Genomic DNA, 51,688 nt, shown 5'->3' on the forward strand with positions numbered 1-51,688 from the left:
ACGGGGGTGGCTCTTTCTGTTTCCCCAACAGTTTTTCTGCGCGCAACGTCGGGCGTATTGATCACCAGGAATCACCGCAGTGTCGTCCCCGTTCCGCGCCGTCGGTACGGCCCGCAGGTTGCCGTCCGGCACCCGGAGTCGGGGATGAGACGATGGGGCGGTCGATCGCGACGAGGAGAGCACACAGATGAACAGCGAGAATCGTGCCGGGAGCACACCCGACGGCCGTGGCCGCTCGGGTGGGGCGGACCGAGGTCGACCCGACGGCAACTCCAGCTCGGCGCGTGGCTCGCACGGTGGCGGAGCGTCGCGTGGCGGACCGTCCGGCGGCAGCGGCCGGCAGGGTTCCGGAGGGTCGTCGCAGCGCGGCGAACGGTCGACCGGTTCGTACGGCTCCGGTGGCGATCGGGGATACCGACCGACGTCCGGTGGGCGTCCGTCCGGTGACGACCGGGGGTTCCGGCCCTCGTCCGCCGGACGCGCCGGGGACGCGCGCGCAGGGGATCGGTCCGCACCCGGCAGCGACCGGGCGCCCTACGGCAGCAGATCTGGCGGTGACCGGGCCGGGTACGGGCGCAGCGAGCGTCCGTCCTCCGGTGACCGCTCCGGCGCAGGCGACCGCGGCCGCGGTGCTGAGCGACCGTCCGGTGACCGTCAAGGAGGCGACCGCGGCGGTGCCTATGGCGCAGGTCGCTCGTCCGACCGCCCCTCGTACGGCGATCGCAGCGGTGGCCGCGACCAGGGTCGTGGCTCCGACCGTCCCTCTTCCGGTGACCGGTCCGGTGGCGGTCGCTCCTCGTACGGGAGCCGTCCTTCCGGCGAGCGTTCGTCGTCCGGTGGGCGGCCTGCGGGTGATCGGCCGTCCTACGGCAGCCGGCGCGGTGGCGACCGTCCCTCCTCCGGCGGCCGTCCGGCCGGTGACCGCCCCGCGTACGGCGACCGTGGCAGCGCGGGCGAGCGTGGACGCGGTGACCGACCCTCCTACGGAAGCTCCACGAGCGGGGAGCGGTCCTCGTACGGGAACCGCGGCTCCGGGCCTGGCGAGCGTCCGTCGTACGGCGGCCGCGGCTCCGGTGATCGTCCGTCGTACGGCGATCGGTCCGGCGGCGGCGATCGCAGCGCATCGGGCGGCACTCGCCCTTCGTACGGGGATCGCGCTCCCGGTGGTCGTCCGTCCTACGGCGACCGTTCCGGTGGCGGTCGTCCGTCGTACGGTGACCGTTCCGGCAGCGCCCGCCCTGAGTCCGGGGGGCGTCCTTCCGGCGACCGTCCCTCCTACGGCGAGCGCTCCGGCGGCGGTGACCGCGGACGCGGTGACCGCCCCTCGTACGGTGAGCGGTCCGGCGGTGAGCGGGCCGGGTACGGTGACCGCCCTGCTTACGGCGGTGGGGACCGAGGTGCGCGTCCGTCGTACGGTGACCGTCCCTCCGGGAGCGGTGACCGCAGTCGTGGCGCCGATCGTCCGTCGTACGGTGACCGTCCTTCCGGGAGCGGTGACCGTAGCCGTGGTACCGACCGGCCCTCGTACGGCGACCGTGCAGATGGCGGCCGCCCGGCGGGCGGCGACCGTCCGAGCCAGGCGGGGCGTTCGGGCAGTGACCGGCGTCCGTCGACCGACCGGTCGTCGTCGGGCGGTCAGCGTCCTCCGAGCGGTGACCGGGTCCCGCGGACCTCGGACGCGCGAGGCACCTCCTCCCGTCCGGCAGCCGGTGGCAACCGCGCCGATCGCCCTGCGACCGGCGATCGTCGGCCACCCTCCGGCGGGTCCGGTCGGGACGACCGGTCCGGTTCGGGCCGCGGCCACGCGGCGGGCGCAGACCGTCGGGAGAGTGACGACCGTCGGCTGACCCGTCCTCCGCAGGAGGAGCGCGTCGTCGCGCCCGAGATCCCGGAGGAGGTCGTGTTCAGCGACCTCGACCGGTCGGTCCGGGGACGCCTGCGGACCTTGAGCAAGGACAACGCGGACGGTGTCGGCCGCCACCTCGTGATGGTGGGCCGGCTCCTCGACGTCCAGCCCGAGCTCGCGTACGAGCACGCCCAGGCGGCGGTCCGGCGGGCGGGGCGCGTCGACGTCGTGCGGGAGGCAGCCGGTCTTGCGGCGTACCGCACCGGACGGTATTCCGAGGCGCTGCGCGAGCTGCGCACCGTGCGACGCCTCAACGGCTCGTCCGAGCACCTGGCGATCATGGCCGACTGCGAACGCGGTCTCGGCCGACCCGAGCGGGCGCTGGCACTGGCTCAGGAGCCGGAGGCCGAGACGCTCGACGCCGAGGCGAAGATCGAGCTCGCGATGGTCGTCAGCGGCGCGCGCCTGGACCTCGGTCAGGCCGAGGCTGCCGTGGCGGCTCTGTCGACCCCCGCCGTGCGGGCAGGGACCGGGCTCGCCTCGATCCGGGTGGCTCAGGCACGTGCGGTTGCTCTGGAGGCAGCCGGACGGTCCGCCGAGGCGGTCGCCGAGCTCGCGCCGTACACGCAGGACCAGCTCGACGAGGCGGCCGGTGACGTCGAGGTGGAGGACGAGGTCGTCTCGTTCGACCTGAGCGAGTTCGACGCCGACGGCGAGTACGACGAGGAGGCACCCGACGACGCCGAGCCCGATGACGCGGGGTCCGGTGACGACGTCCTTGACGACGTCGCCCCTGCGGACGGCGGTGCCGGCGACGGTGCGGACGGCTCGACGCCCGACGTGGTGGACGACGTCACGCCAGACGCGGCGCGCGACCAGGCCGAGACGGGTGCGGATGAGGCGGAGGGCGGTCGGTGACGGGCGGACTCGTCGGCTCGCAGACGCCGCTCGCTGACCGGTTCGACCTGGCGCTCGTCGACCTGGACGGGGTGGCCTACCGCGGGCACGAGCCGATCGACGGCGCGGCCGAGGGACTGACCGCGGCCCGCGCGCGGGGCATGCGGTTGGTGTTCGTCACCAACAACGCGTCCCGTGAGCCGGAGTCCGTCGCGGACCAGCTCACGGAGCTGGGCATCGCGGCGGAGCCGTCGGAGGTCATGACGGCCGCGCAGGCGGCGGCGCAGCTGCTGCTCACGCGCCTGCCGCGCGGGTCGAAGGTGCTCGTCGTCGGTGGGGCCGGTCTGGTCACGGCGGTGCGGGCAGCGGGGTACGTGGTCGTGGAGTCGGCGGACGACGACCCCGCGGCGGTCGCGCAGGGGTTCGCGCCCGAGGTGGGCTGGCCGCAGCTGGCGGAGGCCGCGTACGCGGTGGGCCGCGGCGCGTGGCACGTGGCGTCGAACCTCGACCTGAGCCTGCCGACGGCGCGCGGGTTCGCACCCGGGAACGGCTCGCTCGTCGGTGCGGTGCGGGCGGCGACGGGCGTGACGCCGGACAGCGCGGGCAAGCCGGAGCCGACCATGTACGACATGGCGGTGGCACGGGTCGGGGCGCGCGAGACGCTCGTCATCGGGGACCGCCTCGACACGGACCTCGCGGGTGCCCGGGCGGGCGGCTACATCGGGTTGCACGTGCTGACGGGTGTGAGCTCCGCCCGCGACGACGTCCTGGCCGTGCCGGGGGAGCGCCCGCACCTGATCGGCGCCGACCTGCGCTCGTTGCTGGTCGCGCACCCGGAGCCGCAGCAGTCCGCGGAGGGCTGGTGGACGGTTCGCGGCGCGTCGGCCCGCGTCCTCGACGGCAGGCTCGAGCTCGGTCGGGGCGCGACGTCGTCGGTCGAGGACGAGGTCGACGTCGTGCGGGCCGCGTGCGCGGCGGCCTGGGCTGCGGTCGACGGCGGTGCCGAGCTCGACCCGTCCTCCGTCCCTGAGCTGGCGACGGCGCTCGCCCACGGCTGACCCCGGCGTCCGGAGGGGCCGCGCTGTGTGTGGCGACAGGGCGATGTGGGCTGCGCCAGGTAGCGTGGGCGCGTCCCGTGGCGCGTCAGTGCCCATCGGGTCCGTCGGTCGGCACTGCGCGGACCGTGCGGGCACACGACCACGTCGGGAGGCGGCGCAGTGAGCGAGACAGACATCACCTCGACGTCGGACGACGCCGTCGACCAGGCGCTGTCGGCGCTGGTGGGGCTCGAGGACCAGCCGCTGCGTGACCACGTCGCGGTCTTCGACGCGGTCCACGGCGCCCTCCAGGACCGCCTCGCGGACGTGGAGGGCTGACCGGCGGTGACCACACGCCTCGACACGGAGCTCGTGCGTCGCGGTCTGGCCCGGTCGCGTCGGCACGCCGGTGAGCTGATCGCCGCCGGCCGGGTGACCGTCGACGGGTCGGCCGTGGACCGCAGCGCCGTCCAGGTCACCGAGGAGCGGCAGGTCGCCGTCCGGGCCGACGACGCCGACCCCGGGTACGCCTCGCGCGCCGGGCACAAGCTGGCCGGCGCCCTGGACGCGCTCGGTGCGGACGGGCCTGTCGTGGCAGGGAGGCAGTGCCTCGACGCGGGCGCGAGCACCGGCGGCTTCACGGACGTGCTGCTGCGGCGGGGTGCCAGCCGGGTGGTCGCCGTCGACGTCGGGCACGACCAGCTCGTCGACGCGCTCCGCCACGACCCGCGGGTCGACGTCCGGGAAGGCGTGAACGTCCGGACGCTGACCGAGGGTGACATCACCCCGGCGCCGGACCTCGTCGTCGCCGACCTCTCGTTCATCTCGCTGACGCTCGTGCTCCCGGCGCTCGTCGCGGTGGCACGACCTGACGCCGACCTGCTGCTGATGGTGAAGCCCCAGTTCGAGGTCGGGCGCGAGCGGCTCGGGTCCGGCGGGGTCGTCCGCCTGCCTGCGCTGTGGGTGGACGCGGTGGTCGGCGTCGCGCGCGCCGCGGCCGAGCTCGGCCTCGCGGTGCGCGGTGTGGTCCGCAGCCCCCTGCCCGGACCGAGCGGGAACGTCGAGTTCTTCCTGTGGCTGGTCCGGTCGGACGATGCCGGCGAGGTGCAGGTGCCCGCCGATCGCATCCGCGACGCCGTGCTGGCGGACGGAGAGGTGGCCCCGTGAGTCGTCGTGCCCTGGTCGTCACGCACAGGGGCCGCGAGGAGGCCGTGGCGGCCACCCACGAGGCCGTCCGGGAGCTGGAACGAGCCGGCGTCGAGGCGGTCCTGGCCGCGGAGGACGCCGACGCGGCTGACCTGCCGACGTTCGAGCTCGCCATCGTGCTCGGCGGCGACGGGACGATCCTGCGAGCGGCCGAGCTCACGCGCGGGACCTCCGTGCCGCTGCTCGGGGTGAACCTCGGGCACGTCGGGTTCCTCGCCGAGAGCGAGCGGGAGGACGTCGGCGAGGCCGTCCGTCGCCTGACCTCGGGCGAGTTCGACATCGAGGAGCGCGGCACCCTGGACGTGCGGGTCACGCGCCCGGACGGGAGCACCGGAACCGGGTGGGCGTTGAACGAGGCCGCCTTGGAGAAGGTCGACCGGTCGCGCATGCTCGAGGTGCTCCTGGAGGTCGACGGCCACCCGCTGTCGTCCTTCGGCTGCGACGGGGTCGTCGCGGCGACCGCGACCGGCTCGACCGCGCACGCCTTCTCCGCCGGTGGTCCCGTGGTGTGGCCGGACGTGGACGGCATGATCCTCGTCCCGATCTCCGCGCACGCGCTGTTCGCCCGTCCGCTCGTCGTCGGCCCGCGCAGCCGGCTCGCCATCGAGGTGCTCGAGCGCTCACCTGCCGCGGGCCTGGTCACGCTCGACGGGCGCCGACGCCTCGAGGTGCCCCCGGGGTCACGGGTGGAGGTCACGCGCAGCGACATCCCGGTGCGGCTCGCCCGGCTGACACCCGCGCCGTTCACGACCCGGCTGGTGAACAAGTTCGGGCTGCCGGTCGACGGGTGGCGTGGCCGCCCGAGCGCACCGCGGCCGGCCGCACGACAGGTGCCTCCGGAGGTGACGGCGTGATCGAGGAGATCCGCATCGACAACCTGGGCGTCATCGGCCGGGCGCACGTCGAGCTGGGTTCGGGACTGACGGTCCTGACCGGTGAGACGGGCGCCGGCAAGACGATGGTGCTCACCGCGCTCAACCTGCTGCTCGGCGGCAAGGCCGACCCCGCGACCGTGCGGGTCGGTTCGGCGTCGGCGGCGGTCGAGGGGCGCGTCGTGCTGGACGCCGGTGGCACCGCGCTCGAGCGTGCCACCGAGGCCGGCGCGGAGCTCGACGACGACGGGAGCCTGGTCCTGCTGCGCACCGTCGGTGCCGGCAGCGACGGTGTCGCCGGTCGTTCCCGTGCGTACGTGGGCGGACGGTCGGTGCCGCAGGGGTTGCTCGCCGAGCTCGCCGACGAGCTGGTCACCGTGCACGGCCAGGCCGACCAGGCACGGCTGCGGTCGCCGGCCGTGCAGCGGGAGGCGCTCGACGAGTTCGTCGGGGCTGCGCACCACGAGCTCCTCGCGCGGTACCGCGCTGCCTGGGCGGAACGTGCACGCGTGGACGCGGAGCTCACGGAGCTCGTCGACCAGGCACGGGACCGCGCGCGCGAGGCCGAGCTCCTGCGGCTGGGGCTCGCCGAGGTGGAGCGGGTCGACCCGCAGCCTGCCGAGGACGTCACGCTCGCCGAGGAGGTCGACCGGCTCTCGCACGCCGAGGACCTGCGGACGGCGGCGGCCGGGGCGCACGCGGCGCTCGTGGGTGAGGACGGGGCCGACGAGGGCGCCGCGGCGGTCGGCACGATCGAGCTCGCGCGACGGCTGCTCGAGCACGAGGGCGCGCACGATCCCGCGCTGGCCGCGCTGGCCACGCGGATCGCCGAGGCCGGGTACCTGCTCGCGGACGTCTCCACGGACCTGGCCGCGTACCTGGAGGACCTCCAGGCGGACCCCCTGCGTCTCGACGCCGCACAGCGGCGCCGAGCCGACCTGGCGACGCTCACGCGCAGCTACGGCAGCACGGTGACCGAGGTGCTGGCCTGGGCGGACACCGCCGGCCGTCGCCTGCTCGACCTCGACGGCGGGGACGAACGCATCGCGGAGCTGCGCGACGCACGCGCTCGGCTCGACGACGAGCTGGGCACGCTGGCGGACGGACTGACAGCAGGTCGGCGCGGCGGTGCCGAGCGGCTCTCCGCCGTCGTCTCCGAGGAGCTCTCGGGCCTCGCGATGGGCGGCGCCGAGCTGCGGGTCACCGTCGATCCGGCGGACGAGCCCGGACCGCACGGCGCCGACCGGGTCGAGATGCTCCTCGTCCCGCACGCCGGGGCACCTGCACGACCGCTGGGCAAGGGCGCCTCCGGTGGCGAGCTGTCCCGCGTGATGCTGGCGATCGAGGTCGCGCTCGCGACGGCGCCGGGGGCCACGCGGCCGGGCACGTTCGTCTTCGACGAGGTCGACGCAGGCGTGGGCGGCCGGGCGGCGATCGAGGTCGGCCGGAGGTTGTCGGCGCTCGCGCAGGGCAGCCAGGTGCTCGTCGTGACGCACCTCGCGCAGGTCGCGGCGTTCGCCGACCACCACCTCGTGGTCACCAAGTCGACGGCCGACGGGGTCGACGTCGTGACCGAGTCGGACGTGCGTTTGGTCACGCGCGACGAGCGTGTGCGCGAGCTGGCCCGCATGCTGTCCGGTCAGGAGGACTCCGACGCCGCGCGGACGCACGCCGCAGAACTGCTCGAGCTCTCGTCCGTGGGACGATGAGCGGCGATGAGAGCCTCCCTGCGCAAGCGCACCGCCATGCCCGAAGCCGGCGTCTCCGCCGGCCCGGCACGTGTCGACCCCCGGACCAAGGCACTGACCAAGCGCCTGCGACCGGGTGACGTCGCGGTCATCGACCACCTCGACCTCGACCGCGTCTCCGCCGAGGCGCTCGTGGCGTGCCAGCCGTCGGTCGTGCTCAACGCGGCGCGGTCGACGTCGGGCCGGTACCCCAACCTCGGCCCGGAGATCCTCGTCGAGGCGGGCATCCCGCTGATCGACGACCTCGGTGCGGACGTCATGGCCATCACCGAGGGGCACCGGCTCCGGATCGTCGACGCGGCTGTGTACGACGGGGACACGCTCGTCGCCGAGGGGGTCCTGCAGACCGAGGCGAGCGTGGCGGCGGCGATGGAGGAGGCCCGCGCGGGCCTCTCCGTGCAGCTCGAGTCGTTCGCGGCGAACACCATGGACTACCTGCGGCGCGAGCGGGACCTGCTCCTCGACGGGATCGGGGTGCCGGACATCTCGACCGAGATCGACGGTCGGCACGTCCTGATCGTCGTCCGGGGCTACCACTACAAGGAAGACCTCGTCACGCTGCGCCCGTACATCCGTGAGTACCGTCCGGTGCTCATCGGGGTCGACGGGGGAGCGGACGCGATCCTCGACGCCGGGTGGAAGCCCGACCTCATCGTCGGCGACATGGACTCCGTGTCCGACCGCGCGCTGATGTGCGGCGCGGAGGTCGTCGTGCACGCCTACCGCGACGGCCGCGCGCCCGGGCTCGCCCGCGTCGAGCAGCTCGACGTCAAGCACGTCGTGTTCCCGGCGACCGGCACGAGCGAGGACGTCGCGATGCTCCTCGCCGACGACAAGGGCGCCGAGCTCATCGTCGCGGTCGGCACGCACGCCACGCTCGTGGAGTTCCTCGACAAGGGCCGCTCCGGCATGGCGAGCACGTTCCTCACGCGTCTGCGGGTCGGCAGCAAGCTGGTCGACGCGAAGGGTGTGTCGCGGCTGTACCGGAACCGGATCTCGAACCTCCAGCTCACGCTCCTGGTCCTCGCCGGACTCCTCGCCCTCGGCGTGGCGCTCGCGTCGACCGCAGCGGGCCAGACCCTGATCGGCCTGTCGGGCGCCCGGATCGACGACATCACGTCGTGGATCGGCGGGTTGTTCGGATGACGCCTGCCGCCGCTGCCTGCACCTTGCACCTGGTCCCGGTCCCCGCCGGTGACGTACTCGACGGAGACCTCGCACAGTGATCGACTTCCGGTACCACATCGTCTCGCTCATCTCGGTCTTCCTCGCGCTCGCCGTCGGCATCGCGCTCGGCGCGGGACCGCTCAAGGAGACCATCGGGGACACGCTCACCGGTCAGGTCGAGCAGCTGCGCGGGGAGAAGGACGCCCTGCGGGCGGAGCTCGACACGACGACCGGCGCGCTCCAGGACGCCGAGACGTATATCGACGCCGCGGGTCCGCAGCTGCTCGACGGCTCGCTGGCCGACCGCCGCGTGGCCGTGATCGCGCTCGGTGAGGTCGACGAGACGGTCCGGACCGCGATCGACGAGCGGCTCGCGCAGTCCGGTGCGAGCGTCACCGCGCACGTGACCCTGACGGAGACGTGGGCGGACCCGGACGCGCGGACCTTCCGGCAGGCCCTGGTCGGTCAGCTGCTCACGTACCTCGACCCGGTCCCGGCCGACGACGCCGGCGTGGAGGGGGAGCTCGCCTCCGCCCTCGTGCAGGCGCTCGTCACGTCGGACCCGAGCAACCCCGACGTGCTGTCCGACGACGCCTCGGTGCTGCTGCAGCTCCTGTCGTCGAGCGAGAGCGACAGCCCGCTCGTGACGGTAGCCGACCAGGTCACCGTGCCGGCCGACGCGATCGTCGTCCTCGGTGTGCCGATCGAGCCGGTCGTCGAGGGTGCGACGCCCACCGCGGTGCCTGCCGAGTCCGTCGCCGCACAGCTCGCCGTGCTGAGCGCCGCGCAGGAGCTCTCGTCGGGTGCCGTGCTGGCCGACGGGCCTCGCGGGGAGGGCAGCCTGACCGACGCCGTGCTCGCCGACCAGGAGCTCGCGGCGTCCGTCACGACCGTCTCGGGCACCGCCGTGGTCACCGGGCAGGTCAACGTGCCGCTCGCGCTGGCGGCCCGGATCGCGGGGACCAACGGCCACTACGGCTTCGGCGAGGACGAGACCCCGCTGCCCGCTGCCGTCGAGCTCCCGCCGGTCGACCGGACGCCGCGGGTCCCGGAGGGCACGGGAGCGACCGCCGGGACCGAGGGATGACGGTCGGCGTCCCGCGACGCCTCCTGACGGGTGTCGTCGCGAGCGCGGTGACCGGGGTCGTGCGCGGCATCCTCGACGCCCAGGCGCCGGGCGGCCAGGCGCGCTGGACCCGCACGAACCACCGCGGCGAGCCGATCAGCCTGCTCGAAGGTCCCGCCGTCTCCGCAGGGCTGCTCGCGGGCGGCCTGGTCGGTGCGCCGTCGACGCGCGGAGCCGTGGCGCTGACGGTCGCGACCGCGTCCGGTGCCGCGTTCGGTCTGGTGGACGACCTGGGGGAGGACACCTCGTCGCGGCGCAAGGGGCTGCGCGGTCACCTCGGTGCCCTGGCGCGCGGCGAGCTCACCACGGGCGGCCTGAAGGTGCTCGGCATCGGCGCGGGCGCGCTCGTCGCGGCCGCCGTGGCGACACCCGTGCACCGGGACGACGGCTCGCGTCGGTCGACGGTGGGCTGGCTCGCCGACGTCGCCGCGTCGGGGGCGCTCGTCGCGTCGAGCGCCAACCTCCTGAACCTCCTCGACCTGCGGCCCGGCCGCGCCCTCAAGGCGGCGACGCTCGTCGCCGCTCCGCTCGGCCTCGGTCCGGGCGACGGTGCCGGCGCGGGCGCCGCCGTGCTCGGTGTGGTGGGCGCCGCGATGGAGCAGGACCTCGCCGAGGCCGACATGCTCGGCGACGGTGGCGCCAACGCGCTCGGTGCGACGCTCGGCACGGCAGTCGTGCTCAGCGCTCCTCGACCCGTCCGGCTGGCTGCGCTCGCCGTCGTCGTGGCGCTGACCGTGGCGAGCGAGAAGATCAGCTTCACGCGTGTGATCGAGCGCACCCCGGTCCTGCGCGAGATCGACGGCTGGGGGCGGCGGCCCGTCGACCCGCCTGCGGGCCGGTCCGCGTGAGCCCCGCGGCGCGTCGCCTGCTCGCCGGGCTCGGCGGCGCCGCGGTCATGATCGCGGCCGTCACCGTCCTGAGCCGCGTCCTCGGGTTCGCCCGGTACCTCGTCCAGGCGCACGCGTTCGGCGAGGGGAGCATCGGCGGGGTCTACAACGCCGCGAACACGCTGCCCAACGTCCTCTTCGAGGTCGCCGCCGGCGGGGCGCTCGCGGGGGCGCTCATCCCGGTGCTGGCGTTGCCGGTGTCTCGTGCGCTCCGCACGGACGTCGACGCGATCACGTCGGCGACGTTCGGCTGGACGCTGCTGGTCCTGGTCCCGCTCGGTGGCGCCCTCGCGGCGTCCAGCGGGCTCATCGCGTCCCTGTGGCCGAAGCTCGACGACGCCGAGCGTGGGCTCCTGCAGTACTTCATCGTCGTCTTCGCCGTGCAGGTGCCGATGTACGGCATCGCGGTGCTGCTGTACGCGGTGCTCCAGGCGCACAAGCGGTTCTTCTGGCCGGCGTTCGCCCCGGTCCTCTCGTCGCTGGTCGTGATCGCCACCTACCTGGTCTACGCGGCGCTCGCCGACGGACAGGTCGACGACCCTGCCGCCGTCGCTGACAGCGCGCTCGCCGTCCTCGCGTGGGGGACCACGCTGGGCGTCGCCGCGATGTGCTTCCCGATGTTCGTGCCGGTCCACCGCCTCGGTGTGCGGATCCGGCCGACGCTGCGGTTCCCGCCGGAGGTGGGCAGGCGGCTGGCCGTCCTGGCGTTCGCGGGGGTCGGCTCGCTCGTCGCGCAGCAGCTGTCCGTGCTCGTGGCGCTCCTGGTGGCGAACGACCGCGGCAGCGCCGGGACGTGGTCGGTCTACCTCTGGGCGCAGCAGGTCTACCTCCTGCCGTACGCGGTGCTCGTCGTCCCGCTGGCCACCTCCACGTTCCCCCGGCTCGCGCAGCGGGCCGCGTCCGGGGAGCACGACTCCTTCGCGCGCATGGCGTCCGGCACCCTGCGGGCCGTCCTCGCGGCCGCGGCACTCGGGGCTGCCGTCCTGGTCGCGGTCGCACCGGCGGTGACCGACATCTTCGTCTGGATCACCGGTGGTGGGCCCGCCATGGAGGCGATGACCACCACGATCACGTGGATGGCCCCCGGCCTGCTCGGGTTCGCGCTGATGTTCCACGCGTCGCGGGCGCTGTACGCGCTGGAGCGCGGACGGTCGGCGATCGCCGCCAACGTCGTGGGCTGGGGCACCGTCGTCGTCGCGACGCCCGTGCTCGCGGCGATCCAGGCGCCCGCGGGAGAGGACCCGGCGGCGACCCTGCTCGCCCTCGCGCAGGCGGGGTCGCTCGGCATGCTCCTCGGCGGGCTCGTCGCGGTGGTCCTGCTGCGGCGTGCCGCCGGGCGTCCTGCGACCGCCGGGCTCGCCCGCGCCGCGGTCGTGCTCGTCGTCGGTGCCGGCGTCGGCGCGCTCGCCGGCCGGTGGGTCGTGGACGCCGTGGCGGAGCTGGCGGGCCACGGCCCGGTCACGGCGATCGGCGCGGCGGCCGGTGGCGCCGTCATCGCGGCCTTCGTCGTCGCCGGTGCGGTGCTCGCCGGTGACCGCGCCACGCTGCGGGACTTCCGCACCATCGAGGCGCAGCCCCGACCCGCGGAACCGTCGCCCGTCACGGACCCCGCGAACCCCGGAGCGCCGCTGTCCTGACGGTGACGTGTCCGGACTCACCCCGTCCGGCACTCCGGCAACGGGCGTTCGTCGGGTAGGTTGGAATCCCGTGACAGAGCGCGCGCATCGACTCTCCGGGCGGTCGGAATCCACGACCCGGCACATCTTCGTCACCGGGGGTGTCGCCTCCTCCCTCGGCAAGGGTCTGACGGCGAGCAGCCTCGGCCGACTCCTTCGCTCCCGTGGCCTCCGCGTCACGATGCAGAAGCTCGACCCGTACCTGAACGTGGACCCGGGCACCATGAACCCGTTCCAGCACGGCGAGGTCTTCGTCACCGAGGACGGCGCCGAGACCGACCTGGACGTCGGCCACTACGAGCGGTTCCTCGACGTGAACCTCGTGGGCTCGGCGAACGTGACGACCGGCCAGGTCTACTCGCAGGTCATCGCCAAGGAGCGCCGTGGCGAGTACCTCGGGGACACCGTGCAGGTGATCCCGCACATCACCGACGAGATCAAGACCCGCATGCGCCAGCAGGCGGACGAGGACATCGACGTCATCATCACCGAGATCGGCGGCACGGTCGGTGACATCGAGTCGCTGCCGTTCCTCGAGGCCGCCCGCCAGGTGCGCCACGACCTCGGCCGCGACAACGTGTTCTTCCTGCACGTCTCGCTCGTGCCGTACATCGGGCCGTCGGGCGAGCTGAAGACGAAGCCGACGCAGCACTCCGTCGCCGCCCTGCGCAGCATCGGCATCCAGCCGGACGCGATCGTCCTGCGGGCCGACCGCGAGGTGCCCGAGGCGACGAAGCGCAAGATCGCCCTGATGTGCGACGTCGACGTCGAAGGCGTGGTCACCGCCAAGGACGCGCCGAGCATCTACGACATCCCGCGCGTGCTGCACTCCGAGGGCCTGGACGCGTACGTCGTGCAGCGCCTCAGCCTCCCCTTCCGGGACGTCGTGTGGAAGGGCTGGGACGAGCTGCTGCACCGCGTGCACCAGCCCGCCCACCGCGTCGAGGTGGCCCTCGTCGGCAAGTACATCGACCTGCCCGACGCGTACCTGTCCGTGACCGAGGCCCTGCGGGCCGGCGGGTTCCACCACGACACCAAGGTCGTCATCCGCTGGGTCACCTCCGACGACTGCCAGACGCCCGAGGGCGCCCGGCTCGCGCTCGAGGGGGTCGACGCCGTGCTGGTGCCCGGTGGCTTCGGTGTCCGCGGCATCGAGGGCAAGCTCGGCGCGCTCCGCTGGGCCCGCGAGAACCTCGTCCCGACGCTCGGCATCTGCCTCGGCCTGCAGTGCATGGTCATCGAGTTCTCGCGCACGATGCTCGGACTCGACGGTGCCTCGTCGTCCGAGTTCGACGCCGACCCCGCGCACCCCGTCATCGCGACGATGGCGGAGCAGCTCGCGATCGTGGGTGGCGACGGCGACCTGGGCGGCACGATGCGTCTGGGCGCCTACGAGGCGGTCCTGACGCCCGGGTCCGTCGTCGCCGAGGCGTACGGCTCGACCCGGGTCTCCGAGCGCCACCGGCACCGCTACGAGGTGAACAACGCCTACCGCGACAAGCTCGAGGAGGCCGGCCTGGTCATCTCCGGCGTCTCGCCCGACACCTCGCTGGTCGAGTTCGTCGAGCTGCCGCGCGACGTGCACCCGTACTACGTGTCGACGCAGGCGCACCCGGAGTTCAAGTCGCGTCCGACGAGGGCGCACCCGCTGTTCGCCGGGCTCATCGAGGCGGCTCTGGCGCAGCGCGGCGACGAGTCCTGATGCTCGCTGACGTCGAGGCGCCGCGTCCTGTCGTGTCGCACGACGTGATCCACGCGGGGAAGATCTTCGACCTCGTGGGCGATGTCGTGGACCTCGGCGACTCCCAGGTGCTCCGTGAGTACGTGGCGCACCCGGGTGCCGTCGCGGTCGTCGCGCTCGACGACGACGACCGCGTGCTGCTGCTCTCGCAGTACCGGCACCCGGTGCGCTCCGTCCTGTGGGAGCCACCCGCCGGTCTGCGTGACGTGCCGGACGAGGAGCTGGTCCTGGCGGCCGCCCGTGAGCTCGCGGAGGAGGCCGACCTGGTCGCCGGCGCCTGGTGGCGGCTCGTCGACTTCTACACGTCTCCCGGCGGCTCGGACGAGCGGATCCGCGTCTTCCTGGCGCGCGACCTGCAGCCCGTCGCGCACGCCGACCGCTTCACGCGGACGGACGAGGAAGCGACCATGGTCCCGGTGTGGGTGCCCCTCGACGACGCCGTGGACGCGGCGCTGTCGGGCCGTCTGCACAGCCCGACCGCAGTCACCGGCGTGCTGGCCGCCGCAGCCGCCCGCGCCCGCGGCTGGTCGACGCTGCAGCCCGTCTGACGGTGCCGCCCTCTCCTGCGGAGAGGGCGGCAGCGGTCGTCAACGGCTCGTCGAGCGGCGGTACTGGTAGTTCGCCAGCGGGACGAACACGACGATGAAGATCGCCGACCAGATCAGCGTGTAGAGCACGGGGTTCTGCAGCGGCCAGGCGTCCGGCGTGGGGACCCCCTCCGGGATGTTGCCGAACAGCTCGCGCGAGGCCTGGGTCACGGCCGACACCGGGTTCCACTCCGCGAACGTCTGCAGGGGAGCGGGCAGCGTCTCCAGCGGGACGAAGGTGTTCGCCACGAACGTGAGCGGGAAGATCACGATGAACGTGGCGTTGTTGAACACCTCGACGCTGGGCACCAGCATGCCGAGCCACGCCATGATCCAGGAGATGGCGTAGGCGAAGACCAGGAGCAGCAGGTAGCCGAGCGCCGCCTCGGCCGGCGAGCTGTGGATGGCCCACCCGACCAGCAGGCCGGTCAGCGACATCACGATGAGCACGAGGACGTTGTTGGCGACGTCGGAGATCGTGCGGCCCGACAGGACGGCCGACGGGGCCATGGGCAGCGACCGGAACCGGTCGATGATCCCCTTCTTGATGTCCTCCGCCAGCCCGGCGCCCGTGATCGTCGCGCCGAAGATGGCCGTCTGGGCGAAGATCCCCGCCATGAGGAACTCGCGGTACGCGTCCGGGTCGGTGCCGCCGGGAACGGCGATCGCACCGCCGAACACGTAGGCGAACAGCAGGACGAACATGATCGGCGAGAGCGTGGTGAAGACCAGCAGGTCGGGGACGCGCTTGATCTTGATGATGTTGCGCTTGGCGACGACGTAGGCGTCTGCGAAGACGGTGGGCGCGGCCATCAGGCACCTCCCGTGGAGGACTCGTCGGCGGCCGCGTGCCGGCCGGCGGGGGCGGGTGCCGGCGGAGGAGGGTCCGGTGGCCGCCCGTTCTGCTGCTGGGCCTCCTCCTCGCTGACGTGCCCGGTCAGCGACAGGAACACGTCGTCGAGCGTGGGCCGGCGCAGCCCGACGTCATCGATGCCGATCTGCGCGTCGTCCAGCACCCGCAGCGCCTCGGTGAGCACCTGCGCGCCGCCGGTGATCGGCATGAGCAGCGTCCGCCGCCCCTCGTCGAGCGCGGCCTTTCCGACGCCGAGCGGCTCGAGCAGGTCCCGGGCTCGCAGGAGCGTCGCGGGATCGCGCACCGTGAGCTCGAGCCGTTCGCCGCCCACCTGCGTCTTCAGCTGGTCGGCGGAGCCCTGCGCGATGATCTTGCCGTGGTCGATGACGACGATGTCGTCGGCCAGCAGGTCGGCCTCCTCGAGGTACTGCGTCGTCAGCAGCAGCGTCGTCCCGCCCGCGACCAGTCCCTGGATGACCTCCCACATCTCCGTGCGCCCGCGGGGGTCCAGGCCGGTCGTGGGCTCGTCGAGGAAGATGATCGGCGGGTCCGCCACCAGCGCGCCGGCGAGGTCGAGCCGGCGGCGCATCCCGCCCGAGTACGTCTTGGACGGGCGGTCCGCCGCGTCCTCGAGCCGGAACGACGCGAGCAGCTCCCGCGCGCGCTCCCGGGAGCGCTTCGCTCCCAGGTGGTACAGCCGGCCGATCATGTCGAGGTTCTCGAAGCCGGTCAGGTACTCGTCGACCGCGGCGTACTGCCCCGACAGCCCGATGCGGCGCCGGACGTCCCTCGGTCTGCCCAGGACGTCCACGCCCGCGACGGTCGCGGAGCCCTCGTCGGGTCTCAGGAGCGTGGTGAGGATGCGGACGATGGTGGTCTTGCCCGCCCCGTTGGGTCCGAGCAGGCCCAACACCGACCCCGTGGGTACGGCGAGATCGACCCCGTCGAGGGCCGTGACAGTCTTGTATCGCTTGACGAGTCCCTGTGCGGTGATCGCGTCTGCCATGGGTCGAGGCTAGGAGAGACCTCTGACACCCGACCAGGGAAAACCGGACGAAGTCGGTGACAGGCTCTCGCGCGTGCGCAGGCTCCCGACGAAGAACGTGACCGTGGACGCGAGGACGGCGGCGCCCAGCATGTGCAGGTTGACCAGGCCGATCGGCAGTCCGGTGAACAGCTGCACGTAGCCGATGGCGCCCTGGGCGAGCGTCACGGCGAGCAGCACGAGCCCGGTGGTCCAGGGCGTGCCCGCCACGCCGCGCCGGTGCAGCAGGACCAGCACGACGACGAGCACCGCGACGAACGCCCACACGGACGCGGCGTGCACCTTCGACATCTCCCACGGGTCGACGGCGAACCGGTAGCCGACCTCCTCGTCGCCCGAGTGGGGTCCGGCGCCCGTGACGACGACCCCGAGCACGAGCACCGCGACGGTGAGCACACCGAGGACGCGGACGAGGTTCTGCGTCGTGCGGTCGACCAGCGGCACGGGCGGACCGTCGCCCTCGCCCGTGCGCACGAGCAGCCACGTCGAGAACGCGACGAGGGCCATCGAGATGAGCAGGTGGCCGCCGACGATCGCGGGGTGCAGGTCGACCAGGACGGTGATCCCGCCGATCACCGCCTGGATCAGCACGCCCACCACGGGCACGAGCCCCAGGCGACGGTACGACCAGGGGCGGCGGCGGTCGAGGACCACGAGCACCGCGACGACCGTGGCGACGGCGACGAGCAGGCCGCTGACGGTGCGGTTGCCGAACTCGATGAACGGGTGGATCGACGTGGCGTCGTGGAACCGTGGGGTGAACTCGCCCGGCTCGCACTCGGGCCACGTCGAGCAGCCCAGACCGGAGCCCGTGAGCCGCACGGCGCCGCCGGTCACGATGATGAGGACCTGGCCGACGAGGTTGGCGACGACGGCCGTCCAGGTCCACCGGTCACGGAACCGGTCCAGGGCCGACGGGCGGGCGTCGAGGGCGGGGGTCGAGCTCACGTCGACCAGCCTACGGTCCGGTCCGTCGGCGGCCGACCGGTCTGCCCGCGAGGCTCGTCACAGCGGGACGTCGAGGGCCCCGGTCGCCGCGAGCACGGTGAGCCCGAGCCCGAGCGGGACGGCGGACGCGCTCGGGTCGAACACGAGGGGGAGCCACGCGACCTGCCGGCGCACCCGGCGGATCTGGCGCTCGTCATCTCCCGCGGACGCTCGGCGAGCGCGGCCGCGGGATCGGCCCGACCGGCCGCCGTCCACGCGCGTCGATGCGGGGCGCGGAGACGGGCACGCCACCGATCCGCAGGTCGTTCGCGGCAGCGGCGGACGACGCCTCGATCTGAACGTGACGCCTGCGCAGCGTCCCTCGGCCCACGGTTGCGGTCAGTGCCAGCGGAACAGCCGGCTCGCACCCCACCCGAGCGCGGCGGCCCACGCGACGAGGACCACGACGGACCAGGCGGGCAGGACGCCGTGCAGGAGGGTCTCGCGCATCGCCTCGCCGAGCGCGCCCGACGGCAGCAGCAGCGCGACGTGGGCCATAGGTCCGGGCAGCTGCTCCGCGGGGACGACGACGCCGCCCGCGACCGCCAGGACCAGCAACAGCAGGTTCGCGACGGCGAGCACCGCCTCCGCGCGGAGCGTCCCCGCGACGAGCAGCGCGAGCGAGGTGAACGCGGCGGTGCCGAGGAGGACGGCGACCAGGGCCAGCGGGATTCCCGCGGGGTCCGGGCGCCATCCGAGCACCAGTGCGGTCAGGCCGATCACGGTCACCTGGACGACCTCCACGACGAGGACGCCGAGCACCTTGCCCGCGAGCAGCCCGCCCCGGCCCAGCGGGGTCGTCGAGAGCAGCCGCAGGACGCCGTTGCGGCGGTCGAACGACGACGCGATCGCCTGCGACGTGAACGACGTGGTCATCACCGCCAGCGCGAGGATGCCGGGTGTGAGGAAGTCGATCCGGCTGGCTCCGCCGGTGTCGAGGTCGATCCCGGTGGCCTTCGTGAGCCCGACCAGGACCAGGACCGGCACGATGATCGTCACCAGGAGCTGCTCGCCGTTGCGCAGGATGGCGCGCGCCTCGAACGACGTCTGGGCGGCCACGCGCCGGCGCGTGGTGGCGGGGGCGCTCATCGCAGGTTCCGTCCGGTCAGGTCGAGGAAGACGTCCTCGAGGGTGCGGCGTCCGACGGTCAGCCGCGTGGCCAGCGCGCCGTTCGTCGCCAGCCAGGCGGTCACGGCGGCGACGGCGTGCGGGTCGACGGCGCCCGTGACGGTGTAGGAGCCGTCGCGAGGCTCGCTGACGACGAAGCCCGCGCCGAGCGCCTCGTGCAGGTCCAGCCCCGGGGCGGTCTCGAGCCGCAGGGTCCGGTCCTCGGCCGACGAGACGAGCGCCGGGACGGAGCCCTGGGCGATGACCCTGCCGTGGTCGACGACGACGACCTGGTCGGCGAGGTCCTCCGCCTCGTCCATCAGGTGCGTGGTGAGCACGACGGCGACGCCCTCGTCGCGCAGCTCGCGGACCAGGTCCCAGACCGCGTGCCGGGTCTGCGGGTCCATCCCGGCGCTGGGCTCGTCGAGGAACACGACCTCGGGCCGGCCCACGACCGCCGCCGCGAGCGCGAGCCGCTGCCGCTGACCGCCGGAGAGCCGGCGGACGGTCGTGCGGGCGAACGACCCGAGCCCGAGGCGCTCCGTCAGCTCGCCCAGGTCGCGCGGGTCGGCGTACATCCTGGCGACGTGCGCGAGCATCTCGTGCGCCCGGACGCCCGTCGGCAGCCCGCCGTCCTGGAGCATGACGCCGACGCGGGGACGCAGGTCGCGGGCTTGTGTGACGGGGTCGAGGCCGAGCACGCGCACGGTGCCGCCGTCGGGCTCCCGCAGACCCTCGCAGCACTCGATGGTCGTGGTCTTGCCCGCGCCGTTCGGGCCGAGCACCGCGGTCACCTGGCCGTGGTGGGCGACGAGGTCGAGCCCGTCGACGACGGCTCGGCCGCTGTAGCGCTTGACGAGCCCGGAGATCTCGAGCGCGGGGGAGGCGGGCACGAGAGGGAAGTCTAGAGCGCCCGGGCAGCCGCTCCGGTGCGAGGGCGAAGGGTCGCCTTGCTTGCGGGGATGGATATTGGCAACAAGGATGTTGCCAATATCGCGGCCCCTCTCGTGCGCGGCCGCTGAGACCTGACGACGACCCGACGGAGGTGTGCATGAACGCGACGCTGCCTGTCGACCGCACCCTCTCGGACACCGCCGCGCCCGACTCCGACGCCGGGACGCGCCAGCGCGTGCTGCAGATCGTCGCGGCCGCCGGCCCGGTGTCCGCCGCCGAGCTCGCCGCGCAGCTCGACCTCGCACCTGCCGGGATCCGTCGCCACCTCGGGGTGCTCGAGGCCACGGAGCAGATCGCCGTGCACGACGGGACCAGCGCGCCGAAGGGCCGAGGGCGTCCCGCCCGTCGGTACGTCGTGACGAGCCGCGGTCAGGCCGCGCTGTCCCACCGCTACTCGGAGCTGGCCAGCCAGGCACTGCGCTTCCTCGCCGAGACCGCCGGCCCGCAGGCCGTGCAGGGCTTCGCGGAGCAGCGCGTCCGTGACCTGGAGGAGCGGCACTCCGCCGCGGTCGCCGCCGCGGGGGACGACGTCGCCGAGCGCGTGCGGGTCCTGGCGGACGGGCTCACCGCCGACGGGTACGCCGCCTCCGCGCGGCCGGTGCCCGGCGGCATGGCCATGCAGCTGTGCCAGGGCCACTGCCCGGTGCAGGACGTCGCGCACGAGTTCCCGCAGCTGTGCGAGGCCGAGGCGCGGGCGTTCTCGCGGCTCCTCGGCGTGCACGTGCAACGCCTCGCGACGTTGGCCGGTGGCGGCCACGTCTGCACCACGAGCATCCCGCTCGCCACCGCACAGACCATCTCGACCCACGCTCACCACCCCGTGCTCTCCGTGGAAGGACATTCAGCATGAGTGCACAGACCGACAGCACTGCGGCCGCTTCGCCGCAGATGACCCAGGACGAGGCCATCGCCTCCATCGGGAACTACAACTACGGCTGGCACGACGCCGACACCGCCGGGTCCGTCGCGACCCGTGGGCTGTCGGAGGCCAAGGTCCGGGAGATCTCCGCGCTCAAGAACGAGCCCGAGTGGATGCTCAAGACGCGCCTGAAGTCGCTGCGCCTGTTCGACAAGAAGCCCATGCCCTGGTGGGGGTCCGACCTGTCGGGCATCGACTTCGACAACATCAAGTACTTCGTGCGGTCCACGGAGAAGCAGGCCACCAGCTGGGAGGACCTGCCCGAGGACATCAAGAGCACGTACGACCGCCTGGGCATCCCGGAGGCCGAGAAGCAGCGCCTCGTCGCCGGCGTCGCCGCGCAGTACGAGTCCGAGGTCGTCTACCACCAGATCCAGGAGTCGCTCGAGGAGCAGGGCGTCATCTTCCTCGACACCGACACCGCGCTGCGCGAGCACCCGGAGATCTTCGAGCAGTACTTCGGCTCGGTCATCCCGCCCGGGGACAACAAGTTCGCGTCGCTCAACACGGCCGTCTGGTCGGGCGGCTCGTTCGTGTACGTCCCGCCGGGCGTGCACGTCGAGATCCCGCTGCAGGCCTACTTCCGGATCAACACCGAGAACATGGGCCAGTTCGAGCGGACGCTGATCATCGCCGACGAGGGCTCGTACGTGCACTACGTCGAGGGTTGTACAGCGCCGGTGTACTCGAGCGACTCGCTGCACTCCGCGGTCGTCGAGATCATCGTCAAGAAGAACGCGCGCGTCCGATACACGACCATCCAGAACTGGTCGAATAACGTGTACAACCTCGTCACCAAGCGGGCGACCGCGGCCGAGGGCGCCACGATGGAGTGGGTCGACGGCAACATCGGCTCCAAGGTCACGATGAAGTACCCGGCCATCTACCTGCTGGGCGAGCACGCGCGCGGCGAGACGCTGTCCATCGCGTTCGCCGGGGCGGGCCAGCACCAGGACGCCGGCGCCAAGATGGTGCACGCCGCGCCGCACACCTCGAGCTCGATCGTCTCGAAGTCGGTCGCCCGCGGTGGCGGTCGCACGTCCTACCGCGGCTTGGTGCAGGTGCTCGAGGGCGCCCACCACTCCGCGTCCAACGTGCTGTGCGACGCCCTCCTGGTCGACCAGATCTCCCGCTCCGACACGTACCCGTACGTGGACGTCCGTGAGGACGACGTGTCGATGGGCCACGAGGCGACCGTGTCGCGCGTGAGCGAGGACCAGCTGTTCTACCTGATGTCCCGAGGCATGGCCGAGACCGAGGCCATGGCGATGATCGTGCGCGGGTTCGTCGAGCCCATCGCGCGTGAGCTGCCCATGGAGTACGCCCTCGAGCTGAACCGCCTCATCGAGCTGCAGATGGAAGGGGCCGTCGGCTGATGACGACCACCACAGACCTGTCGACCGACCACAGCTTGGCCACGGCCGACGGGAGTCACAGCCACGGGGTCGGACCGCTCCCCGAGGCGTCCCGGGCGTCGCGTCCCACGTCCTTCGACGTGGCCGACTTCCCGGTGCCGCACGGTCGCGAGGAGGAGTGGCGCTTCGCGCCGGTCGCCCGCCTCGCGCCGCTGTTCGCCGCGGACACCGACGGCGTGCTGAGCGGCCACGGCGTGCTCACGACCGTCGTCGAGGCGCCCGAGGTCCAGGTCGAGATCGTCGACCGCGACGACGCGCGGCTCGGCCAGGCCGGCAAGCCCGGCGACCGGACCGCCGCCGTGGCGTGGGCCTCGTTCCCGCGCGCCACGGTCGTCACGATCCCGAAGGAGGCCGTCGTCTCCGAGGTGACGTCGATCCGCATCGAGGGCGTCGAGGGTGCGGGCACGCACGAGGCCTCGCTCGACCCGAGCGCGACGCACCTGCTCGTGCACGCCGAGGCGCTGTCGCAGGCCGTCGTGGTCATCGACCACCTCGGTCACGCCGCGCTCACCGAGACCGTCGAGATCGTCGCCGACGAGGGTGCGCACCTCACCGTCGTCACGGTCCACGACTGGGCCGAGGGCTCCGTGCACGCCTCCTCGCACCGCCTGCGCATCGGCCGCGACGCGACCGTCAAGCACATCGCGGTCACGCTCGGCGGCGACGTCGTCCGGATCACGCCCGACGCCGAGTTCGTCGGCGAGGGTGCGACCGTGAAGATGCTCGGGCTGTACTTCGCGGACGCGGGCCAGCACCAGGAGCAGCGCCTCTTCGTCGACCACGCGGTGCCCAACTGCATCTCGCGCGTCACGTACAAGGGCGCCCTGCAGGGCGAGGGTGCGCACACGGTGTGGGTCGGTGACGTGCTCATCCGCGCGGCCGCCGAGGGCACCGACACGTACGAGCTCAACCGCAACCTGGTCCTGTCGGACGGGGCCCGCGCCGACTCGGTGCCGAACCTCGAGATCGAGACGGGTCTCATCGAGGGCGCCGGCCACGCCAGCGCGACCGGCCGGTTCGACGACGAGCAGCTCTTCTACCTGCGCGCGCGCGGCATCCCGGAGTCCGACGCCCGTCGGCTCGTGGTGCGCGGCTTCTTCGCGGAGCTCATCCACGAGATCGGCGTGCCGGACATCGAGGAGCGCCTCATCGTGGCCATCGAGCGTGAGCTCGAGAAGTCGATGAGCGTGCTGGACGCCCTGTCGGAGGGCGCACACGTCGAGGGTGCCGAGGTGTCCGTCACCACGGAGCGCGCATGACCGCCCAGCTGGCCTGCTACGACGAGGACGTGCCCGTCGAGGGCACGCTCCGCGTCGAGCTCGAGGCCGAGCACGGCACGGTCGAGGTCGCGCTGGTGCGCGACTCCGCCGGTGAGCTGCACGCCATCAGCGACATCTGCTCGCACGGCGCCGTCTCGCTGTCGGACGGCGAGGTGGAGGACTGCACGATCGAGTGCTGGCTCCACGGCTCGCGGTTCGACCTGCGCACCGGCAAGCCCACCGGGCCGCCCGCCGTCCAGCCCGTCCCCGTCTACCCCGTGACCGTCGACGGCCAGCGCGTGCTGGTCGACGTCGACGCCCCGCTCTGAAGTCTGGAAGGAACAGCATGTCCACCCTGGAGATCCGCGACCTGCACGTCAGCGTCGAGACGAAGGAGGGCGCCAAGCCCATCCTGCGTGGCGTCGACCTGACCGTCGCCAGCGGCGAGACCCACGCCATCATGGGCCCGAACGGCTCCGGCAAGTCCACGCTGGCGTACTCGCTGGCCGGCCACCCGAAGTACCAGATCACCTCGGGCACGGTCACGCTCGACGGGGCGGACGTCCTCGCGATGTCCGTCGACGAGCGTGCCCGCGCCGGGCTGTTCCTCGCCATGCAGTACCCGGTCGAGGTCCCCGGCGTCAGCGTCTCGAACTTCCTGCGCACCGCGAAGACGGCGATCGACGGCACGGCCCCGCCGCTGCGCTCGTGGGTCAAGGACGTCCGCACCGCCATGGACAACCTGCGCATGGACCCGACGTTCGCCGAGCGCTCGGTCAACGAGGGCTTCTCCGGTGGTGAGAAGAAGCGCCACGAGATCCTCCAGATGGAGCTGCTCAAGCCGGCATTCGCGATCCTCGACGAGACGGACTCCGGCCTGGACGTCGACGCCCTGCGCGTCGTGTCCGAGGGCGTGAACCGCGTCAAGGCCGGTGGCGACGTGGGCGTCCTGCTCATCACGCACTACACGCGGATCCTGCGCTACATCACGCCGGACTTCGTGCACGTCTTCGTCGACGGCAAGATCGCCGAGGAGGGCGGGCCCGAGCTGGCCGAGCGCCTCGAGAACGAGGGCTACGACCGCTTCCTGACGAGCACCCCGGTCCTCTGAGGCGCACGGTGACCAGCACCCTCGACGACGCAGCCCGGACGCTCGACGCGTCCGAGCTCGCGGCCGTGCGCGCGGACTTCCCGCTGCTGTCGCGGACCCTGCGCGGCGGGCGGCCGCTGGTGTACCTCGACTCGGGGGCCACCTCGCAGAAGCCCGAGGTCGTCCTGGACGCCGAGCAGGACTTCTACGCGCAGCGGAACGCCGCCGTGCACCGGGGGGCGCACCAGCTCGCCGAGGAGGCCACCGAGGCGTTCGAGGACGCCCGGGACCGGGTCGCGTCGTTCGTCGGGGTGTCGCCGGGGTCGCTGGTCTGGACGTCGAACGCGACGGCCGGGATCAACCTCGTCGCGTACGCGATGTCGAACGCGTCGCTGGGTCGTGGGGGAGCGGCCGCGCGGCCGCTGGCCCTCGGGCCCGGGGACGAGATCGTGGTCACGGAGGTCGAGCACCACGCGAACCTCGTGCCGTGGCAGGAGCTCGCCGTCCGCACGGGGGCGACCCTGCGGTGGCTCGGGGTGGACGACGACGGGCGCATCCGCGTCGACGAGCTCGACACCGTGGTGACCGACCGCACCAAGGTGCTGGCGTTCACGCACGCGTCCAACGTCACGGGGGCGATCACGCCGGTCGCCGCGTTCGTGGAGCGGGCCCGCGCAGTGGGTGCTCTGACGGTGCTGGACGCCTGCCAGTCGGTCCCGCACCTGCCGGTGGACCTGACGGCCCTGGGCGTCGACTTCGCGGCGTTCTCGGGCCACAAGATGCTCGGACCCACCGGCGTCGGCGCGCTCTACGGGCGGCGCGAGCTGCTCGAGGCCATGCCGCCGGTGACCACCGGGGGGTCGATGGTCGAGGTCGTCACCATGGAGTCGACGACGTACGCACCCCCGCCGCAGCGCTTCGAGGCCGGCACGCAGATGGTGTCCCAGGCCGTCGGGATGGGCGCCGCCGCGTCGTACCTGCACGAGCTCGGCATGGACGCCGTCGCCGCGCACGAGGCGCACCTGGCAGGGCTGCTGCTCGACGCGGTCGCGTCCGTGCCCGGGGTGCGGGTCATCGGCCCGACGGACACGCGCGACCGCCTGGCGACCGTCTCGTTCGTCGTCGACGGGGTGCACGCGCACGACGTCGGCCAGGTGCTCGACGACGCCGGCGTGGCCGTGCGGGTGGGCCACCACTGCGCGCAGCCCCTGCACCGCCGGTTCGGCGTGGCGTCGACCACGCGCGCGAGCGCCGCGGTCTACACGACCGACGAGGAGATCGGGGTCTTCCGGGAAGCACTGACGGGGGTCCGCGCGTTCTTCGGTCTGGAGGTGTCATGAGCACGGGATCGATGGAGCAGCTGTACCAGCAGGTCATCCTCGACCACGCGAAGTTCCCGCACGGCAAGGGACTGGGCGTGGCCGGCGACCTGCACCTGCACACGGGCGAGTCGCACCAGGTCAACCCGACCTGCGGTGACGAGGTGACCCTGCAGGTGGACGTTGACAACACTGCCGAGGGCGGTGTGATCATCCGGGACGTGCGCTGGGACGGTCAGGGCTGCAGCATCTCGCAGGCCTCCGTCTCCGTGCTGCACGACCTGGTGGTCGGCAACGACCTCGCCACGGTCGACGAGATCGGCGGCACGTTCCGCGCGCTCATGCAGACGCGCGGCGCGGGCCTCGACGACGACGCCGAGGAGACCCTCGGCGACGCGACCGCCTTCACGGGCGTCGCCAAGTACCCTGCGCGGATCAAGTGCGCCCTGCTCGGCTGGGCGGCGCTGACCGACGCACTCATCAAGACCGGCGCACGGGAGAGCTCATGAGCACGGACACACCTGCACCGACCACGGTGGCCGACGTCGAGGAGGCCCTCCGCGACGTCATCGACCCTGAGCTCGGCATCAACGTCGTCGACCTCGGCCTGATCTACGGCGTGGTCATCGACCAGACGAACACCGCGGTCATCGACATGACGCTCACGTCGGCGGCCTGCCCGCTGACCGACGTCATCGAGGACCAGTCGGCCTCTGCCCTCGACGGCATCGTCGACGGCTTCCGCATCAACTGGGTGTGGATGCCGCCGTGGGGCCCGGAGAAGATCACGCCCGACGGTCGCGAGCAGATGCGGGCCCTCGGCTTCAACATCTGAGAGAGCCCGTCCGAAGGTCGTGGTCAGCACGCTGACCACGACCTTCGACGTTCTCTGCGGCACCACCCGCACGGACAGGACCGCGGGACGACCTCGGCTCTCGCCCGCCGGGCGTGAGCCGCGGTCAGAGCTGGTCGGTGGCGAACGTGTCGCAGGCCTCGAGAGTGCGCTGCTCGTACCCCGTCGTGAACCAGCGCTGGCGCTGCTCGCTCGATCCGTGCGTCCACGAGTCCGGGTTCACGCCACCGCCGGACTGCTCCTGGATGTTGTCGTCGCCGACCGCGGCGGCGGCGGCGAGGGCGTTCTGGAGCTGTGCGGGGGTGATGGGGTCCAGGTAGGCGACGCCGGTGTCCGGGTCGACGGTCGTGGCGGCGGTGCCCGCCCACATCCCCGCGTAGCAGTCGGCCTGCAGCTCGACCCGGACGGAGTCGGACTCCGCGCCCGTGCCCTGGCGGTTCGCCTCGTCCATCACGCCGGTGATGTTCTGGATGTGGTGGCCGTACTCGTGGGCGATGACGTACTGCTCGGCCAGGGGACCGTCTTCGGCGCCCAGCTGGGTCAGCTGGTCGAAGAACGTGAGGTCGAGGTAGATCGTGGTGTCCGGCGGGCAGTAGAAGGGTCCGGTGGCGCTCGTCGCGTTCCCGCAGGCGGTCGAGACGGTGTCGGTGAAGGCGAAGACTCCCGGCTCGCTGAACTGGCCGCCCGCGGCGGGGATCGCCGCGCCCCAGTACGTGTCGAGGGAGTCGATGGTCCCGCTCAGCCGGCACTCGCGGTCCGTGTTGGCCTGTTCGGCCGTGCACTCGCCGACGGTGCCCTCGACCTGCGGTTCGCCCCCGCCGGCGCCGGTGACGCCCGAGAGGTCGGCCCCGGTGAACAGGTAGATCACCAGGACCAGAAGTCCGACCGCGCCACCGCCGGCCACGGCCTTGCCGCCGCCGCCCTTGCGGACGCGGCCGCCGCCGAAGCTGCCACCCTCCTGGAATGTCACGCGGGAACGGTAGCCGCGCAACGGCGTGTGCGCGCGTCGAACGTCAGTTTTCGCCCAGGCCCCGGGCGGCGAGGGCATCGCCGGTGGCGCGCGCGTGCGCGACCATGCGGACGGCGGCGGGCACGAGGACCGCGCGCGGCTCGCGGTCGAGGCCGCGGGCGCGGGCGGCGTCGCGGGTCTCCAGCGACATCCGCGCCAGGACGGGGACGGTGCGCAGGAACAGGCCGACCGACAGGGCGAACGTCTCGGGGGACAGCCCGACGTGCCGCAGCGGCCGGGCGAGCCGCGCCAGGACGTCCAGCAGGGTGTCCGCGCGCGTCGTGGCCGTGACGACGGCGCCGAGCAGGACGAGGGCGACGAGGTCGACGGACACCTCGACGGCGGTCGCCCAGCCGCGCGCCCACCACTGGTAGGCGCCGATCAGGGCGGCGGTGACCAGAGCAGGGACGAGGCCGCGGGTGGTGCGGTGCCACGGGATCCGCGCGACGACCTGCGCCAGCAGGGCCACGGTCAGGAACCCGAGCGCGGAGGCCGGTCCGCGGACGGCGACCACCGCGATCGCGAACGCCGCGAGGAACGCGAGCTTGAGGCCCGCGGGTGCGCGGTGGACCACGGTCGTGCCCGGGTGGTAGAGGCCGAGCGGACCCGCCCACGGCGGTCGGATCGGCCCGCTCACGCGCCCACCTGCATCAGGGCGCGGTAGTGGGTGACCGCCTCCGCGGGGTCACCGTCGAAGACGACCGACCCGTCGTCGACGACGAGCACACGGTCGGCCTGCAGGGCGGCGTCGAGGTCGTGCGTCACGACCACGACCTGCTGGGGGAGGTCCGCCAGGAGCGCGTCGACGACGCCGCGCCACCGCAGGTCGAGCAGGGTCGTCGGCTCGTCGCACACGAGGACCGCGGGCTCGGTGGCCAGCACCGACGCCAGCGCGAGGAGCTGCCGCTGACCACCGGACAGGGCGTGCACGGGGACCTCCGCGCGGTCCGCGAGCCCGAACCGGGCGAGCGCGGCACGTGCGGCGGCGTCGCGCTCCTCGGCCGGCATCGACAGACGGCGCAGGGACAGGGCGACGTCCTCGACGGGCGTCGGCATGACGAGCTGGGCGTCGGGGTCGGTGAACATGAACCCCACCTTCCGGCGCACCGCGGCCCCGTCCCGCGCCGTGTCCAGCCCGTCCACGCGGACGGTGCCGGAGGACGGCAGGACGAGGCCGTTGAGCAGCCGGGCGAGCGTCGACTTGCCGGATCCGTTGGCACCGACGATCGCGACCCGGTGCTCGACGAGCTCGAGGGTCACCGGCCCGAGCAGCCGGACGACGCGGTCGGCACCGCCGGCCGGGTCGGGGCTGTAGGCGGTGACGAGGACGTCGTCGAGCGCGATCATCGGCGCAGGCTCAGCGACGCGAGCGCAGCATGTCGGGGAACGCCTTGAAGATCGCGACCGCGACGGCGGCGGCGGCGAGGTTCTTCAGCACGTCGCCGGGCCAGTACACGACGTCGATGGCGAACGCCTCGGGCAGGGAGATGCCGAGGCGGACCATGAGCCCGACGATGCCGGCCGGGTGGATCGTCAGGAAGCTGGCGCCCAGCCCGGCCACGACCAGCAGCGGGTAGCGCCAGGCCGAGACGGAGCGGACCGCCCAGTCGCCGAGACGCGCAGCGAACCGTGACTCCTGCAGCCGGGGAGCCGTGCGCAGCGCGATCCCGCCGAAGACCCCGGCGAGCGCAGCACCGAAGGGGAACGCGAGCAGGTACCCCACGGAGGCACCGGCCAGCACCGCGACCCCGCCGACGCCACCGGAGAAGATGGGCAGCCCGGCCAGGCCGAGGACCACGTAGAGCAGGGCGGCCAGGCCACCACGGCGCCAGCCGAGGACGAGGCCGGCCAGGATCACGGCGAACGTCTGCAGGGTGATCGGCACGCCCGACGGCGTCGGGATCCCGGGCAGGATCGCGCACACCGCGATGAACGCGGCGAACGTCGAGATCAGGGCGACGTCGGTGCTGACCGAGGTCCGTGCGATCGGTGCAGGAAGTGCGACGACAGGTGCTGCGGCGGTCTCGTTCTCCGGTGCGCTGGTCATGGCTACCCCTTGATCGTCGTGGCGAGTGTGTCGCGAGGACAGGGTGCTCCGTCGGACCCGTGCGACCGGACGCCACGCTAGCCGGAAGTAGACTTGCTGGCGTTTGTGCCCCTGGCCAACGCCAGCGCGGCGAACTCGGAGGAAACCGTCAAGTGATCACTGCCCAGGCTGTCGAGCTGCGCATCGGCGCACGCGTGCTGCTCGAGGAGTCGTCGTTCCGCATCGCGGGCGGCGACCGGATCGGTCTGGTCGGTCGCAACGGCGCCGGCAAGACCACTCTCACCAAGACGCTGGCGGGGGAGACGCAGCCCACCGGCGGCCAGATCGTGCGCTCCGGTGACGTCGGCTACCTGCCGCAGGACCCCCGCACGGGGGACCTCACACAGCTCGCGATGGACCGCGTGCTGTCGGCGCGCGGCCTCGACGAGGTCGTGCGTGCCATGCGCACCACGGAGGCGGCGATGGCCAGCGAGGACGACGCCGTCCGCGAGAAGGCGATGGACCGGTACTCCCGGCTCGACGCGCGCTTCAACGCCGCAGGCGGGTACGCCGCCGAGAGCGAGGCGCACCGCATCGCGTCGAACCTCGGCCTCGACGAGCGGGTGCTCGCCCAGACCATCGGGACGCTGTCGGGCGGCCAGCGTCGCCGGGTCGAGCTCGCGCGCATCCTGTTCTCGGGCGTCGAGACCCTCCTCCTCGACGAGCCCACCAACCACCTCGACGCCGACTCGATCATGTGGCTGCGCGACTACCTGAAGTCGTACTCGGGCGGCCTGATCGTGATCTCGCACGACGCCGACCTGCTGCGTGCCGTCGTGAACAAGGTCTTCCACCTGGACGCCAACCGGTCGCAGCTCGACCAGTACGCCCTCGGCTGGGACGCGTACCTGCAGCAGCGCGAGACCGACGAGAAGCGTCGCCGGCGCGAGCGGGCCAACGCCGAGAAGAAGGCCTCCGCCCTCATGGCGCAGGCCGACAAGATGCGTGCCAAGGCCACCAAGACGGTCGCCGCGCAGAACATGGCACGTCGCGCCGAGCGTCTGCTGTCCGGGCTCGAGGACGTCCGCGCGTCCGACAAGGTCGCCCGCCTGCGGTTCCCGGAACCGGCCGCCTGCGGCAAGACCCCGCTCACCGCCGCCGGGCTCTCCAAGACCTACGGGTCGCAGGAGGTCTTCACGGACGTCGACCTGGCGATCGACCGGGGGAGCAAGGTCGTGGTGCTCGGCCTCAACGGGGCCGGCAAGACGACGCTGCTGCGCATCCTCGGCGGCATCGAGAAGTCCGACACGGGCGAGGTCCGCCCCGGTCACGGCCTGAAGCTCGGCTACTACGCGCAGGAGCACGAGACGCTCGACATGGACCGCACGGTCGTCGAGAACCTCAAGTCGTCGGCCCCGGACCTCACCGAGACCCAGGTGCGCTCCGTCCTCGGCTCGTTCCTGTTCTCCGGCGACGACGCCGACAAGCCCGCCCGCGTGCTGTCCGGCGGGGAGAAGACCCGGCTCGCGCTCGCCTCGCTCGTCGTCTCCAGCGCCAACGTGCTGCTGCTCGACGAGCCGACGAACAACCTCGACCCGGCGTCGCGCGAGGAGATCCTCGCGGCCCTGCGCGGCTACGCCGGGGCCGTCGTCCTGGTCTCGCACGACGAGGGTGCCGTCGCAGCGCTCGACCCTGAGCGGGTGCTGCTGCTGCCCGACGGCGACGAGGACCTGTGGAGCCCGGCGTACCTGGACCTGATCGCGCTGGCCTAACGGCTGTCCTGCTCGCCCAGCTGCGCGTCGATCAGCGCGTCCTCGGCGTCCTCGTCGCGCCCTCCGCGCCGGCGCGGGACGTCGGGAGCGGGCGCGCGTCGGGGCCGCGGGGTGTCCCGGGTGGGCCACAGCTCGACCCCGCCGGACGTCACGGGTGCCACGGCCGGCGGGGGTGGTCCCTCCGCGTCCAGGGCAGCGCGCTCGTCCTGCAGCTCGCGCCGCGCACCGAGGCAGAACGCGACGAGCCCGCCGAGCGCGAAGGTCCACCACTGGAACGCGTACGACAGGTGCGACCCGGGGTCGGTGCTCGGCGCGGCGAGCGTGCCGGGGACCGGGGCAACCGACGGGTCCTCCGCGGTCATCGCGACATAGGCCTGGAACGTCTCGCCCTCGACGCCACCGGCCGCGAGGACCTGCTCGGCGGAGATCGCCTGGACCTGCCCGGCCGGGGCGTCGCGGCCCGAGGCCGGCTCGTCGTGACGCAGGCGCGCGGTGAGCGTGACCGTGCCCTCCGGCGCGGGCGGCGGAACGACGTCGACGCTCCCGTCCGACCCCGGCGGGACCCAGCCGCGGTCGACGACCAGCACCGTGCCGGCCTGCGTCGGCTCCGCGGCGCTCCCGGCGGACGCGTCCGCCACGACGAACGGCACGAGCACGTGGTAGGCCGGGGTGCCGTCGACGGGCCGGTTGCGCAGCAGGACAGTGCCCTCGGTCTCGTACCGCCCGACGACGGTGACCCGCTGCCACACGTCGTCGTCCGTGAGCGGTGCGTCGGTGGACGGCAGGACCGTGTCGAGCGGGACCGGGTCGGCGGCCCAGTTGGTCTCCACCACGGCGATCGCGCCGTCGCGCCACACGTGCCTGTCCCACTGCCAGCGGCCGAGGAACGTGCAGACGACCGCGAGGACGACCCCGACCAGGACCAGGACCGTGGCGCGGCGAGCTGCCGCGCTCATGACCGGGGGGCGGACTCGAGATCCGCTGCAGGGACCACGCTCTGGAGGAACCCGCGCACGTCGAGGAACTGGCTCAGGTGCTCACGGTGCTCGTCGCACGCCAGCCACACCTTGCGGCGGTCCGGGGTGTGCAGCTTCGGGTTGTTCCACAGCAGTCCCCACGTCGCCTCCGCACGGCAGCCCCGGCTGCTGCAGACCAGCTCGTCGACGGCGTCCGGGACCGGGCCGAACAGGCTCACTCGCGGTCGCCCGAGCCGTCGGGGGAGGAGCCGATGCCGCCGGCACTGCCGCTGCCGGGACCGATCTCGCGCGGCGTCATGAACGTCCCGTCCGGCTCGCGGCGCTCGCGGCCGGCGTTGGCGAACAGGACGGCGGAGTACGGCAGCACGACCGCCGCGACGATGAGCAGCAGCGACGCCCACATGGGGATCCGGCCCCAGGACAGCACCGCACCCGCGAAGCAGACGATGCGGACGCCCATCTGCACGAGGTAGCGCTTCTGCCGGCGAGCCAGGTCGTCGGCGAGCGGCTCGGGTGCGCTGGTGATGCTGTGGACCTCCTCCGAGGGGAGGTCCGGACGCCGGCGGATGCTGCTCACCACGTGATTCTAGTCCGCCTCGGCTGTGGTGGCGCTGAGGGGCGGTGTTGTGCAGGTCCCACAACACGGCGCGACGAACGTGGGCGCGGACCCTGCCGCGACGCGCAGGAATCGTCGGATAGCGTCGTGTCCCGTGCCTGAGACTTCCGACAACACAGCCCAGCAGCCGACAGCACGCAGCGTGCTGGTCACCGGCGCCAACCGGGGCATCGGCCGCGCCATCGCGGAGCGCTTCGTGGCCAACGGCGACAAGGTCGCGACCATCTTCCGCGCCGGTGACCTGCCGCACGGCGTCCTCGGCGTCGTCGGCGACGTGCGCGACACGGCCAGCGTCGATGCGGCGTTCGCGAAGATCGAGGCCGAGCACGGCCCGGTCGAGGTGCTCGTCGCCAACGCCGGCGTCACGCGCGACCAGCTGCTCCTGCGGATGACCGACGAGGAGTTCACCGACGTCCTGGACGTCAACCTCACCGGCGCCTTCCGCTGCGCGCGCCGCGCCAGCAAGGGCATGATCCGGCTGCGCCGCGGGCGCATCATCTTCATCTCCTCGGTCGTCGGCCTGTACGGGTCGGCCGGCCAGGTCAACTACGCGGCGTCCAAGTCGGCGCTCGTCGGCATGGCCCGCTCGATCACCCGTGAGCTGGGCGGCCGCGCGATCACGGCGAACGTCGTCGCACCGGGGTTCATCGACACCGACATGACGCGAGCCCTCCCCGAGGACAAGCAGAAGGCCTACCGCGACGCCATCCCGCTGGGCCGGTTCGCGCTGCCCGACGAGGTGGCCGGCGTCGTCGAGTTCGTCGCGTCGGACGCGGCGGGCTACATCTCCGGCGCGGTCATCCCCGTCGACGGCGGCCTCGGCATGGGTCACTGACACTCTTCTCCCAGCACGGCGACGACACGAGAACGGAACGCACATGGGTCTGCTCGACGGCAAGAAGCTCCTGGTCACCGGTGTCCTCACGGACGGCTCCATCGCCTTCCACGTGGCGCGGCTGGCCCAGCAGGAGGGCGCCGAGGTGCTCCTCACCTCGTTCGGCCGCCAGTTCCGGCTGACGCAGGCGATCTCGCGCCGCCTCCCCAAGGAGGCGACTGTCCTCCAGCTCGACGTCACCGACGCCGACGACCTCGCGGCGCTCGCGGACCGGGTGCGCGAGGCGGGCTTCGACTCGCTCGACGGGGTCGTGCACTCCATCGGCTTCGCGCCGCAGTCCGTCATGGGCGGCAACTTCCTGGCCGGCGAGTGGGACGACGTCGCGACCGCGCTGCAGGTCAGCGCGTACTCGCTCAAGTCCCTCGCGGTCGCCACGCAGCCGCTGCTGAGCTCGGGCGGTGCCATCGTCGGCCTCACGTTCGACGCTCGCTACGCGTGGCCGGTCTACGACTGGATGGGCGTCGCCAAGGCCGCCTTCGAGTCGACGTCGCGCTACCTGGCGCGTGACCTCGGGCCTCACGGGATCCGCGTGAACCTGGTCTCCGCCGGCCCGATCCGCACCACGGCCGCCAAGTCGATCCCCGGCTTCGAGGCCATGGAGGGCGGCTGGCCCGAGCGTGCCCCGCTCGGCTGGGACGCGTTCGACCCGGAGCCGACGGCCCGCGCGGTCGCGGCGCTGCTCTCCGACTGGTTCCCTGCGACCACCGGCGAGATCGTGCACGTCGACGGCGGGTACCACGCGATGGGGCTGTGACCTCTCGCCTGGGCGCAGGACGCGAGGAGTGGGACGCTGAGCCGGTGACGTCCGTGACCGGCCCTCGGCGACTCCTGCTGCTGCGCCATGCCAAGGCCGAGCACCCGGACGTCCCCGACATCCAGCGCCCGCTCGCGCTCGTCGGCCGCAAGCAGTCCGGCAAGGTCGGGAGGGCTCTCGCGGCCGAGGACCTCGTCCCCGACCTCGTGCTCTGCTCGAGCAGCGTGCGGACACGTCAGACGTGGGACCTCGTCCGCTCGTCGCTCGGCGCCGAGCCGGAGGTGCGCCACCTGGACGACCTCTACTACGCCGGGTCGAGCGCGCTGGTCGAGCTGGTCCGGGCCGTCCCCGCCGAGGCCCGGACCGTGCTCGTCGTCGGTCACGAGCCGACGATGTCGCAGGCGGCCGTCCTGCTGGCGGGTCCCGACTCGGACCCGGCGACGCTCGAGCGTGTCCGGGTCGGCGTGCCGACCGCCAGCTGGTCGCTGCTGGAGGTCGGCCCCTGGGACGGGCTCGCCGCCGGGACAGCCGCGCTGCGCAGGCTCGCGGTCCCTCAGTAGAGCCCGCGAAGGACCTCGGTCCGGTCGAGGTCGCCGGTGAGGTCGGTGCTGGCCGTGACCAGGTCGATGCCGCCGACGAGCGGTCGCTCGACCAGGCGGCGGACCTCCGGGTCGGTCACGGTCTCGGCGAGCCGGCGGGCGATCAGCGCGCCGCCGACCACCTCGAACGGCCGGCCGTGGAACGCGGCCGTCGTCTCGGGCAGCGGCGCGGTGAGTCCGAGGGCGTTGTGCCGCCGGACGAGCTCCACCAGGGCCCGCGCGAGCGCGTGCTGGCGGTCCGCCCACGTCTGCGCGGCGAGCGCGGCCGCCAGGGCTGCCCGCAGGGGCGCGGTCGTCCCGATCTGCGCGAGGGCGGTCCCGAGCCACTTGTCGTAGGGCGCGTAGCGGCGCTCCTGGAGGAACGCGAGCTGCACCGCGGTGCGGCACACGCGAGCGGTCACGAGACGCGACCCGAGGTCGTCGCCCGCCATCCCCGCCCGCGGCGCGACGTGCTCGTCCTGCCCGATCGCCGACCACGCCGACGCCTGCTGGTACAGCCAGACGTCGTGCGGGTAGTAGCCCAGCCTGTCGCGCACCGCGCCGAGGCCGAGGTCGTCGTGGAAGACGGCACCGGTGGTCAGCGCGAGGAGTCGTTGCTGCGGGACGACCAGCCAGTCGGCGGCCGTCACCGGGTCCACCGGGCCGAGCACGCGGCGGACCAGCGCGTCGAGCGTGAGGACCTCGACCCGGTGGTCGACCGGGCCGGTCGCGGCGGGGTCGCCGAGCCCGCGGGTGCCGTCCGAGGCCGCCGGGGCGACCCGGGTGGTCCAGCCGCCGACCTCCGGCGGCAGCCGGTGCCGCAGCTCCTCGTGCAGGTCAGCGGCATGCTCGGCGTGGTCGGCGGGCGACAGCAGCACCTGCAGCCGCGGGCCCCAGTCGTGGTCGGTCGACGTCGCGTCGTCGAGACCCAGCACGTCCGAGCCAGGCCCGACGAGCGCCGCGGTGTGCGGCAGGCCGCGCTCGACCAGGACCGGCCGCACCTCGTCGTAGAGCGTCCGCGCCAGCTCGAGGCCGGGCACGAACGCGGTCACGGACGGAAGACCGGCAGGTCGAGGACGGCGTCGAGCCGGTCGCGGACGACGGCGTCGGCCGCCTCGCACAGCAGCGGCTTGGCGTTGAAGGCGATACCGAACCCGGCCGCCACGACCATGTCGATGTCGTTGGCGCCGTCCCCGATGGCGATCGTGCGCTCCATCGGGATCCCGACCGTCTCGGCGTACTCGCGGAGCACCACCGCCTTGGCCGCCCGGTCGACCACGGGGCCGCTGACCTTGCCCGTGAGCCGGCCGTCGACGACCTCGAGCGCGTTCGCGCGGGTCAGGGTGATCCCGAACGACGCGGCGAGGGGGCGGACGATCTCGATGAAGCCACCGGAGACGAGCCCGACCGGCCACCCGCGGGCGTCCAGCTCCGCGACCAGCTCCCGGGCTCCCGGCGACGGCTCCACGGCGGCGAGCACGTCGGCCAGCACGGACTCCGGCAGGCCCGCGAGCGTCGCGACGCGCTCGTGCAGGGACGCCGCGAAGTCGATCTCCCCGCGCATCGCCCGCTCGGTGATCTCGGTGACGAGCACCTCGGAGCCGGCGTGCGCCGCGAGGAGCTCGACGACCTCACCGGTGATGAACGTCGAGTCGACGTCCATGACGACGAGGTGGGGCTCGTAGGTGCTCACGGGACGCGAGGGTAGTGCCGCGCGCCGGGCGCGCGTCACCGCCGTTCACTCCGTGATGACCGTCCCCTTCGGCACGACGGTGATGCCGGACTCGGTGACGGTCAAGCCGCGTGCGCGGTCGTGGTCGTGGTCCAGCCCGATGCGGACGCGTTCCGGGACGCTGACGTTCTTGTCGATGATCGCGCGGTGGACCTGGGCGTACCGTCCGATGTGCACGTCGTCGAAGAGCACGGAGTCCGTGACCTGCGCCCACGAGTGCAGCCGGACGCCCGGCGAGAGGACCGACCCGGACACCGTCGCACCCGAGACCAGCACGCCGGGGGAGACGACCGAGTCCACGGCATGGCCGAGCCGGCCCGCACCCGCGTGGATGAACTTGGCCGGCGCCAGGCTCGTGTAGCCGCTGTAGAGCGGCCACTCGTCGTTGTAGAGGTTGAACACCGGCTCGATGGAGATCAGGTCGATGTTCGCCTCGTAGAACGCGTCGATCGTCCCGACGTCACGCCAGTAGTCGCGGTCGCGCGGAGTGGAGCCGGGCACGTCGTTGCGCAGGAAGTCGTAGACGCCCGCGGTGCCACGCTCCACGAAGTACGGCGCGATGTCGCCGCCCATGTCGTGGCGCGAGCTCACGTTCTCGGCGTCCGCGGTCACCGCGGCGACGAGGGCGTCCGCGTTGGCGACGTAGTTGCCCATCGACGCCAGGATCTCGCCGGGGGAGTCGGACAGTCCCACCGGGTCGGTCGGCTTCTCGAGGAACGCCTTGATGCGCGTGGGGTCCGTCGGGTCGACCTCGATGACGCCGAACTGGTCGGCCTCCTCGATCGGCTGGCGGATCGCGGCGACCGTGAACTCGGCGCCGGAGGTGATGTGCGCCTCGACCATCTGGGAGAAGTCCATGCGGTACACGTGGTCGGCGCCGACCACGACGACGTAGTCGGGGCGCTCGTCCTCGATGATGTTCAGGCACTGGTAGATCGCGTCGGCGCTGCCCAGGTACCAGTGCTTGCCGACGCGCTGCTGCGCGGGGACGGCGGCCACGTAGTTGCCCAGGAGCGGCGACATGCGCCACGTCTTGGACACGTGCCGGTCGAGGCTGTGCGACTTGTACTGGGTGAGCACGATGACGTGCAGGTACCGCGAGTTGATGACGTTCGACAACGCGAAGTCGATCAGCCGGTACAGCCCCCCGAAGGGCACCGCCGGCTTGGCGCGGTCGGCGGTGAGGGGCATCAGGCGCTTGCCTTCCCCACCTGCGAGGACGATAGCGAGGACACGCGGCGCTGCCATGGCACGACCCTAGGCCCCCGACGCGGTCCCAGCGAGGCGTGCACGCGCTCAGGCGCTAGCGTGTCGGCGGGAGAACCGGTCGTCCGTGCCGGTCGGCGAGGGGATGGTTGAAGTGCGAGTCGACCTGCTGACCAGGGAGTACCCGCCGCACGTCTACGGCGGGGCGGGCGTCCACGTCGCGGGGCTGACCCGCGTGCTCGAACGGACCCTGGACGTGCGCGTGCACTGCTTCGACGGTCCGCGCGAGGCCCCGGGCGTGCTCGGGTACTCCGTGCCCACCGAGCTCGCCGGCGCGAACGCCGCGCTGCAGACGTTCGGCATCGACCTCGAGATGGCCGACGCGGTCGGTGCGGTCGGCGCCGACGGTGTCGCGTCCGACCTGGTCCACTCGCACACCTGGTACGCGAACCTGGGTGGTCACCTGGCGGGTCTGCTGCACGGTCTGCCGCACGTGGTCAGCGCGCACAGCCTCGAACCCCTGCGCCCGTGGAAGGCCGAGCAGCTCGGCGGGGGCTACGCGCTCTCGAGCTGGGCGGAGAAGACGGCGTACGAGGGCGCCGCAGCGGTCATCGCGGTCAGCGGCGGCATGCGCGAGGACATCCTGCGCGCCTACCCCAAGGTCGACCCCGCGCTGGTCAAGGTGGTCCACAACGGCATCGACCTCGACCAGTGGCAGCGTCCGACCAGCGACGAGGCCGTCGCCGCGGCGGGAGCGACCGTGCGCCGGCTCGGCATCGACCCGTCGCGGCCGAGCGTCGTGTTCGTCGGGCGCATCACCCGGCAGAAGGGCCTGCCCTACTTCCTGCGCGCGGTCGAGCTGCTGCCGCCCGACGTCCAGGTCGTGCTGTGCGCCGGGGCGCCCGACACGCCGCAGATCATGGCGGAGGTGAGCGGGCTGGTCGAGCAGCTGCGCACCAAGCGGTCCGGCGTGGTCTGGATCGAGCAGATGCTCCCGCGCGACGAGCTAATCGCCGTCCTCATGCACGGCACGGTCTTCGCGTGCCCGTCGGTGTACGAGCCGCTCGGCATCGTCAACCTCGAGGCCATGGCGGTCGGTCTGCCGGTCGTGGGGACCGCCACCGGCGGCATCCCGGAGGTCATCGACGACGGCGTCACCGGCCGGCTGGTGCCGATCGACCAGCTGCAGGACGGGACCGGCACGCCGGTGGACCCGCAGCGGTTCGTGCACGACCTGGCCGACGCCCTCACCGACGTCGTGGGCAACACCGCCCGGACCGCCGAGTGGGGCGTCGCGTCCCGCCGGCGGGTCGAGGACCACTTCACGTGGGAGGCCATCGCCGACCGCACGATCGAGGTGTACCGAGGGGCGTTGGCCTGACGGCCCCAGCCGCGCCGGCCGAAGCCTCAGGCGGTGAGCCGTGATGCCGCGGCCGCCATCGCGCGGCGGGCCATCCGGTCGACCTCACGCAGCGCGGTCGAGCGCTGGTCGGCCTGCCACAGGTTGACGGCGGCGCCGTCGTCCTGCGTCGCCAGCGCGACGATGGCGCGCAGGCGAGCCGCGCTGGCCAGCACGCGGACCCGGCGGCCGTCGAGCCCGTCCGGCAGCCGCCAGGCGGGCAGCTCGAGGTCGCGCAGGGCGGCGACCGTCTCGGCCGCGTCAGGCCGCCACCGTGCGACATCGAGCTTCACGAGAGCCTCGGTCGCCTGGAGGAGACCCTGGCGCAGCTCGCGCTCGGCATCCTGCAGCGACCCGGTCTGGGCGTGCACGGCGTGGCGCCAGTCGGGGACGTCCGAGAGCTCCCACGTCACCAGGTGCCCGGGCTCCAGCGCCGACCCGAACCGCTGCACCACGGGCACCGCGACGAGGCACGCCTGCGGCGTCCGCACCAGGACCGCCTCGCCGGCGTCGGTGGCGGCCGAGCTGACCGATGCGGGCGTCGCCCCGGGGTCGCCGGGGACCGGCAGGACCGTCGCGACGTCCCGGGGCGACCCGTCGCAGGCGTCGAGGAGGGTGCTCAGCGGCTCGTCCGACACGTCGTCGCGCAACGGCTCGTCCGCCGCGGGCCGGCGCTGCACGGAGTGCGGCTCGTCGTCCGACTGCACGGCACCGAGCAGCACCGAGCGGTCGGTGCTGTCGTCCGCCAGCCAGAGGGCGAGCAGGACCGAGCGCGGCAGCTCCAGGGTCAGGTCCACCCGCCCACGGTAGGACGTGACCCAGCCCACCGGCGACCGGCCCGACCACGGACGTCGGCGCTCGGCAGAGCCGGTTAGGGTCGTGCCCATGACCGACGTGCTCGACCTGCAGGCCGTGACGATCCGCCGGGGAACGACGACGATCCTGGACGAGGTGACGTGGACGGTCCGGGACGGCGAGCGGTGGGTGGTGCTCGGCCGCAACGGTGCCGGCAAGACGACGCTGCTGCAGGTCGCCTCCGGGCGGATGCATCCGACGGGCGGCACCGCGGACCTGCTGGGCTCGCGCCTGGGGCGGGTCGACGTGTTCGAGCTGCGCCCGCGGATCGGTCTGTCGAGCGCGTCGCTGGCGGACCGGATCCCGCCGGGGGAGACCGTGCGCGACGTGGTGCTGACGGCGGCGTACGGGGTGACGGGTCGCTGGCGGGAGGCGTACGAGTCGCTCGACGAGTCCCGGGCCGCCGACCTGCTGACCGCGTTCGGTGTCGCGCACCTGGCGGACCGCACGTTCGGCACCCTGAGCGAGGGCGAGCGCAAGCGCGTCCAGATCGCCCGTTCGCTCATGACCGACCCGGAGCTGCTGCTGCTCGACGAGCCCGCCGCGGGCCTGGACCTCGGCGGCCGGGAGGAGCTCGTCGCGGCGCTGTCGGAGCTGGCCGGCGACCACAGGTCGCCGGTTCTCGTGCTCGTCACGCACCACGTCGAGGAGATCCCGCCCGGTTTCACGCACATCCTCCTGCTGCGCCAGGGCAAGGCCTTCGCAGCGGGACCGATCGACGAGGTGCTGACCGCCGAGACCCTCTCCGGGGCGTTCGACCTCCCGCTGACGGTGGACCACACCGACGGACGGTGGTCCGCTCGAGCGGCGTCCGCCCAGGGCTGAGCGGTATCCCACAGGTTCGCAAAGAAACCGTCTAGGATCGGTTGGACCGCAGGGTCCGCCGTCGGAGCCTGCTCGACCGAGGGAGTGGCCCGATGGGGTGGCTGTGGTGGATCGGTGCGGCGCTCGCTCTCGGCATCCTGGAGATGCTCTCGCTCGACCTCGTGCTCGCGATGTTCGCCGGTGGAGCCATCGCCGGCGCGATCGCCTACCTGTTCGGCGCCACCGTGCCCGTGCAGTTCGTCGTCGCGGCCCTGACCTCGGTCCTCCTGCTCTTCACGCTGCGCCCCTGGTTGCTCCGGCACCTGCGCGACCGCATGCCGCTGGTGGAGACCAACGCCGCGGCGCTGGTCGGCCGCGAGGCCGTGGTCGTCTCGACCGTCACCGGTGAGGGCGGCCGCGTCAAGCTCGCCGGCGAGGTGTGGAGCGCCCGCGTGGACGCACCCCAGACGATCCCGCCCGGCACGGAGGTCCGCGTGACGCGGATCGAGGGCGCCACGGCAGTCGTCTCACCGGTCGCCGGTCTCTGAGCGCACCGGCTCGTACGTCGCGCGGGCAGCTCGTCCGCGCTCGACCCCTGGAGGATCCATGGACGACCCGAACGGTGGGCAGATCGCCCTCTTCATCGTGCTGGGCCTGGTGCTGCTGTTCGTCATCATCGCGCTCGTGCGGGCGGTCAAGATCGTCCCGCAGGCCGTCGCGATCATCGTCGAACGGCTGGGCCGCTACTCCCGCACGCTGGACGCCGGCCTGCACCTGCTCATCCCGTTCGTCGACCGCGTGCGCGCCGGCGTCGACCTGCGCGAGCAGGTCGTCTCGTTCCCGCCGCAGCCGGTGATCACGTCCGACAACCTCGTGGTCAGCATCGACACCGTCATCTACTTCCAGGTGACCGAGCCGAAGTCGGCGGTATACGAGATCGCCAACTACATCCAGGGCATCGAGCAGCTGACGGTGACGACGCTGCGCAACGTCGTCGGGTCGATGGATCTCGAGCAGACGCTGACCAGCCGCGACCAGATCAACGGTCAGCTGCGTGGCGTGCTCGACGAGGCGACCGGGCGCTGGGGTGTGCGCGTGAACCGCGTCGAGCTCAAGTCGATCGACCCGCCGGACAGCATCAAGGGCTCGATGGAGCAGCAGATGCGCGCCGAGCGTGACCGCCGCGCGGCGATCCTCACGGCCGAGGGCTTCAAGCAGTCGCAGATCCTCACGGCGGAGGGCGAGAAGCAGGCGGCGATCCTGCGGGCCGAGGGTGGCGCCCAGGCGGCGATCCTCACGGCCGAGGGAGAGGCGCGGGCGATCCTGCAGGTGTTCGACGCGGTGCACCGTGGTGACGCCGACCCGAAGCTCCTGGCGTACCAGTACCTGCAGACGCTGCCGAAGATCGCGGCGAGCCCGTCGAACAAGATGTGGTTCCTGCCGTCGGAGCTGACCAGCGCCCTGGGGGTGTTCGCCAAGGGGTTCGGCGGGCCGGTCTCCGACGACGGCGCCGTGCCTGACTCGGGCCGTGCCGCGGGCACGTCGCCGTTGGGCGACGACCTGCCGCCGACCACGCTGACGGACCCGGCGGAGGCGCTGGCCGAGGCGCGACGCGAGTCGGCGGCGGCGACCGCGGACGCGACGGCCTCGGGCACCCTCAGCGGGTTGCCGTTCGACCCGTCCGTGGAGCAGGGGCAGCGTCCCGGCGGGGCAGCGGTGCCGCCGCGGGCACCCGAGCCGCCGCCGCAGGACGCGCCGCCCGCCTGACAGGAGGGCCGGGCCGGAGCGGTCCGGCCCTCTCGCGCGTTCGCTCACAGCGAACAACAATCGATGGTCGGAGTGAGTGCTCACTCAGTTAGATTCGGCGGATGGAGACGATCTCCGGTCACGTCCGAGGGCGTGCGACGCCGCTCCCGCCCGACGAGCGTCGCGCCGCGATCCTGCTGGCCGTCCGCCCGGTCCTGCTGGAGCGCGGCGCGGCGGTGACGTCACGCGAGCTCGCCGAGGCGGCCGGCGTCGCGGAGGGCACCCTGTTCCGTGTGTTCACCGACAAGGTGACGCTCGTGCGCGAGGCCGTGCTCGCAGCCGTCGACCCCGCGGACTCCGTCCCCGAGCTGGCCGCCATCGACCGCGACCTGCCGCTGCACGACCGCGTCGCCGCCGTCCTGGACCAGGGCCTCGCGCGCGTCGGCGAGGCCATGCGCTGGATGGCGCTGCTGCACGAGATCAGCCGGCTGGAGCCCGGCCGCCCGCCCGCGGAGCACCGCGAGGCCGCCATGCGGCTGTGGGGGACGCGCCAGCAGGCCGGGACCGAGGCGGTGAACGCCACCATCGCGTGGCTCCTGGAGCCGGACGCGGACCGGCTGCGGCTGCCGCTGGACGACGTCATCGAGCTCCTGACCACGGTCCTCATGGGCGCCACCATGCGCACCGTCGACGCCCGGCGTCGCGGGCTCGACACCCCGCCACCCGATGCCGGACGGCTGGCCGACCTCGTCCTGCACGGCGTCCTGACCGACGGGAGCGCGCGATGCTGATCACCTTGCTCAAGGAGCACCTGAAGCCGTACCAGGGCGCGGTCGCCGCAGTCATCGTGCTGCAGCTGGTGCAGACGATCGCGACGCTCTTCCTGCCCAGCCTGAACGCGCGGATCATCGACGACGGCGTCGCGAAGGGCGACACGGCCGAGATCGTCCGGCTCGGCGCCGTGATGCTGGGCGTCAGCCTGCTCCAGGTGCTCGCCGCCGTGGTGGCCGTCTACTTCGGCGCGCGCACGGCCATGGCGTTCGGGCGCGACGTGCGCAAGCGGCTGTTCGGCCACGTGCAGACGTTCTCCGCGCAGGAGGTCGCCACGTTCGGGGCGCCGACGCTCATCACCCGCACGACGAACGACGTGCAGCAGGTGCAGATGGTGGTGCTGCTGACGTTCACGATGATGCTCATGGCGCCGATCCTGCTGGTCGGCGGCGTCATCATGGCGATGCGCGAGGACGTCGGGCTGTCCGCGGTGCTGCTGGTCTCGGTGCCGGTGCTCGCGATCGTGATCGCGCTCATCGTGACCCGGATGATCCCGTACTTCCGGTCCATGCAGAAGCGGATCGACGCCATCAACCGCGTGCTGCGCGAACAGATCGCGGGCGTCCGGGTGGTGCGCGCGTTCGTGCGGGAGCGCCGCGAGTCCGAGCGGTTCGCCGCCACCAACACCGACCTCTACGACACCTCGCTGCGCGTCGGCAAGCTCATGGCGCTGATGTTCCCGATGGTCATGCTCGTGCTCAACGCGACGACGGTGGCCGTCCTGTGGTTCGGCGCCGAGCGCATCGACGCGGGCGCCCTGATGATCGGGCAGCTCACCGCGTTCCTGTCCTACATCGCCTACATCCTCATGGGCGTGATGATGTCGACGATGATGTTCGTCATGGTCCCGCGGGCCGTCGTGTCCGCGGAACGCATCGGCGAGGTGCTCGACACCCGGACCTCCGTCGTCCCGCCCGCCCAGCCCGCGGTGCTGCGCACGGGCGCCGACTCGCGGCCCGGCCTGCTCGAGCTGCGCGGCGTCGAGTTCCGCTACCCGGGTGCCGAGCGCGCGGTCCTGCACGGGGTCGACCTGGTGGCCGAGCCCGGGAGGACCACGGCGATCATCGGCTCCACCGGAGCCGGGAAGACGACGTTGCTCAACCTCGTCCCGCGGCTCTTCGACGTGACCGGCGGCGCGGTCCTCATCGACGGCGTCGACGTGCGGGCGCTCAGCCCGGACCAGCTGTGGGGCCAGATCGGGCTCATCCCGCAGAAGCCGTACCTGTTCGCCGGCACGGTGCGCTCCAACCTGGAGTACGGCCGCCCGGGGGCATCGGACGACGAGCTGTGGCACGCGCTCGAGGTCGCGCAGGCGCGGGACTTCGTCGAGGCGCTCGACGAGGGCCTCGACGCGCCGGTCGCGCAGGGCGGGACCAACGTGTCCGGCGGGCAGCGACAACGCCTCGCGATCGCGAGAGCCCTGGTCAGGCGGCCGAACATCTACCTGTTCGACGACTCCTTCTCGGCGCTCGACTACGCGACAGACTCCCGCCTGCGCGCGGCCCTCGCCCCCGAGACGCGGGAGGCGACCGTGCTGGTGATCGCCCAGCGCGTCGCCACGATCCGGCACGCGGACAGCATCGTCGTGCTGGAGGACGGCCTGGTGGTCGGCGTCGGGACGCACGCCGAGCTGCTGGAGTCCTCGGAGACGTACCAGGAGATCGTGTACTCGCAGGTCAGCGTGGAGGAGGCGGCATGAGCACCGAGACCCGCCGGCTCCCCCCGGCAGCGGCCCGTCGCGGCCCCGGCCCGATGATGAACCTGGGCATGCCCGGCGAGAAGTCGATGAACTTCCGCGGCTCCGCGATGCGGTTCCTGCGCGAGATGCGGTCCGAGCGCGCCCCCATGGCCCTCATCGTGGTGCTCGCGGTCGCGTCGGTCGTGCTCGCCGTCATCGGTCCGAAGCTGCTGGGCGACGCGACCAACATCATCTTCGACGGTGTCATCGGCGCCCAGCTCGGCGAGGCGTTCCCGGCCGGGACCACCACGGACCAGGCCGTGTCGGCGCTGCGGGCCGACGGGCAGGACACCTTCGCCGACGTCGTGGCCGGCAGCGGTGCGGTGCCCGGCGTGGGGATCGACTTCGACCAGCTGTGGCAGCTGCTGATGATCGTGCTGGTCATCTACGTGGGGTCGTTCCTGTTCGGCTGGCTGCAGGGTCGGCTGACCGCCGTCGTCGTGCAGCGCACCGTCTACGCGATGCGGCAGGACGTCGAGGCCAAGCTGTCGCGGCTGCCGCTGCGGTACATCGACTCCCAGCCACGCGGCGAGCTGCTCAGCCGCGTGACCAACGACATCGACAACGTCGCGCAGACGCTCCAGCAGACCCTCTCGCAGCTCATCACGTCGGTGCTCACGGTGGTCGGCGTGCTGGTGATGATGTTCTGGATCTCGCCGCTGCTGGCCGTCATCGCGCTGGTCACCGTGCCGCTGTCGATCGTGATCGCCGGGGCCATCGCCAAACGGTCCCGACCGCAGTTCATGGAGCAGTGGGCCTGGACCGGCAAGCTCAACGCCCACATCGAGGAGATGTACACGGGCCACTCGCTCGTGACCGTGTTCGGGCGGCAGGCCGAGGCCGCCGAGGTGTTCGCCGAGCGGAACGAGAAGCTCTACGACTCCAGCTTCCGGGCGCAGTTCATCTCCGGGATCATCCAGCCAGCGCTCGGCTTCGTGGCAAACCTCAACTACGTCATCGTGGCCGTCGTCGGCGGCCTGCGCGTGGCGTCGGGGACCATGACGCTCGGCGACGTGCAGGCGTTCATCCAGTACAGCCGGCAGTTCACGCAGCCGATCACGCAGATCGCCTCCATGGCCAACCTGCTGCAGTCCGGGGTCGCGTCGGTGGAGCGCGTGTTCGAGCTCCTCGACGCCGACGAGCAGTCGCCCGACCCGGCGGACCCGACGCCGCCCGTGCAGCCGACCCGGGGACGCGTGGAGTTCGAGCACGTCGCGTTCAGCTACTCGCCCGACAAGCCGCTCATCCAGGACCTGTCGCTCGTGGCCGAGCCCGGCCAGACGATCGCGATCGTCGGCCCCACCGGCGCCGGCAAGACGACCCTGGTGAACCTGCTCATGCGGTTCTACGAGGTCGACGACGGCCGGATCACCCTCGACGGCATCGACACGAGGGACCTCACCCGGGACGCGCTGCGCTCGCAGATGGGGATGGTGCTCCAGGACACGTGGCTGTTCGGCGGGACCCTCGCGGAGAACATCGCCTACGGTGCCGACGGCGCGACGCAGGAGGAGATCGTCGCTGCCGCGGAGGCCACGCACGTCGACCGTTTCGTGCGCACGCTGCCCGACGGGTACGCCACGGTGGTCGACGACGAGGGAGCCAACGTCTCCGCGGGGGAGAAGCAGCTGCTCACCATCGCCCGGGCGTTCCTGGCCGACCCGCCGATCCTCATCCTCGACGAGGCGACCTCGTCCGTGGACACCCGCACGGAGGTGCTGGTCCAGCAGGCGATGAACGCGCTGCGCCACGGCCGGACGTCGTTCGTCATCGCCCACCGGTTGTCCACCATCCGCGACGCCGACGCGATCCTGGTGATGGAGGACGGTGCGATCGTGGAGCAGGGGTCGCACGACGAGCTGCTCGCCGCCGGCGGCGCGTACGCGCGGCTGTACGCGAGCCAGTTCGCCGCAGCCGTCGCGCCGGTGGACTGACCTCGCGGACCGGGGACGTACTGTCTGCCCCATGTCCACCGCCACGACCACGGGGTTCCCCCGCGACCAGATGACGGTCGCGTTCTACGGGAGCTTCGTCGTGTGGGGCTGGCTGCTGTACAGCTTCAACCCGAGCGTTCCGCTGCTCGCGGACGAGCTCGGCATCAGCGACGCACAGGCCGGGCTGCACGGCACCGCGATGGCCGCCGGCGGCATCCTGGCCGCGTTCGCGACGCCGCGCTTCGTGCGCAGCCACGGTCGGCGCACCGCCGTCCTCGTGGCGTGCGCCCTGATCGCCGTCGGGGCGTCCGGGCTGGTCGCGGCCCCGTCCCTGGCCTGGAGCCTGCCCGCGATGGTGGTCCTCGCCCTCGGCGGGAACATCGCGATCAGCGGTGCGCAGGCCGGGCTCGCGCTGCGCCACGGGAGCAAGGCGTCGGCGGCGCTGACCGAGGGGAACGGGATCGGCTCGTCGATCGGGCTCGTCGGCCCGCTGGCCGTCGGCGCGTGCGTGGCGATCGGCTGGGGATGGCGGCCCGCGGTCGCCGTGACGGTCGTGCTGGCGATCGTCTCGGCGCTCGTCGTTGCCCGCATCCCCGTCGGGGGCGCGATGACGCCACCGCACGTGCCCGACCCGACGACCCCGCACGTCGTCCGTGCACGCACCACGCTCCCGGGCTGGTGCTTCCTGGTCACTATGGTCGCCGCGGTCGCCATGGAGTTCGCCACCACGTACTGGGCGACCGGCCTGGTGCTCGAGCGGACCGGGGCCGGGGCCGGCATCGCGGCGGCGACGACGGCCGGGCTCGTGGCGGGCATGTCGGTGATCCGGTTCGTCGTCGGACCGCTGTCGCTGCGCGTGGCGCCCGTGATGCTGCTCGCCGTCGCGTTCGTCGTCGCCATCGGTGGCTGGGCGATCCTGTGGACCGCGACCTCGCCGACCGTGGCCATCGTCGGCCTGTTCGTCGCCGGGCTCGGCTACGGCGCGCAGTACCCGCTCTCCGTCGCGCTCCTCCTGGCCACCGCACCCGGACGCACGGACGCGACCCAGGCGCGCGCGACCCTCGCGGGCGGGCTCGCGATCGGAGTCGCGCCGTTCGCGCTCGGCGCGCTGTCCGACGCCGTCGGGACCCATCAGGCGTTCCTCGTCGTCCCCGTCGTCGCGCTGGTCGGGGCGGTGGTCGCCGTGCTCGGAGGTCGCGCCGCGCGGCGGGGGGCCGCACCGGCCGTCGACCTCGATCCCGGCGTGGCGGCGGGTAGATAACGTTATCGAGCATGGCAGGCTGGCCCGATGCCCAGCCTGAACCACCGACGCGCCGACGCCGTCCTCACCGTCCTGCGCCCCGACGGCCACCCGCTGGTCGACACCGACGTCGTGGTCGCCCAGCAGGGCCACGAGTTCCTGTTCGGCAACATCGGGTTCGACTTCATCGCCCTTGCCAACGCCGAGGACGATGCCGCGGAACCACCCGCGTTCGGTGGTGCGCCGGCCAGCTCGGCCGCCGCGCTCGCCGACCTGTGGCTCGACGTGTTCAACGCCGCGACGCTGCCGTTCTACTGGGGTCGCTTCGAGCCTGTGCGCGGCCGCCCGGACACCGCTCGGCTGCTCCGGGCTGCGCACTGGTTCGCGGACCGCGGCGTCGTCGTGAAGGGCCACCCGCTCGCCTGGCACACCGTCTGCGCGCCGTGGCTGGCCGACCTGAGCACGGACGAGGTCGCCGACGCGCAGGACGCCCGGATCCGTCGCGACGTCGCCGACTTCGCCGGCGTGATCGACACCTGGGACGTGATCAACGAGGTCGTCATCATGCCGGTGTTCGACAAGGAGCCCAACGGCCTGACCCGGCTCGCGTGGGACCGCGGACGCATCCCGACCATCCGGCTCGCGTTCGACGCCGCCCGTCAGACGAACCCGACGGCCACGCTGCTGCTCAACGACTTCGACATGTCGACCGCCTACGAGTGCTTGATCGAGGGTGTCCTGGAGGCGGGGATCCAGGTCGACGCGATCGGCCTGCAGAGCCACATGCACCAGGGCTACTGGGGCGAGGAGAAGACCCAGCGCATCCTTGACCGGTTCGCGCGCTTCGGGCTGCCGCTGCACCTGACGGAGTCGACTCTGCTGTCCGGCGACCTGATGCCCGCCCACATCGAGGACCTCAACGATCACCAGGTCTCGTCCTGGCCGTCGACCCCCGAGGGTGAGGCGAGGCAGGCCGACGAGATCGAGCGGCACTACCGGACGCTCGTCGGGCACCCGGCCGTGCAGGCGGCGACGTACTGGGGGATCACCGACGCCGGCGCGTGGCTCGGTGCTCCCGCCGGGCTCGTCCGCGCCGACGGCACCCCCAAGCCCGCGTACGACACGCTGCGCCGGTTGGTCAAGGACGAGTGGTGGCTGGCCCCGACGACGCTGCGGACCTCGTCGTCCGGGCGCGTCCCGGTCAGCGGGTTCCGGGGGACGTACTCGGTGGACGGCGTGCCGTTCGAGCTGGCGCACGACGGGGAGGTCGTCGTCCGGCTGGAAGGATGACCGGGTGCCCGTCGCCTCCCTGCAGCCCGTCACCGACCCCGCCGACGAGCGGCTCGCCGACTACGTCTCGCTGACCGACGTCGCCCTGCGCTCACGGCAGGAGCCCGCCAAGGGTCTCTACATCGCCGAGAGCTCCACGGTCCTGGGCCGCGCGCTCGCCGCCGGCCACCGGCCGCGGTCCGTGCTGCTGTCGCCGCGCTGGGTGCCGGACCTCGAGCGCCTGCTCGCCGGCCTCCCCGCCGACGACACCGTCGTCCCCGTGTACGTCGCCGAGGAGCCCGTCCTCGAGGCCATCACCGGCTTCCACGTGCACCGTGGCGCGCTCGCTGCGATGCACCGGCCCGTGCTGGAACCGGTGGCGTCGCTGCTCGCGGGCGCCCGCCGCGTCGCGGTGCTGGAGGACATCGTCGACCACACCAACGTCGGTGCCGCGTTCCGGTCCGCCGCCGCCCTCGGCGTCGACGCCGTCCTGGTGACGCCGCGCTGTGCCGACCCGCTCTACCGTCGGTCCGTCCGCGTGTCCATGGGGACGGTGTTCCAGGTGCCGTGGACCCGGATCGACCCCTGGCCCGAGGGCATCGCGCTGCTGCGCGAGGCAGGGTTCGTCACCGCCGCGCTGGCCCTCTCGGACGACTCGATCACGCTCGACGCCCTGGTGGCCGACCCGCCCGACCGGCTGGCCCTGGTCCTCGGCGCCGAGGGGCACGGGCTCAAGCCGACCACCGTCGCGGAGTCGGACCTGGTGGTGCGGATCCCGATGGCGGGCGGGGTGGACTCGCTCAACGTGGCCGCCGCTGCTGCCGTGGCGTTCTGGGCGACGCGGGTGACGGGTCAGGCCGGCTCCTCGCGCGGCAGCGTGTAGCGCAGGAAGCCGAGCGTCCTCGACCACGTCTCCTTGCGGGCGTACGTGGTGAGGACCGGTTCGCCGCCGTGCCGGAACGTGACGCCCGGACCGGGGCCGAGGCTCGTGGTGAACGCGCCCCCCGGCGGCCCCGCGATCATGTGGCCGACGTCGGGCAGGACGACGTTCGCCCACGGGTACGGATGGGCCGCTCGCCGCAGGCGCTCCGCCGCGACCAGGCTGTACGCCGGTGAGTCCCACATCTGGTCGTCGGCGGCCGACACCAGGAGCACCCCGCCCCGGATCTGCTCGACCGGGATGCTGACGCGCGCCAGCTCGCCCGGGTCGGTCGGCAGCGGGGCGAACCCGTCGCGCAGCGCGATCGGCTCGCCGCGCTCGATCGCCTCGACGAACGCGGACGACACCCGGTACGGCAGGAACGGCAGCGGTACGCCGTCGACGGTCCACGCCGGCCCCGACGACCGCAGGATCGCGTCCAGCCGACCGGCCTCGTAGTCGATGCCCTGCGTGACGACCCCGCTGCCGACGACGCTGACCACCGACCCGACGCGCTCGTCCCGGCTGCCCACCAGGAGCGCCGCCTCGCCGCCGCGAGACCCGCCGAGCAGTCCTATCGAGCCTGGCGCGAACCCCTCCGCCTCGAGCAGGTCGAGCGCTCGCGTGAAGTACTCGAGAGGGATGTCGACGAGCGCCGACGGGACACCGGGCGCCCCGAAGTAGGCCAGGGCGAGTGCTGCGAAGCCCTCCTCCGCGAGCGCGACGGCGTCCCGCTCGTGCATCCCGCCCTCGGACCCGCCGATCACCACGACCGCGCGCTCGGCACCCGCGGCGGG

51 protein-coding genes are annotated in these 51,688 nt (G+C 72.9%); 34 read left to right on the forward strand and 17 right to left on the reverse strand.

Translation table 11 applies throughout. The annotated features are described in order from the left end of the window. The first annotated feature begins 1,900 nt into the window (after positions 1 to 1,900). The 12 genes from CTE05_RS18065 to CTE05_RS18115 all read left to right on the forward strand — a co-directional run bounded on the left by CTE05_RS18065 (position 1,901) and on the right by CTE05_RS18115 (position 14,751). The gene (locus tag CTE05_RS18065) at positions 1,901 to 2,764 is read left to right on the forward strand and encodes a tetratricopeptide repeat protein (RefSeq protein WP_246123741.1); all 864 of its coding nucleotides are present in this window, start codon (positions 1,901 to 1,903) and stop codon (positions 2,762 to 2,764) included. Continuing rightward, a complete protein-coding gene (locus CTE05_RS18070) occupies positions 2,761 to 3,801 on the forward strand; it encodes an HAD-IIA family hydrolase (protein ID WP_146847690.1) in 1,041 nt (346 codons plus the stop codon). Before CTE05_RS18065 ends, CTE05_RS18070 begins: the two co-directional genes overlap by 4 nt. A 159-nt stretch (positions 3,802 to 3,960) precedes the next feature. After that, positions 3,961 to 4,119, forward strand: coding sequence for a hypothetical protein (locus CTE05_RS20395; RefSeq protein WP_186814931.1), 159 nt, complete (start codon positions 3,961 to 3,963; stop codon positions 4,117 to 4,119). Between the two features lie 6 nt (positions 4,120 to 4,125). Then, positions 4,126 to 4,947 carry a TlyA family RNA methyltransferase gene (locus tag CTE05_RS18075; RefSeq protein WP_146847691.1) on the forward strand — a complete coding sequence of 274 codons (822 nt, stop codon included), beginning with the start codon at positions 4,126 to 4,128 and terminating at the stop codon, positions 4,945 to 4,947. Further along, complete coding sequence (locus tag CTE05_RS18080) at positions 4,944 to 5,840, forward strand: NAD kinase (protein WP_146847692.1); 897 nt, start codon at positions 4,944 to 4,946, stop codon at positions 5,838 to 5,840. Before CTE05_RS18075 ends, CTE05_RS18080 begins: the two co-directional genes overlap by 4 nt. Next, a complete protein-coding gene (gene recN / locus CTE05_RS18085) occupies positions 5,837 to 7,567 on the forward strand; it encodes a DNA repair protein RecN (protein ID WP_146847693.1) in 1,731 nt (576 codons plus the stop codon). Before CTE05_RS18080 ends, recN begins: the two co-directional genes overlap by 4 nt. Before the next feature lie 6 nt (positions 7,568 to 7,573). After that, entirely contained in the window at positions 7,574 to 8,752 is a 1,179-nt protein-coding gene (gene steA, locus CTE05_RS18090; protein WP_146847694.1) for a putative cytokinetic ring protein SteA, read from the forward strand. A gap of 76 nt (positions 8,753 to 8,828) precedes the next feature. After that, positions 8,829 to 9,860, forward strand: a complete 1,032-nt coding sequence (locus tag CTE05_RS18095) for a copper transporter (RefSeq protein WP_146847695.1) — start codon at positions 8,829 to 8,831, stop codon at positions 9,858 to 9,860. After that, the gene (locus CTE05_RS18100; RefSeq protein WP_146847696.1) at positions 9,857 to 10,747 is read left to right on the forward strand and encodes a hypothetical protein; all 891 of its coding nucleotides are present in this window, start codon (positions 9,857 to 9,859) and stop codon (positions 10,745 to 10,747) included. The genes CTE05_RS18095 and CTE05_RS18100 overlap by 4 nt, the downstream gene beginning before the upstream one ends. Next, positions 10,744 to 12,423, forward strand: a complete 1,680-nt coding sequence (gene murJ / locus CTE05_RS18105) for a murein biosynthesis integral membrane protein MurJ (RefSeq protein WP_146847697.1) — start codon at positions 10,744 to 10,746, stop codon at positions 12,421 to 12,423. The genes CTE05_RS18100 and murJ overlap by 4 nt, the downstream gene beginning before the upstream one ends. A 70-nt stretch (positions 12,424 to 12,493) precedes the next feature. After that, entirely contained in the window at positions 12,494 to 14,164 is a 1,671-nt protein-coding gene (gene pyrG / locus CTE05_RS18110) for a CTP synthase (protein WP_146847698.1), read from the forward strand. Further along, positions 14,164 to 14,751: an NUDIX domain-containing protein gene (locus tag CTE05_RS18115; protein WP_146847699.1), complete on the forward strand. Its 588-nt coding sequence runs from the start codon at positions 14,164 to 14,166 to the stop codon at positions 14,749 to 14,751. The genes pyrG and CTE05_RS18115 overlap by 1 nt, the downstream gene beginning before the upstream one ends. Positions 14,752 to 14,790: 39 nt before the next feature. Here CTE05_RS18115 and CTE05_RS18120 read toward each other — a convergent pair whose 3' ends face one another. The 5 genes from CTE05_RS18120 to CTE05_RS18140 all read right to left on the reverse strand — a co-directional run bounded on the left by CTE05_RS18120 (position 14,791) and on the right by CTE05_RS18140 (position 19,675). Further along, positions 14,791 to 15,603 carry an ABC transporter permease gene (locus CTE05_RS18120; RefSeq protein ID WP_146847700.1) on the reverse strand — a complete coding sequence of 271 codons (813 nt, stop codon included), beginning with the start codon at positions 15,601 to 15,603 and terminating at the stop codon, positions 14,791 to 14,793. Next, positions 15,603 to 16,649 (reverse strand): ATP-binding cassette domain-containing protein, encoded by a 1,047-nt coding sequence (locus tag CTE05_RS18125; RefSeq protein ID WP_146847701.1) that lies wholly within the window; start codon positions 16,647 to 16,649, stop codon positions 15,603 to 15,605. Before CTE05_RS18125 ends, CTE05_RS18120 begins: the two co-directional genes overlap by 1 nt. A 9-nt stretch (positions 16,650 to 16,658) precedes the next feature. Beyond that, on the reverse strand, positions 16,659 to 17,636 hold the full coding sequence (locus CTE05_RS18130; RefSeq protein WP_246123742.1) for a COX15/CtaA family protein: 978 nt from the start codon (positions 17,634 to 17,636) through the stop codon (positions 16,659 to 16,661). Between the two features lie 378 nt (positions 17,637 to 18,014). Then, positions 18,015 to 18,764, reverse strand: coding sequence for an ABC transporter permease (locus tag CTE05_RS18135; protein WP_146847703.1), 750 nt, complete (start codon positions 18,762 to 18,764; stop codon positions 18,015 to 18,017). Further along, a complete protein-coding gene (locus CTE05_RS18140) occupies positions 18,761 to 19,675 on the reverse strand; it encodes an ABC transporter ATP-binding protein (protein ID WP_146847704.1) in 915 nt (304 codons plus the stop codon). The genes CTE05_RS18135 and CTE05_RS18140 overlap by 4 nt, the downstream gene beginning before the upstream one ends. A 158-nt stretch (positions 19,676 to 19,833) precedes the next feature. Between CTE05_RS18140 and CTE05_RS18145 the strand changes: the two genes are divergently transcribed. The 8 genes from CTE05_RS18145 to CTE05_RS18180 are packed head-to-tail and all read left to right on the forward strand — an operon-like array spanning position 19,834 to position 26,573. Then, positions 19,834 to 20,586 carry a helix-turn-helix transcriptional regulator gene (locus CTE05_RS18145; RefSeq protein ID WP_146847705.1) on the forward strand — a complete coding sequence of 251 codons (753 nt, stop codon included), beginning with the start codon at positions 19,834 to 19,836 and terminating at the stop codon, positions 20,584 to 20,586. Continuing rightward, complete coding sequence (gene sufB / locus CTE05_RS18150; RefSeq protein ID WP_146847706.1) at positions 20,583 to 22,031, forward strand: Fe-S cluster assembly protein SufB; 1,449 nt, start codon at positions 20,583 to 20,585, stop codon at positions 22,029 to 22,031. The genes CTE05_RS18145 and sufB overlap by 4 nt, the downstream gene beginning before the upstream one ends. After that, positions 22,031 to 23,329: a Fe-S cluster assembly protein SufD gene (gene sufD, locus CTE05_RS18155; RefSeq protein WP_146847707.1), complete on the forward strand. Its 1,299-nt coding sequence runs from the start codon at positions 22,031 to 22,033 to the stop codon at positions 23,327 to 23,329. The genes sufB and sufD overlap by 1 nt, the downstream gene beginning before the upstream one ends. Beyond that, positions 23,326 to 23,658 (forward strand): non-heme iron oxygenase ferredoxin subunit, encoded by a 333-nt coding sequence (locus CTE05_RS18160; protein WP_056594479.1) that lies wholly within the window; start codon positions 23,326 to 23,328, stop codon positions 23,656 to 23,658. The genes sufD and CTE05_RS18160 overlap by 4 nt, the downstream gene beginning before the upstream one ends. A 17-nt stretch (positions 23,659 to 23,675) precedes the next feature. Beyond that, entirely contained in the window at positions 23,676 to 24,440 is a 765-nt protein-coding gene (sufC, locus tag CTE05_RS18165; RefSeq protein ID WP_146847708.1) for a Fe-S cluster assembly ATPase SufC, read from the forward strand. An 8-nt stretch (positions 24,441 to 24,448) separates the two neighbouring features. Next, a complete protein-coding gene (locus CTE05_RS18170; RefSeq protein ID WP_146847709.1) occupies positions 24,449 to 25,759 on the forward strand; it encodes a SufS family cysteine desulfurase in 1,311 nt (436 codons plus the stop codon). Continuing rightward, the gene (sufU, locus tag CTE05_RS18175) at positions 25,756 to 26,247 is read left to right on the forward strand and encodes a Fe-S cluster assembly sulfur transfer protein SufU (RefSeq protein ID WP_186814932.1); all 492 of its coding nucleotides are present in this window, start codon (positions 25,756 to 25,758) and stop codon (positions 26,245 to 26,247) included. Before CTE05_RS18170 ends, sufU begins: the two co-directional genes overlap by 4 nt. Continuing rightward, positions 26,244 to 26,573: a metal-sulfur cluster assembly factor gene (locus CTE05_RS18180; RefSeq protein WP_146847710.1), complete on the forward strand. Its 330-nt coding sequence runs from the start codon at positions 26,244 to 26,246 to the stop codon at positions 26,571 to 26,573. Before sufU ends, CTE05_RS18180 begins: the two co-directional genes overlap by 4 nt. A gap of 124 nt (positions 26,574 to 26,697) precedes the next feature. Here CTE05_RS18180 and ypfJ read toward each other — a convergent pair whose 3' ends face one another. From ypfJ to CTE05_RS18200, 4 genes are read right to left on the reverse strand one after another with little or no spacing between them, the layout of a single operon-like run. After that, positions 26,698 to 27,561, reverse strand: coding sequence for a KPN_02809 family neutral zinc metallopeptidase (gene ypfJ, locus CTE05_RS18185; RefSeq protein ID WP_146847711.1), 864 nt, complete (start codon positions 27,559 to 27,561; stop codon positions 26,698 to 26,700). A 43-nt stretch (positions 27,562 to 27,604) separates the two neighbouring features. Then, entirely contained in the window at positions 27,605 to 28,237 is a 633-nt protein-coding gene (locus CTE05_RS18190; RefSeq protein WP_146847712.1) for an energy-coupling factor transporter transmembrane component T family protein, read from the reverse strand. Next, complete coding sequence (locus CTE05_RS18195) at positions 28,234 to 28,947, reverse strand: energy-coupling factor ABC transporter ATP-binding protein (RefSeq protein ID WP_146847713.1); 714 nt, start codon at positions 28,945 to 28,947, stop codon at positions 28,234 to 28,236. The genes CTE05_RS18190 and CTE05_RS18195 overlap by 4 nt, the downstream gene beginning before the upstream one ends. 10 nt (positions 28,948 to 28,957) lie before the next feature. Next, positions 28,958 to 29,647 carry a biotin transporter BioY gene (locus CTE05_RS18200; RefSeq protein ID WP_146847714.1) on the reverse strand — a complete coding sequence of 230 codons (690 nt, stop codon included), beginning with the start codon at positions 29,645 to 29,647 and terminating at the stop codon, positions 28,958 to 28,960. A 152-nt stretch (positions 29,648 to 29,799) separates the two neighbouring features. Between CTE05_RS18200 and CTE05_RS18205 the strand changes: the two genes are divergently transcribed. Then, positions 29,800 to 31,398 carry an ABC-F family ATP-binding cassette domain-containing protein gene (locus CTE05_RS18205; RefSeq protein ID WP_146847715.1) on the forward strand — a complete coding sequence of 533 codons (1,599 nt, stop codon included), beginning with the start codon at positions 29,800 to 29,802 and terminating at the stop codon, positions 31,396 to 31,398. Here CTE05_RS18205 and CTE05_RS18210 read toward each other — a convergent pair. The 3 genes from CTE05_RS18210 to CTE05_RS18220 are packed head-to-tail and all read right to left on the reverse strand — an operon-like array spanning position 31,395 to position 32,952. Beyond that, on the reverse strand, positions 31,395 to 32,354 hold the full coding sequence (locus CTE05_RS18210) for an SURF1 family cytochrome oxidase biogenesis protein (RefSeq protein WP_146847716.1): 960 nt from the start codon (positions 32,352 to 32,354) through the stop codon (positions 31,395 to 31,397). The two genes, CTE05_RS18205 and CTE05_RS18210, sit on opposite strands and share 4 nt — an antisense overlap. Continuing rightward, positions 32,351 to 32,593, reverse strand: a complete 243-nt coding sequence (locus CTE05_RS18215; RefSeq protein WP_146847717.1) for a hypothetical protein — start codon at positions 32,591 to 32,593, stop codon at positions 32,351 to 32,353. The genes CTE05_RS18210 and CTE05_RS18215 overlap by 4 nt, the downstream gene beginning before the upstream one ends. Beyond that, positions 32,590 to 32,952 (reverse strand): DUF3099 domain-containing protein, encoded by a 363-nt coding sequence (locus CTE05_RS18220; protein ID WP_246123743.1) that lies wholly within the window; start codon positions 32,950 to 32,952, stop codon positions 32,590 to 32,592. The genes CTE05_RS18215 and CTE05_RS18220 overlap by 4 nt, the downstream gene beginning before the upstream one ends. 133 nt (positions 32,953 to 33,085) lie before the next feature. On the opposite strand from CTE05_RS18220, the gene fabG reads away from it, so the two are divergent. From fabG to CTE05_RS18235, 3 genes are read left to right on the forward strand one after another with little or no spacing between them, the layout of a single operon-like run. Then, a complete protein-coding gene (gene fabG, locus CTE05_RS18225; protein ID WP_146847718.1) occupies positions 33,086 to 33,826 on the forward strand; it encodes a 3-oxoacyl-ACP reductase FabG in 741 nt (246 codons plus the stop codon). A 43-nt stretch (positions 33,827 to 33,869) separates the two neighbouring features. Continuing rightward, the gene (gene fabI / locus CTE05_RS18230; RefSeq protein ID WP_146847719.1) at positions 33,870 to 34,640 is read left to right on the forward strand and encodes an enoyl-ACP reductase FabI; all 771 of its coding nucleotides are present in this window, start codon (positions 33,870 to 33,872) and stop codon (positions 34,638 to 34,640) included. A 44-nt stretch (positions 34,641 to 34,684) separates the two neighbouring features. Continuing rightward, positions 34,685 to 35,200, forward strand: a complete 516-nt coding sequence (locus tag CTE05_RS18235; protein WP_146847720.1) for a SixA phosphatase family protein — start codon at positions 34,685 to 34,687, stop codon at positions 35,198 to 35,200. Here CTE05_RS18235 and CTE05_RS18240 read toward each other — a convergent pair. Genes CTE05_RS18240 through glgC form a run of 3 tightly spaced genes read right to left on the reverse strand, consistent with a single transcriptional unit; the run spans position 35,194 to position 38,198 of the window. After that, positions 35,194 to 36,270 (reverse strand): DUF4037 domain-containing protein, encoded by a 1,077-nt coding sequence (locus tag CTE05_RS18240; RefSeq protein ID WP_146847721.1) that lies wholly within the window; start codon positions 36,268 to 36,270, stop codon positions 35,194 to 35,196. The genes CTE05_RS18235 and CTE05_RS18240 overlap by 7 nt on opposite strands. Beyond that, entirely contained in the window at positions 36,267 to 36,911 is a 645-nt protein-coding gene (gene serB / locus CTE05_RS18245) for a phosphoserine phosphatase SerB (RefSeq protein ID WP_281286199.1), read from the reverse strand. The genes CTE05_RS18240 and serB overlap by 4 nt, the downstream gene beginning before the upstream one ends. A gap of 45 nt (positions 36,912 to 36,956) precedes the next feature. Further along, positions 36,957 to 38,198, reverse strand: coding sequence for a glucose-1-phosphate adenylyltransferase (gene glgC / locus CTE05_RS18250; RefSeq protein WP_146847722.1), 1,242 nt, complete (start codon positions 38,196 to 38,198; stop codon positions 36,957 to 36,959). 112 nt (positions 38,199 to 38,310) lie between these two features. Between glgC and glgA the strand changes: the two genes are divergently transcribed. Further along, positions 38,311 to 39,537 (forward strand): glycogen synthase, encoded by a 1,227-nt coding sequence (gene glgA, locus CTE05_RS18255; protein ID WP_146847723.1) that lies wholly within the window; start codon positions 38,311 to 38,313, stop codon positions 39,535 to 39,537. Between the two features lie 26 nt (positions 39,538 to 39,563). On the opposite strand, the gene CTE05_RS18260 is transcribed toward glgA, so the two are convergent. After that, positions 39,564 to 40,352, reverse strand: coding sequence for an Rv1486c family protein (locus tag CTE05_RS18260; protein WP_146847724.1), 789 nt, complete (start codon positions 40,350 to 40,352; stop codon positions 39,564 to 39,566). An 88-nt stretch (positions 40,353 to 40,440) separates the two neighbouring features. On the opposite strand from CTE05_RS18260, the gene CTE05_RS18265 reads away from it, so the two are divergent. The 9 genes from CTE05_RS18265 (at position 40,441) to CTE05_RS18305 (ending at position 50,855) form a co-directional block, all read left to right on the forward strand. After that, positions 40,441 to 41,235 (forward strand): ABC transporter ATP-binding protein, encoded by a 795-nt coding sequence (locus tag CTE05_RS18265; RefSeq protein WP_146847725.1) that lies wholly within the window; start codon positions 40,441 to 40,443, stop codon positions 41,233 to 41,235. 92 nt (positions 41,236 to 41,327) lie between these two features. Next, entirely contained in the window at positions 41,328 to 41,762 is a 435-nt protein-coding gene (locus tag CTE05_RS18270; protein WP_146847726.1) for an NfeD family protein, read from the forward strand. Positions 41,763 to 41,820: 58 nt separating this feature from the next. Next, positions 41,821 to 42,981 carry an SPFH domain-containing protein gene (locus CTE05_RS18275; RefSeq protein WP_146847727.1) on the forward strand — a complete coding sequence of 387 codons (1,161 nt, stop codon included), beginning with the start codon at positions 41,821 to 41,823 and terminating at the stop codon, positions 42,979 to 42,981. A 101-nt stretch (positions 42,982 to 43,082) separates the two neighbouring features. After that, a complete protein-coding gene (locus CTE05_RS18280; RefSeq protein WP_146847728.1) occupies positions 43,083 to 43,751 on the forward strand; it encodes a TetR/AcrR family transcriptional regulator in 669 nt (222 codons plus the stop codon). After that, positions 43,745 to 45,490 carry an ABC transporter ATP-binding protein gene (locus tag CTE05_RS18285; protein ID WP_146847729.1) on the forward strand — a complete coding sequence of 582 codons (1,746 nt, stop codon included), beginning with the start codon at positions 43,745 to 43,747 and terminating at the stop codon, positions 45,488 to 45,490. Before CTE05_RS18280 ends, CTE05_RS18285 begins: the two co-directional genes overlap by 7 nt. Beyond that, positions 45,487 to 47,463 carry an ABC transporter ATP-binding protein gene (locus CTE05_RS18290; protein ID WP_146847730.1) on the forward strand — a complete coding sequence of 659 codons (1,977 nt, stop codon included), beginning with the start codon at positions 45,487 to 45,489 and terminating at the stop codon, positions 47,461 to 47,463. Before CTE05_RS18285 ends, CTE05_RS18290 begins: the two co-directional genes overlap by 4 nt. A gap of 31 nt (positions 47,464 to 47,494) precedes the next feature. Then, the gene (locus CTE05_RS18295) at positions 47,495 to 48,724 is read left to right on the forward strand and encodes an MFS transporter (protein WP_146847731.1); all 1,230 of its coding nucleotides are present in this window, start codon (positions 47,495 to 47,497) and stop codon (positions 48,722 to 48,724) included. Between the two features lie 27 nt (positions 48,725 to 48,751). Further along, on the forward strand, positions 48,752 to 49,993 hold the full coding sequence (locus CTE05_RS18300; protein WP_146847732.1) for an endo-1,4-beta-xylanase: 1,242 nt from the start codon (positions 48,752 to 48,754) through the stop codon (positions 49,991 to 49,993). A 4-nt stretch (positions 49,994 to 49,997) separates the two neighbouring features. Continuing rightward, on the forward strand, positions 49,998 to 50,855 hold the full coding sequence (locus CTE05_RS18305) for a TrmH family RNA methyltransferase (protein ID WP_146847733.1): 858 nt from the start codon (positions 49,998 to 50,000) through the stop codon (positions 50,853 to 50,855). Here CTE05_RS18305 and CTE05_RS18310 read toward each other — a convergent pair. Next, positions 50,825 to 51,688 (reverse strand): acyl-CoA thioester hydrolase/BAAT C-terminal domain-containing protein (locus CTE05_RS18310; protein ID WP_222595515.1); only part of this gene is annotated, 864 nt, incomplete at its 5' end. The two genes, CTE05_RS18305 and CTE05_RS18310, sit on opposite strands and share 31 nt — an antisense overlap.

It is taken from the genome of Cellulomonas terrae (genome assembly GCF_007990265.1).
Classification (GTDB): Bacteria; Actinomycetota; Actinomycetes; order Actinomycetales; family Cellulomonadaceae; genus Cellulomonas; species Cellulomonas terrae.

Coding starts and splice junctions, on each gene's coding strand:
- CTE05_RS18300 (WP_146847732.1), top strand. CDS start 48,752: ATGCCCAGCCTGAACCACCGACGCGCCGACGCCGTCCTCACCGTCCTG.
- CTE05_RS18115 (WP_146847699.1), top strand. CDS start 14,164: ATGCTCGCTGACGTCGAGGCGCCGCGTCCTGTCGTGTCGCACGACGTG.
- sufD (WP_146847707.1), top strand. CDS start 22,031: ATGACGACCACCACAGACCTGTCGACCGACCACAGCTTGGCCACGGCC.
- CTE05_RS18290 (WP_146847730.1), top strand. CDS start 45,487: ATGAGCACCGAGACCCGCCGGCTCCCCCCGGCAGCGGCCCGTCGCGGC.
- CTE05_RS18125 (WP_146847701.1), bottom strand. CDS start 16,649: ATGGCAGACGCGATCACCGCACAGGGACTCGTCAAGCGATACAAGACT.
- CTE05_RS18145 (WP_146847705.1), top strand. CDS start 19,834: ATGAACGCGACGCTGCCTGTCGACCGCACCCTCTCGGACACCGCCGCG.
- glgC (WP_146847722.1), bottom strand. CDS start 38,198: ATGGCAGCGCCGCGTGTCCTCGCTATCGTCCTCGCAGGTGGGGAAGGC.
- sufU (WP_186814932.1), top strand. CDS start 25,756: ATGAGCACGGGATCGATGGAGCAGCTGTACCAGCAGGTCATCCTCGAC.
- CTE05_RS18180 (WP_146847710.1), top strand. CDS start 26,244: ATGAGCACGGACACACCTGCACCGACCACGGTGGCCGACGTCGAGGAG.
- CTE05_RS18200 (WP_146847714.1), bottom strand. CDS start 29,647: ATGACCAGCGCACCGGAGAACGAGACCGCCGCAGCACCTGTCGTCGCA.
- CTE05_RS18270 (WP_146847726.1), top strand. CDS start 41,328: ATGGGGTGGCTGTGGTGGATCGGTGCGGCGCTCGCTCTCGGCATCCTG.
- CTE05_RS18160 (WP_056594479.1), top strand. CDS start 23,326: ATGACCGCCCAGCTGGCCTGCTACGACGAGGACGTGCCCGTCGAGGGC.
- CTE05_RS18120 (WP_146847700.1), bottom strand. CDS start 15,603: ATGGCCGCGCCCACCGTCTTCGCAGACGCCTACGTCGTCGCCAAGCGC.
- CTE05_RS18100 (WP_146847696.1), top strand. CDS start 9,857: ATGACGGTCGGCGTCCCGCGACGCCTCCTGACGGGTGTCGTCGCGAGC.
- sufC (WP_146847708.1), top strand. CDS start 23,676: ATGTCCACCCTGGAGATCCGCGACCTGCACGTCAGCGTCGAGACGAAG.
- CTE05_RS18275 (WP_146847727.1), top strand. CDS start 41,821: ATGGACGACCCGAACGGTGGGCAGATCGCCCTCTTCATCGTGCTGGGC.
- CTE05_RS18210 (WP_146847716.1), bottom strand. CDS start 32,354: ATGAGCGCGGCAGCTCGCCGCGCCACGGTCCTGGTCCTGGTCGGGGTC.
- fabI (WP_146847719.1), top strand. CDS start 33,870: ATGGGTCTGCTCGACGGCAAGAAGCTCCTGGTCACCGGTGTCCTCACG.
- CTE05_RS18295 (WP_146847731.1), top strand. CDS start 47,495: ATGTCCACCGCCACGACCACGGGGTTCCCCCGCGACCAGATGACGGTC.
- sufB (WP_146847706.1), top strand. CDS start 20,583: ATGAGTGCACAGACCGACAGCACTGCGGCCGCTTCGCCGCAGATGACC.
- CTE05_RS18195 (WP_146847713.1), bottom strand. CDS start 28,947: ATGATCGCGCTCGACGACGTCCTCGTCACCGCCTACAGCCCCGACCCG.
- CTE05_RS18280 (WP_146847728.1), top strand. CDS start 43,083: ATGGAGACGATCTCCGGTCACGTCCGAGGGCGTGCGACGCCGCTCCCG.
- CTE05_RS18135 (WP_146847703.1), bottom strand. CDS start 18,764: ATGAGCGCCCCCGCCACCACGCGCCGGCGCGTGGCCGCCCAGACGTCG.
- steA (WP_146847694.1), top strand. CDS start 7,574: ATGAGAGCCTCCCTGCGCAAGCGCACCGCCATGCCCGAAGCCGGCGTC.
- CTE05_RS18285 (WP_146847729.1), top strand. CDS start 43,745: ATGCTGATCACCTTGCTCAAGGAGCACCTGAAGCCGTACCAGGGCGCG.
- CTE05_RS18265 (WP_146847725.1), top strand. CDS start 40,441: ATGACCGACGTGCTCGACCTGCAGGCCGTGACGATCCGCCGGGGAACG.